This window comes from Streptomyces sp. AHU1 (assembly GCF_045343905.1).
Classification (GTDB): Bacteria; Actinomycetota; Actinomycetes; order Streptomycetales; family Streptomycetaceae; genus Streptomyces; species Streptomyces triticiradicis.
Genome location: NZ_CP174283.1, coordinates 3797672 through 3855342 on the forward strand (window position 1 = coordinate 3797672; position 57671 = coordinate 3855342).

Here is a 57671-nt window from a genome sequence, read left to right on the forward strand (position 1 = left end):
TGCAGGTGGTCGTGGTGCCGAGGGCCTTGATGGTGAGGACACCCGCGGTGAAGGTGACCTTGCCGGACTTCTTCGGCGTGTAGGTCCCGCTCAAGTCATTGATCTTGATGGGGGTGTTGGCGGGGATGGCGGCCGCGTTGGCCGGACCGCTGACCGCCACCGTGCCGCTGTCCGCGCCGCCCACCTTGATGACCGCGCTCGGCGTCATCGCACCCTTGCCGAGTTCGACCGGACTGGAGGAGACGCCCTTCTGCCAGGACATGGTGAGCTTGTAGGAGCTGCCGCTCTTGACGCCCTTGATGTCGATGGGCGACACGGCGCTCTTGTCGCCGATCGGCGTCTTGCACTGGTAGTTGACGTCCACCACCTGGGCCTGGGCTGCGGGGGCGGCCGTCAGCACCGCCGAGCCGGCCAGGGCCGCGGCGAACGCGAGCGCGGCGGTTCGTTTCTGGTACGTCCGGTACGACACGGGCCTGCCCCTCATTTCTGACGGAACATCAGATCGGCCGTCAAGGTACGCCCGGGGACTTGTGGAGGGAAGACAAAGTGCGCGCCGGATCCGCGGGGATCCCGGGCACACCGGGCGCCGCACCAGGAGGAGTTCGAACCGCGGGTAACCAAGTCCACCGAGCGGGCGGGCAGTTGAGAGGCCTCCCGGAAACCCGTCCGGCCCACGGCCCACGGCCCACGCGGACGCCGACCGGCCGGGCGGACCGTGCGCCGGACCGACGGCCGGTCAGTGTCGAGCCGGGACAACGGCCGGCCGGCGCCGGACCGGAAGCCGGTCCTGCCGCGGCGGGCGCCGGCCCTGTCGCGAACCGGGCCGGGGGCCGGCCCCGGTGCGAACCGGGCCGGTGAGGCTACGCGGGAGCGCCCAGTTCCGCCCATACCGTCTTGCCCGCGACTCCGGGCGTCCGTACGACCCCCCAGTCCAGGCAGAGCCGCTGCACGATGAACATGCCGTGGCCGCCGGGACGGCCCGCGCGGTGCGGGGTGCGCGGGGCGGGCTGGCCGGACCCCCGGTCGGAGACCTCGATGCGCAGCACCTTGTTGTCGCAGGAGATCCGGAGTTCGTCCGGACCCTCGGCGTGCAGACAGGCGTTGGTGACCAGCTCGGAGACGACCAGCAGGACGTCCTCGGCGGCCGCGCGCCGGTCGGCGCTCGCCGCGGGCAGCCAGCCCCACGCGTACAGCGCCTGCCGGGCGAAGTCGCGGGCGAGCGGCACGACGCCGCTCTCGCCCTCGAGGTTCAGCGTACGGACCTGGCGGCCGACGGGCGCGGGGGCCGGGGAGGCGTCGTCGACGGGCGTCACGCCGTCCACGGGCGTCACGCTCCGCGCGGACACCGCGGAAGCGCCGTCGTCGCCCGCTTCCGGACCGCGGTCGCCCGGCGAGCAAGGCCGGGTGGTGCTCATCAGCGCTTCACCTCACCGATTCACCGGTTCACGATTCAAGACTCAGTACGCAGTACTCAGTACGGATGGATCAACGGCTTCCGCCGCTTGTGGTTCAACGGCTTCCGCCGTGTCGGCCGCCGGCCCGTGGACCGCCGACGTGTCCAGGATGTCTCCTGCCCGACGGAACCGTCCGAACACCCATTTATTCGGCACGGAACCCGTGACGCGAGTGACGCATCGGTCACTCGGAGGCATCCGGGGCGCGGGCGACGACATCACAGGAAGTCCGCGGCTCAGCCCGTCAGGGCCGCTTCGAGCGTGTCATGGACGGCGAACACGGCCTCCGCCCCGGTGATCTCAAAAACCCGTGCCACCACCGGCTGCATCGCGGCCAGATGCACCGCGCCGCCCGCCGCCTCGGCCTTCAGCCGGGCACCGAGCAGCACGTTCAGCCCGGTGGAGTCGCAGAACTCCAGACGGGAGCAGTCGATGACCAGTCGCGTGTGCCCCTTCTCGAGGCATCCCTCGAGTGGCTCACGCAACAGATCGGCCGTGTGGTGATCGAGTTCACCCGCGGGGGTCACGACAACGCTCGTGCCTTCTTCCCGCACCTCGACAAGAAGCCGGCCAGACTGTGCGCTGCCGACCGTCCCGCGGTCCATGCCGTCTCTCTCCCGAGTGTCGCGACTACTGACGTACGCACTCGAACACTACGCCTTCTCCACGCCACCCGACACCCGAACAACCCTATGAAAATGGACATTTCATAACAGATGACACTTGCGGCGAGTTCGGGAAACCGGGTAGGGCTAGTAGGGACACCTATCCGACCCGGCCGGCCTTGGAGGCGCCGCACACCGCAGTGCACGTATTGGCATCGGCGGCCATATGCCGAGAACGATGGAGGGCACATGTCACCCCGGCTCGACGCATCGCAGACCCTGACGGCGACGTCGACTCCCTCTCCGGAAGCCCCGGAGCACGTCGACGGCCCCGGAACCGACGGAGTCGACGGACTCACCGGACTCGCCGGACTCCCGGAGATCCCCCCGTACGACGAGGTGGGGCCGGTGGACGCACGGGCTCTGTCCAAGACGCTCTTCGCGCGGCTGGATTCCCTCGAGGAGGGCACGCACGACCACGCGTACGTCCGCAACACGCTCGTCGAACTCAACCTCGCGCTGGTGAAGTTCGCCGCCTCCCGCTTCCGCTCCCGCAGCGAGCCGATGGAGGACATCGTCCAGGTCGGCACCATCGGCCTCATCAAGGCGATCGACCGGTTCGAGCTGAGCCGCGGCGTCGAGTTCCCCACCTTCGCCATGCCGACGATCATCGGTGAGATCAAGCGCTTCTTCCGTGACACCTCCTGGTCCGTGCGGGTACCGCGCAGGCTCCAGGAACTCCGCCTCGACCTGGCCAAGGCCGGTGACGAGCTGGCCCAGCGCCTCGACCGCGCCCCGACCGCGGACGAGCTCGCGGAGCGGCTCGGCATCAGCCGCGAGGAGGTCGTCGAGGGCATGGCCGCGTCCAACGCCTACACGGCCAGTTCGCTGGACGCCCAGCCCGAGGAGGACGACTCCGAGGGCGCGCTCGCGGACCGCATCGGCTACGAGGACAACGGACTCGAGGGCATCGAGTACGTGGAGTCCCTCAAGCCGCTGATCGCCGAACTCCCGCAGCGCGACCGGCAGATCCTCTCGCTGCGGTTCGTGGCGAACATGACCCAGTCCGAGATCGGCGACGAACTCGGCATCTCCCAGATGCACGTCTCCCGGCTGCTGTCGCGCACCCTCGTGCGACTCCGGAAGGGCCTGACCGTCGAGGAGTGACAGGACTTCGCGGCCCGCGGGGCCGCGCATCCGGGCGGCCCGGCGCGAAAGGCGCCGGGCCGCCCCGTCTTTCCAGGGGGAACGTCTGCACGACACAGACAACTCTCTTGCCGCGCAGGGATGTTGAGAGCGCTCCCATGGAATCGTTGTTCAACAACTCTTTTCCCGGCAGGCCGATCCCGTCACTATGGGCATCCCAAACTGGCCGGTACGTCAGTTCGGGACGAACGACGCACCACGCACGGGAAGGCGGAGGAACATGGCGCAGGAGGACCCGGCCGACGAGAGCACCACGGCCGAGGGCGGCGGACCGGCCGCGGGGGCGTCCGACGCGCGGCTGACCGAGCTGCTGCGCGCCGGGACCTCGACCGCGTACACGGCCCTCCAGGAACTCCGCGCGCGCCACCGCGCCCCCGTCCTCGCCTACGCCCGGCTGTGCACCACCGGCGAGTCCGGGGCCGGGCAGCTCGCGGCGGGGACCTTCACCCTCGCGGCCCGCGAGACGGCACGCGGCATCGACCCGAACGTCCCCTGGCGGCACCAGCTCCTGCTGCTGACCGGGCGGGTGGCCGCCTCGTGGGCCCGGGACCAGCGGGCCGCGGGCCTCGACCCCGGTCTGCTCCTCGTCCTCAGCACGGCGGGTTCCTCCGGCTCCGTCCCGTCCCTGCTCCCCGCCTTCCAGTCCCTCCCGTCCCGCGCCCAGGGCCTCATCTGGTACGCGGTCGTGGAGCGCGAACCCGCGCGGCGGACGGCGGTCATGCTCGGTATCACCCCCGAGGACGTCGCGTACGGCACCGACCAGGCGCTCCAGTCGCTGGCCCAGGCCTGTCTGAGGTACCGGCTGGCCGCCTCGGACGATCCGCGCTGCGGGGACTTCCGCCGGCTGATCGAGGAGTCGGTGCGGCCCGACAACCCCCGCTCCAGCACCGACCTCAACACCCACATGGCGCACTGCGTGCACTGCTCGGCCGCGTACGAGGAGCTGACCGCCCTGCGCGACCATCCGCGCACCGCCCTGGCCGAGGGGCTGCTGCCCTGGGCGGGTACGGCGTACGTCACGGACGACGTGTCGGGGACGGCGGCCGTCCCGCCCGGGCCCCCCGCCGCGCCGCGGGCGTCAGCGCTGCTCCGGCCACCGTCCCGCCGGGTCGTCCTGACCTCGGCGGCGGCGCTCGGCGTGGCCCTGGCACCGGTCCTGTTCCTGCTGCTCTCCTCGGGCGGGGAGCCGTCCACGGGCGCGGCGGGCTCGGTCGGCACGCCGTCGGGGCCGGCCGCGGTGACCGTCACCGCCACGGTCCCGGTCACCCCGTCGGCCTCCGCCCCCTCGCGCTCGCCCTCGGCCTCTCCCTCGCCGTCGGCGACCTCCGCGTCGCCCTCTCCGTCCCGCAGCTCGGCGCCGCCGAGGTCACCGAGCCCGAAACCGACCCCGACCGTCGTCTTCCGCCCGCCGGGCGGCGCCTCCACCCAGGTGGTGAACGTCGCCTCGGGGCTGTGCCTGGACGTCCGCGACGGCGACTTCGAGAAGGGCAACGACGTCGTCACGGCGCCCTGCGACTCCTCCCGCACCCAGCGCTGGCGCGTCGCCGACGGTTCCCTCCGGTCGGCCGCCGACGACGACTTCTGCCTGGACAGCCGGGGATCCGTCGACCGGGGCGTGGGCATCTGGGCGTGTTCCTCGCTCGACGGCGGCCACGGGGACAACCTCCGGTTCACCGTCGACGACGACGGCGTGATCCGTCCGGCCGTGGCCATCGAGACGGCGCTGACGCCGGACGGGGACGGCGGGCTGTCCCTGGTGCCGCTGACCGGGGGCACGGGCCAGCGCTGGCGCGCGGGCAGCGCCTGAGGCACCCGCGGCCCGCACCACCCTGTCCCGCCCTGTCCCGTCCCGCCCTGTCCCGCCCTGTCCCGTCCCGCCCTGTCCCGCCCCGTCCCGTCCGTGGGCTCAGATCTCGCGGACGCCCCGCCGCCAGACACCGGTGACCAGCGGGACGCCGGGGCGGTAGGCGAGGTGGACGTGGCTGGGCGCGTCCAGCAGGGCGAGGTCCGCGTAGGCGCCCGGCGCGATCCGGCCGACGTCGTCCCGGCGCAGCGCCCGCGCGCCGCCCGCGGTCGCCGACCACACGGCCTCGTCCGGGGTCATCCGCATGTCCCGTACGGCGAGCGCGACGCAGAAGGGCACGGACGAGGTGAACGACGAGCCGGGGTTGCAGTCGGTGGACAGCGCCACCGTGACACCGGCGTCGATCAGCCGGCGGGCGTCGGGCCACTCGGCGCGGGTGGAGAACTCTGCGCCGGGCAGCAGCGTCGCCACGGTGTCGCCGCTCGCCAGGGCGTCGACGTCGGCGTCCGTCAGGTGGGTGCAGTGGTCGGCGCTCGCCGCGTCCAGCTCGACGGCGAGCTGGACGCCGGGGCCGTACGAGAGCTGGTTGGCGTGCACGCGCGGGTGCAGGCCCTTGGCCTTGCCGGCCGTGAGGATCGCGCGGGCCTGGTCGCCGTCGAAGGCGCCCTTCTCGCAGAAGACGTCCACCCAACGGGCGTACGGGGCGCAGGCGTCGAGCATCTCGCCGGTGACCAGGGCGACATAGCCGGCCGGGTCGTCCGCGTAGTCCGGCGAGACGATGTGCGCGCCGAGGTAGGTGACCTCGTCGGTGTGCGAGGAGGCGATGCGCAGCGCGCGGGCCTCGTCCTCGACGGTCAGGCCGTAGCCCGACTTGGTCTCGAAGGTCGTGGTGCCCTGGCGGAGGGCCTCGCGCAGGTAGCGGGTGAGGTTGCGCTCCAGTTCCTCGTCGGAGGCGGCACGGGTGGCGGCGACGGTGGTGCGGATGCCGCCCGCGCTGTACGCCCGGCCGGACATGCGGGCGTTGAACTCCTGGGTGCGGTCGCCCGCGAAGACCAGGTGCGAGTGGGAGTCGACGAAGCCCGGGATCACCGCGCGTCCACCGGCGTCGACCCGGTTGTCGGTGGCGGGTGCTTTGCTTGATTCACCGGTCCACGCGACCCGGTCGCCGTCGATGACGACGGCCGCGTCCTGGATCAGACCGAGCGGGGATCCGTCGCCTTGGGAGGGATCGTTGGTGACCAGACTGGCGATGTTGGTGATGACGGTCGTGCTACTCATGGCGTCCTCAGGGGTGGCGGGACTGCTGGTGGGGGCGTCGGGCGGACGGGTTCCCCCGCCCGCCCGGTGGTCAGGAGCGCAGTGCCTGCACGGCGTCCGCGAGCGCTGTCGGCACATCGGGGACGAGCGTGTGCGCGCCGTCGCGCACGACGTGCCGGCCCGCCACGACCGTGTGCCGGACGTCGGCGGCCGTGGCCGCGAATACGGCTGTCTCCGCGCCGAGGCGCGGTACCGGTCCCGCTGTTCTGACCGAGTCGAGGGCGATCGTCGTGAAGTCGGCGAGCGCGCCCGTCTCGATGCTGCCCGCGTCGTCCCAGCCGAGGGCCGCGTGGCCGTCGGCGGAGGCGGCGCGCAGCAGGGCGGCCGCCGTCCAGTGACCGCGGGTGCGGGTGCGCAGCCGTTCGTTCAGCTCCATCGCGCGGGCCTCTTCGAGCAGGTCGATGACGGCGTGGCTGTCGGAGCCGAGCGAGAGGGGCGAGCCCGCGGCCTGGAGGGCGACGGCGGGGCCGATGCCGTCGGCGAGGTCGCGTTCGGTGGTGGGGCACATGCAGGTGCCGGTGCCCGAGCCGCCGAGCAGGGCGATGTCCTCGTCGGTGAGGTGCGTGTTGTGGACGCCGGTGGTGCGCGGTCCGAGGACGCCGTGGTCGGCGAGCAGCCGGGTGGGCGTGCGGCCGTGGGCGGCGAGGCAGGCCTCGTTCTCCGCGGTCTGCTCGGACAGGTGCACGTGGAGCGGGGCGCGCCGCTCCTCGGCCCAGCGCGCCACGGTGGCGAGCTGCCCGGCGGGCACGGCCCGTACGGAGTGGATCGCCGCGCCGATCCGTGCGTGGTCCCGGTCCTTGAGAAGTGAACAGCGTTCCGCCCAGGCGTCGGCGGTGCCGTCGGAGAAGCGCCGCTGGTGCGCGTTGGGGGGCTGTCCGAAGCCGGAGGAGAGGTAGGCCGTGTCCAGCAGGGTGATGCGGATCCCGGCGTCGGCGGCGGCCACGACGAGCGCCTCACCCATGGCGTTGGGGTCGGCGTAGGGGGTGCCGTCATGGGCGTGGTGCACGTAGTGGAACTCGCCGACGGCGGTGACCCCGGCGAGGGCCATCTCCGCGTACACCGCGCGGGCCAGCGCGTGGTAGGTCTCCGGGGTCAGCCGGTCCGCGAAGGAGTACATGATCTCGCGCCAGGTCCAGAAGGTGCCGGAGCCGACCTGGACGGTGCCGCGCAGGGCGCGGTGGAAGGCGTGGGAGTGGGCGTTGGCGAGGCCCGGGAGGGTGAGCCCGCGCAGGATCTCGGCGCCCGGCGGCGGGGTGTCGGCGCCGGTGCGGACGTCGGTGATGCGGCCGGCGGCACCGGAGCCGGAGCCGTCGGCCGACACGGTCACGGCGACGCCCGGCTCGACGTGGGTGCCGAGCCAGGCGTGTTCCAGCCAGTACGTCTGTGTCACCTGCAGGCCAGCCCTTCGAGTACGTCGGCGAGTGCGGTCACCCCGGCCACGCAGTCGTCCTCGGTGGCGTGCTCGGCCGGGGAGTGCGAGACACCCGTGGGGTTGCGTACGAACAGCATGGCGGTCGGGACGGTGCCGGAGAGGATTCCGGCGTCGTGTCCGGCACCGGTGCCGAGAACGGGGACGTTCAGGGCGGCGTCGCGCTCCTTGCCCAGGATGCGGGCGAGTTCGTCGCGCAGGGCGTGCTCGAACTCGACGACGGGGGTGAACGACTCGCGGACGACGTCGAGTTGGACGCCCTGTGCCTCGGCGTACTCGCGGGCCGCCTTCTCGACGCCGTCGACGACCGTGTCGAGGGTGGCCTGGTCGGCGGCGCGGGAGTCGAGCCAGCCGCGCACCAGGGAGGGGATGGCGTTCACGCCGTTCGGCTCGACGGCGATCTTGCCGAACGTGGCGACGGCGCCCGCGAGCCGGGCCTCGCGGCGGGCGGCGAGGACGGTCTCGGCGTACGGCAGCATCGGGTCGTGGCGGTCCACGAGCCGGGTGGTGCCGGCGTGGTTGGCCTCGCCCCGGAAGTCGAAGCGCCAGCGGCCGTGCGGCCAGATGGCGCTGGCGATGCCGACCTGGTCGCCGCTCAGGTCGAGGGCGCGGCCCTGTTCGACGTGGAGCTCGACGAACGCGCCGATCCGGCCGAGGCGTTCCGGGTCGGGGCCGATGGCGGCGGGGTCGTACCCGGCGCGCTCCATGGCCTGCGGCAGGGTGATGCCGTCGGCGTCGGTGAGCCGGTGCGCCTGTTCGACGGTGAGCCGTCCGGCGGCCAGCCGGGAGCCGACGCAGGCGAGGCCGAACCGGGCGCCCTCCTCGTCGCCGAAGTTGACGATGGCGAGGGGCTTGGTGAACCGGACGCCCCGGGCGCGGAGTTCGTCGAGGGCGGCGAAGGAGGAGACGACCCCGAGGGGTCCGTCGAAGGCGCCGCCGTCGGGCACGGAGTCCAGGTGCGAGCCGGTGACGACGGCGTCCCCCGCGGCGGGGTCGCCGAGCCAGGCCCATTGGTTGCCGTTGCGGTCGAGCTCGTAGGCGAGCCCCCGGGACTCGGCCTGCTGCCGGAACCAGGCGCGGCAGTCGGTGTCGGCCCCGGTCCAGGCGAACCGGCGGTAGCCGCCGGAGGCGGAGCTGCGGCCGATCGGCAGCAGCTCCGCCCACATGCTGTGGAACGTCACGCGTCGTCACCCTCGCGCATGGGGACGCGGACGCCGCGCTCGTCCGCGACGGACTCGGCGATGTCGTAGCCGGCGTCGACGTGGCGGATGACGCCCATGCCCGGGTCGTTGGTGAGCACCCGGCGGATCTTCTCCCCGGCGAGCTTGGTGCCGTCGGCGACGGAGACCTGGCCCGCGTGGATGGAGCGGCCCATGCCGACGCCGCCGCCGTGGTGCAGGGAGACCCAGGAGGCACCGGAGGCGACGTTCACCATGGCGTTCAGCAGCGGCCAGTCGGCGATCGCGTCGGAGCCGTCGAGCATGGCCTCGGTCTCGCGGTACGGGGAGGCGACGGAGCCGCAGTCGAGGTGGTCGCGGCCGATGGCGAGGGGGGCGGCGAGTTCGCCGGAGGCCACCATGTCGTTGAAGCGCTCGCCGGCCTTGTCGCGCTCGCCGTAGCCGAGCCAGCAGATGCGGGCGGGCAGGCCCTGGAAGTGGACGCGCTCGCCGGCCATCTTGATCCAGCGGTGCAGGGACTCGTTCTCCGGGAAGAGGTCGAGGATCGCCTTGTCCGTCTTGTGGATGTCGGAGGCCTCGCCGGACAGGGCCGCCCAGCGGAAGGGGCCCTTGCCCTCGCAGAAGAGGGGGCGGATGTAGGCCGGGACGAAGCCGGGGAAGGCGAAGGCGCGGTCGTAGCCCGCGAGCTGGGCCTCGCCGCGGATGGAGTTGCCGTAGTCGAAGACCTCGGCGCCCGCGTCCATGAAGCCGACCATCGCCTCGACGTGGCGGGCCATGGACTCGCGGGCGCGGGTGGTGAAGCCGGCCGGGTCCTTGGCGGCCGCGTCGGCCATGTCGTCGAAGTCGATGCCGACGGGGAGGTAGGAGAGCGGGTCGTGGGCCGAGGTCTGGTCGGTCACGATGTCGACGGGCGCGCCCTCGGCGAGCATGCGGGGGAGCAGCTCCGCCGCGTTGCCGAGCAGGCCGATGGAGAGCGGCTTGCGCTGGTCGCGGGCCTCGACGGCGAGCTGGAGGGCGTGCTCCAGGGAGTCGGCCCGCACGTCGAGGTAGCGGTGCTCGATGCGGCGCTCGATGGCGCGGGGGTCGCAGTCGATGCAGATGGCGACGCCGTCGTTCATCGTCACGGCCAGCGGCTGGGCGCCGCCCATGCCGCCGAGGCCGGCGGTGAGGGTGATCGTCCCCGCGAGGGTGCCGCCGAACTTCTTCGCGGCGACGGCGGCGAAGGTCTCGTAGGTGCCCTGGAGGATGCCCTGGGTGCCGATGTAGATCCAGGAACCGGCGGTCATCTGGCCGTACATGGTCAGGCCGAGCTGCTCCAGGCGGCGGAACTCCTCCCAGTTGGCCCAGTCGCCGACCAGGTTGGAGTTGGCGATGAGGACGCGCGGGGCCCACTCGTGGGTCTGCATGACGCCGACGGGGCGGCCGGACTGGACGAGCATCGTCTCGTCCTGCTTGAGGGTGCGCAGCGTGCGGACCATGGCGTCGAAGGAGCGCCAGTCACGGGCGGCCTTGCCGGTGCCGCCGTAGACGACGAGCTTGTCGGGGTGCTCGGCGACCTCGGGGTCGAGGTTGTTCTGCAGCATCCGCAGGGCGGCTTCCTGCTGCCATCCCAGGGCGCTCAGTTCCGTACCGCGCGGCGCTCGGACGGGGCGGGGTCCTGACATGGTCTGCCTCCTAGCGGACTGTTGCTGTGGATATTCACATCCTGGCTTTTTGAATAGAGCTAGTCAATAGGCGCGCGGCCCCCCGCGCGCTCCCGCCGGATGTTTGGCTGGGACGCATGGGCGCAGACACGGGCGGGGCAGGGGACCGGACGGCGGACCGGGAGGGCGGCCGGCCGGAGCGGACGGACGGGTCCGCGCCGGGACCCGGGCCGGACACCGGGACCGGCACCGGGCGGGTCCCGCGGCGGGACCACGCCGTGCGGGCCGCCGTGGAGCAGGGGCTCCTCGGCCCGGACCGGCCCGTCGTCGCGCTCCTCGACGTGACCGGCATCCGGGCCTCGGCCGCCGCGCTGCACGCCGCCTTCGAGGAGGTGACCGCTCCCGGCACACCGGTGCTGCACGCCTTCGCGGTGAAGGCGACGCCCCTCGTGCCCGTGCTGCGGCTGCTGCACGAGCAGGGCGTCGGCGCGGAGGTGGCGAGCCCCGGGGAGCTCGCGCTCGCCGCGGCGGCCGGGATCCCGCCCGGGCGGACCGTGCTCGACTCGCCGGCCAAGACACCCGCCGAACTGCGCGAGGCGCTCGCCCTGGGCGTCGCGGTCAACGCCGACAACCCGCAGGAGCTGGACCGCATCGACGCCCTCGTCCGCTCGACGGACACCGCCTCCTCCATCGGAATCCGGGTGAACCCGCAGGTCGGCGCGGGTTCGATCGGGGCGCTGTCCACGGCGACGGCGACCTCCAAGTTCGGGGTCGCGCTGCGGGACGAGGGGGCCCGCGCGTGGATCGTGCGGGCGTACGCCGACCGCCCCTGGCTGACCCGGCTGCACGCGCACACCGGCTCGCAGGGCGTGCCGCTCCCGCTGATGGCGCGGGGCGTGGCGGAGACGTACGCGCTGGCGGAGGAGATCAACCGGCACGTCGGGCGGCACCAGGTCGACACGCTCGACATCGGCGGCGGCCTGCCGGTCGACTTCGGCTCCGACGCCACGGCACCGACGTACGCGCAGTACGCGCGGCTGCTCGCGCGGACGGCACCGGGACTGTTCGACGGGCGGTACGGGCTGGTCACCGAGTTCGGGCGGTCACTGCTGGCCAAGCACGGGACGGTGCTGGCCCGGGTCGAGTACACGAAGTCCGCCGGGGGCCGGGCGGTCGCGGTCACCCACGCCGGGGTGCAGGTGGCGACCCGCACGGTGTACGCGCCGGGGTCGTGGCCGCTGCGGATCGCCGCGTACGACGCGGAGGGGCGCCCCAAGGCGGGGCCGGACGTCGTCCAGGACGTCGCGGGCCCGGCCTGCTTCGCGGGCGACCTGCTCGCCGAGGGCCGCCCGCTGCCGCTGCTCGAACAGGGCGACCACGTGGCCGCCCTGGACACCGGCGCGTACTACTTCGCCCACCACTACGCGTACAACTCCCTCGCCCGCCCCGGTGTCTACGGCTTCACTCCGGCCGGAGACACCGTGCGCTTCGCGGTCGTACGGGAGCCTCAGCCCCTCACGGAGATCGTCGCGGAGTCGGGCGGAGCCCACGCCCGCTCGCTGACGGACCTGTAGCGACTCCATCCCCTCCGGCGTTCGAGGAGCGGGGGCCGGGGCGGAGCCCCGAGTACGGGAGGACAGGGGCGGCGGGACGTGACCCCGAGGCACCCGACGGGCCCACCGGCACCCCGGCGTGCGCTCGAGCCGAGGGCGCCCGTTCGCACCCATGTGCGCCCCCTCGGTGCCGTTCCAGGGCAGCACAAACCGACCCCAGGGGGTTTAGGGGCGCCCGAGAATGTGGTCAGTCGACCCACCTTAGTCACCACGGGCATTTTCCACAGGAAAATGCCGGATCACTCCCTTCCCGTGCGCACAGTGCGTAACTTCTTCGTCACTCGGCCGAACCCTTTGGCGGGAGGGAGACACGGTGCCCGGAATCGACGAGTGCCTGCTGGAGGCCATGACACTGCCCGGGGCCCGGGGCGCCTCGGTGGTCGACTGGACCAGCGGCCTGGCCCTGGGCACGGTCGGCGACGCTCCGGGCGACGACCACGAGACGACCGCGGCGGAGGCCGCCGAGCTGGCCCGGCTCGCCGCGGAGAACCGCTCGTTCGCCCCCAAGGGCGGTTCCGACTGGTCGGAGTGGTCCGACCAGGAGACCCCGATCGAAGACCTGATCATCAGCAACCGCGACAGCTACCACGTGCTGCGGTTCGTCCGGACCGCCTTCGACAGCAGCGTGTTCCTGCACCTGTGGCTGGCCCGCTCGGACGGCAATCTCGCCCTGGCACGCATCCGGCTGGGCGAGATGGCCGGACGGCTGGTGCTCGTATGACCACCGTCAGGACACCTCCCCCGCCCCGGCTCCCGATACGGGACACGGCACCGGGCGCCGCCGGCGGCGCCTCACCGATGCTCGGCCGGCTCGCCGACGAGCGCGCCACCGGAGTCCTCATCCGCGAGCGCGGCACCCTCTACCTCGCCGACGGCGAGGTGGTGCACGCCGAGAGCCCGGCCACCCCCGGACTCGACGTCCTCTTCTCCGTCCACGGCGTCCTGGCCCCCGAGGTGTGGCGGGAGGCGGTCGCCACCGCCGGGGCCCGCCGCAGGGTCGGCCGGTTCCTGATCGACAGCGGACGGATCGCGGAGGGCGCGCTGGAACTGTGCCACCTCGGCTCCCTGTACGACGCCGCCTACTTCGTCCTCGGGCCGAGCAGCACCCCGAGCCGCTTCCGGTACGGTGCCGCGCATTGGTTCGGCCCGCTCCGGCCCGTCCCGGTCGCCGCGGTGGAACGCGAGACGGTGCGCCGGCGTGAACTCCTGCACCGGATCTGGCCCGACCCGGCGACCGACACCGCTCCCCTGCGGCGCGCCCCGCTCGCCGCGGAGCCGACCGTGCCGCTGCGTCAGGGGGCCGTCCTCGACCGGGTGGACGGTGTCCGCACGGCGGCGGACGTGTCCCTCGCGCTGGGGCGGCCCGCCTTCCACACGCTCGTCGACCTGCGCCGGCTCGCCGCCGCCGGACTCGTGACGGCGGCGCCCGTACCGCAGCCGCTCCCCCCGCCCGGCGTGCTCACCCAGACCTCCGCCGATCCCGACGTCGCGTTGCTGCGGCGACTCAGAGACGCGCTGGAGGCCTTGTGAGTCCCAACCCCGCGGGAGGCCTTGTGATCCGCGCGCTACGACAGCGTGCCGAGAGGAGACTGCTGATGGCGGCGGAGGCCGAAGTCCTGGACGAACTCCACCGGCTCCGGGCCCGGGTGCCCCAGCTGACCGGAGCCCTCGCGGCCAGCGCCGACGGTCTCGTCCTCGCCCACGACACACCCGGCGTGGAGCCGGACGGCCTGGCCGCACTCACCGCGGCCGCCCTGGGTGTCGCCATACGCATGACCGAGTCCACCGGCCACGGCGACCTGCGCGAGCTGCTGGTGCGCGGCGTGCACGGCTATGTCGCGACGTACGCGGCGGGCGGCTCCGCCGTCCTGACGCTGCTCGCCCAGGACCGGGTCAACGTCGGCCGGCTGCACCTGGAGGGGCGGCGCTCCGGCACCCGGATCGGCGAGCTCGTCGACGCCGCCACGGCCCGTGGCGAGCCGGCCGCCGAACCGGCCAAACCCTCCGCGAAGGCCCCGCTGCGCACGCGCACCCCACGCGGCACCACCCCGCGTTCCCCGTCCACTCCTGCCACCAACCACCCGAGAACATCAGAGAGCTGAAGGAGCACCACACCATGTCGAACACCGAGACCGCCCTCAAAGAGGCTCTGGCGTCCATCGAGGGCGCGACCGGAGCCGCCCTCGTCGACTACACCAGCGGAATGGCGCTGGGCACCATCGGCGGCAGCAAGAGCTTCGACCTCACCGTCGCGGCGGCCGGCAACACCGACGTCGTCCGCGCCAAGCTGCGCACGATGGAACACCTGGGCCTGAAGGGCGACATCGAGGACATCCTGATCACGCTCTCCGACCAGTACCACCTGATCCGGCTGATGAAGGGCCGCGGCGGGAACGGTCTGTTCCTGTACCTGGTCCTCGACCAGAAGCGCGCCAACCTGGCGATGGCCCGGCACCAGCTCAAGCGGATCGAGTCCGATCTGGAGATCTAGTCCGCCGCACCGGGTCCGGTTCCGTTCCGGTCAGTGACGCCGCGCCCCACCGGGCGCGGCGTCACCCGCCGCCACCCCCGTGGCCCGGACGGCCCGGACGGGCTTCCCCACGGGGGCACCCGCGCGCGGGCCGAGCCAGTCGACGCGCACCCAGATCAGCGCCTGCCCGGCACGCTCCAGGCGCCCGAGCCGGGCGGCCTTCCACCACAGTCCGACGCCCGCTCCGGCGAGCAGCATGCCGCCCGCGGCGGGCACGGCGAACGAGCTGCCCAGCGCGGCGGCGAAGGCGAGCAGCAGCCACCAGCGGTGGCCCCGGCGCCAGTTGCGCAGGGTCACGGCACGGTCCTGGAGCACATCGTGCTTGCCGGCGCGCGCGGCCGAGCGGACCAGGGCGTCGTACCGCTTCCTGCGCCAGTACGCCACCGCGGCCGCCGTGACGAGGAACAGCGCGGCCCCCGCCATGACGCCGATCCTGCGCCCGGTCAGCCCGGGGAGCAGCACCCCGATCCCGGCGGCCAGCACCCCGCACCACCACAGCGGTGCGGCTCCCGCCCGCACCACGACGGCCACCCGGGCCAGTCCCTGTCCTCCACGCGCCACGATCCGCCTCCCGTCCCAGCGCCCGCGCGTCCACGGGCACGCACGCCCGTACGTCTTTGGGCGCGCAGGCTAGCCACGGAAGGTGAGACGCGTCTGAGAAACCCCGGAATCACCGCCCCGGCGCCCAAAAGGACACCCCTGCTCCGCTAGGCCCTGTCGTCACATTCCCGCCTGCCCCGCGACGCCCGGCACTCCCCCTAGCTCTTCGAGCAGGGGGGACCCCCACGACGCCGCAGGGCCGCCCTTCGGGCGACGACGGGAATGTGACCACAGGGCCTAGTCCACGAACAGTCCGCGTACCGCGGCCCGCGCGTCGAACTGCTCCAGCCGCGCCTGCGCGTCCGGCAGGTCGTCGCACATCGCCTCCAGCAGAACGCGGCCGAGCAGCATCGGCGCGCACGCCGTGTCGAACGCGAGACCGGTGCCGACGGCGGCGGGGAGCAGCAGGTCGGACACCTTCGCCACCGGCGCGAACGCCGAGTCCGCGACCGTGACGACCGTCAGCCCGGCCTCCTTCGCGTAGCCGAGGGCGTCGACGACCTCGCGCGGGTGCCGGGGCAGCGCGAAGCACAGCAGGGCCGTGGCCCCGGCCCGGACGGCCGCGTCGATGCGGTCCTGGAGCATCGTGCCGCCCTCGTGCAGCAGCCGCACGTCGGGGTGCACCTTGGCGGCGAAGTAGGCGAAGCCGTAGGCCTGGGAGGCGGCGGCGCGCAGCCCGAGGACGGGCAGCGGGCGGGACGCGGCCAGCAGGCGCCCCGCCCTCGCGACCGGACGCGGATCGGCGAGCACCGCGGCGAGGTGGCGCAGGTTCTCGATCTCGGCCTCGACGGCCTGCTGGTACTCGTTGTACGAGGCGGTGTCGGCGGCCGGTTCGGCGGGGGCGACCTCGCGCAGGTGCCTGCGCAGCGCCGGGTAGCCGTCGAAGCCGAGCGCGACCGCGAAGCGGGTGACGGAGGGCTGGCTGACCCCGGCGAGTTCGGCGAGTTCGACGCTGGACAGGAACGGCACGTCGGCGGCGCTGCGCACCATGCTGTGGGCGATGCGCCGCTGGGTCGGGGTGAGCCGGTGCCCCTCGAAGAGGCTCTGGAGCCGTCCGGCGGGACTGTCGCTCACACTCGTGTCGCTCTCCACGCCGGTGTCCCCCATGACCGTGCCGTCCCCCATCGCCTTGCCGTCACCGTCCCTGTCCCAGTCCCTGTCACCACCGGCCCTGTCGCTGCCCGTGCTCATGACGTGCTCCCCCTCCAGATGTCCGTGAACCGGCCGAGCGGTGCGGCGGCCGGTCCGCGGCCGACGACGGGACGCCGCGCGCCGCACCCCCGTGGCGTCCGGCGCGCGGCGGGCGAAGCGGGGCCCGCCCGTTCCCCGACGCCCCGGGAGAGTACAGCGTGGCCGGGCCGGGCGGGCGCGGAGAAGGCCCGCGGACCACCGGGTGAGACAGCGGTGCCGTGGCCGTCCGGGGCCACGAGCGCGGCGGCCGCCCTGAGCGTCACCGCGCACGACGTGTCCACGACCTGGGACGACACCACGCGCACACCCTTCTATTCAGGTACCGAGAACTCTGCATGACGATATGCAGACGGGCAAGGGGCACTTCCGGGGGCCCGGTCCGCCCTCAACAGGGGGGCTATCCCCAGTGCCACGCGCACCTCGGCTGCCTAACGTGATGGGCATGACCGGTATGAACGCCCGCCATGACGACGCGGAGCTGAAGAAGGAACTCGACGCCACCCTGCACGCGCGCAGGGAACTCGGCGCCGAGTACGAGTCCGCGCTGGTCGACTCCTTCATGGAGAAGGTCGAGCAGCGCCTCGACGGCACCGTCGACCGCCGGGTGCGGCGCCGGCTCGCCGAACAGCAGATGGCGGTGGCGCGCGACGCCCGCTCGCCCCAGTCGGCCGACTCCTGGGGCGAGCGCTTCGGCTTCGGGATCGTCTCGCTCGTCCTCGCGATCCCGCTCTCCGCGATCGGCGTCGTCAACGCGCACCTGCCCGGACTGCTGGTCGCCTGGGGCGGCATCGTCGGGGTGAACGTGGTCCAGGCGGCGCGCCTGTCCCCCGGCTTCTTCGGCCGCCGCGGATCCCGGCAGGAGTCCGACTGGGAGGAGTAGGCGCCTGGAACGGCATACGAAAGGGCCCGGCGCTCGGGACGAGCGCCGGGCCCTTCGACGATTGCGCGGGGGCCGCCGCACCCCCGGTGAAGGGGGGCGGGACGACGGCGGTCCCCGCGGGGGACGCGGGCCGGGTCAGGACCGGGCTGCGCGTCCTAGGCGTCCATGGAGGTCCGGGAGCCGCTCCGGAGGTCCTTGGCGCCGTTCGCCGTCGGCCTGGGCGGGGAGCCGCTCCCGCCCTGCCGACACCCACTAATGTGCCGGACCCGTGTTAAGCGGGTGCTGCGCGGACGTGACGCGCTCGTACCACTTCCGCGAAGTTCACCCCGGCCGGAGCCCGAAGATCCACACGGATCCGACACTTCGAACAAAACCCCTGCTCAGGCCCCGGACGGCCCAGGGACCTCATGGCCCCCAGCGGTCTTCCGGGGCCCGGCGGTCAGGCCTTGGTGCCGCCCTTGGCCAGGAAGGACAGCAGGTCCTGCCGGCTGACGACTCCGGTGGGCTTGCCCTCCACGAGGACGATCGCCGCGTCGGCGCCGCCGAGCACGGTCATCAGGTCGCCGACCGGCTCGCCGGAACCGACCTGCGGCAGCGGGGAGGACATGTGCTTCTCCAGCGGGTCCCCCAGGGAGGCCCGCTGGGTGAACAGCGCGTCCAGCAGCTCGCGCTCCACGACCGACCCGATGACCTCGGCGGCCATCACGTCCGGGTGACCGGCGCCCGGCTTGACGATCGGCATCTGGGAGACGCCGTACTCGCGCAGCACCTCGATGGCCTCGCCGACGGTCTCCTCCGGGTGCATGTGCACGAGGGACGGGATGGAGCCGCCCGCCTTGTCGTTCAGCACGTCGGCGACCCGGGCGCTGGGGCCCTCGTCCTCCAGGAAGCCGTAGTCGGCCATCCACTCGTCGTTGAAGATCTTGCTGAGGTAGCCGCGGCCGCTGTCGGGGAGCAGCACGACCACGACGTCGTCGGGGCCGAGGCGCTCGGCGACGCGCAGCGCGGCGACGACGGCCATGCCGCAGGAGCCGCCGACGAGCAGCCCCTCCTCCTTGGCCAGCCGGCGCGTCATCTGGAAGGAGTCCTTGTCGGACACCGCGACGATCTCGTCGGCGACCGTGCGGTCGTAGGCGGTCGGCCAGAAGTCCTCACCGACGCCCTCGACGAGGTAGGGCCGGCCGGAGCCGCCGGAGTACACGGACCCCTCGGGGTCGGCGCCGACGACCTGCACCTTGCCGTCGCTGGCGTCCTTCAGGTACCGGCCGGTGCCGGAGATCGTGCCGCCGGTGCCCACGCCCGCGACGAAGTGCGTGATCCTCCCCTCGGTCTGCTCCCACAGCTCCGGACCGGTGGAGTGGTAGTGGGACAAGGGGTTGTTCGGGTTGGAGTACTGGTCGGGCTTCCAGGCGCCGGGGGTCTCCCGCACCAGCCGGTCGGAGACGTTGTAGTACGAGTCCGGGTGCTCCGGGTCGACCGCGGTGGGGCACACCACGACCTCGGCCCCGTACGCGCGCATCACGTTGATCTTGTCGGCGGAAACCTTGTCGGGGCACACGAAGATGCACTTGTACCCCTTCTGCTGCGCCACGATGGCGAGGCCCACACCGGTGTTGCCACTGGTCGGCTCGACGATCGTGCCGCCGGGCTTGAGCGCTCCGCTCTCCTCCGCCGCCTCGATCATGCGCAGGGCGATGCGGTCCTTCACGGATCCGCCGGGGTTGAAGTATTCGACCTTCGCCAGGACGGTCGCCTGGATGCCCGCGGTCACGCTGTTGAGCCTCACCAGCGGGGTGTTGCCGACGAGACTGATCATCGAGTCGTGGAATTGCACCGTTGTCTCCGGAGCTGCGTTTTTTACAGGAATGGTCCCGTCAGCCTACGGCCCTGGACAGCCGTTCACCCGCGGTTGCGATTGGCTCACCCGTTCTCCGGGGCAAGCAGTGGTTGTACGGCTACAGGAGGTGGCGGCGACGGATGTCGAGCATGTCGAGGGCGAGGGTGGCCCGGCGGATCGCCGCGGGCGCGGCGTACGGCGGGGGCGGGGTCGGCCTGGTGGGGGCGGCGGCCGTCGGTCTGGTGCTGGCCGAGGTCCAGCTGGCGAAGCGGCATGTGGGCAACGGACACGCTCCGTACGCTCCGCGCGCGGAGGGTCTGTACGGATACGACTACACCGGCACCCCCGCGGGTGAGCCGCCGCTGCGGCTGACGATGCTCGGCGACTCGACGGCCGCGGGGCAGGGAGTGCACCGGGCCCGCCAGACGCCGGGCGCGCTGCTGTCCTCCGGGCTCGCGGCGGTGGCCGAGCGGCCGGTGGAGCTGTGCAACGTGGCGCTGCCCGGCGCCCAGTCGGACGACCTGGACCGCCAGGTCGCGCTCGCCCTCGCGGACACCTCCCGGCCGCCGGACATCTGCGTGATCATGATCGGCGCGAACGACGTGACGCACCGGATGCCGCCGACGCGCTCCGTGCGCCACCTGTCCGCGGCGGTACGCCGGCTGCGCACGGCCGGTGCGGAGGTGGTCGTCGGCACCTGTCCCGATCTGGGCACGGTCGAGCAGGTGCAGCAGCCGCTGCGCTGGCTGGCGCGGCGCGCGTCCCGCCAGCTGGCCGCCGCCCAGACGATCGGGACGGTCGAGCAGGGCGGCCGCACGGTGTCGCTGGGCGACCTGCTGGGCCCGGAGTTCGCGGCGAACCCGCGCGAGCTGTTCGGCCCGGACAACTACCACCCCTCGGCCGAGGGGTACGCGACCGCGGCCATGGCGATCCTTCCCACGGTCTGCGCGGCGCTCGGCCTCTGGCCGGCCGAGGAGGAGCGCCCGGACGTCTCGCGCAACGAGGGGTTCCTGCCGGTCGCCCGTGCGGCGGCGGAGGCGGCCTCCGAGCCCGGCACCGAGGTCACCGCCGCGATGCCCACCGGTCCCCGCGGCCCCTGGGCCCTCCTCAAGCGCCGCCGCCGCCAACGCCTCCCGGCGACGGACCCGGCCCCGACCCCGTCCACCTGACCCCGGCGGGGTCCCTCCGGGAGCGAGGGGCGGGCCGAGGACCGCACCCGGCCGCGGGCGCGCGGTGGCCGGTCGCGCAGTTCCCCGCGCCCCTGGCCTCGTCACCCGACCCGGCGCCGAACACGCAGCCCCGGCCGGCGGGAAATTCAGCCCCTCCGGCGTTTGAGGAGCGGGGGCCGGGGCGGAGCCCCGTGGGGGTGGCCCGGCAGGGGGTTCCTGACAGCCCCGGCGGGGGAAAACACCCCAAAAGGCGCCCCCGCCCGAAAAAAGCAAGCGCTTAGAAAAGTGCGGCCGGTGTCACACCCCCACACCGGTGACCTCGACGGTACGTACGGGTAACTTCCCAAGCAGCCCCGCACACTTCCCGTACGCCAATGGAGCCGTGATGCCCGAAGCCGTGATCGTCTCAGCCGCCCGCTCCCCGATCGGCCGCGCCTTCAAGGGCTCCCTGAAGGACGTGCGCCCCGATGACCTGACCGCCACGATCATCCAGGCCGCCCTCGCCAAGGTCCCCGAGCTGGACCCGAAGCTCATCGACGACCTGATGCTCGGCTGCGGCCTCCCCGGCGGCGAGCAGGGCCACAACCTCGGCCGCATCGTGGCCGTGCAGATGGGCATGGACCACCTCCCGGGCTGCACCATCACCCGTTACTGCTCCTCCTCGCTGCAGACCTCCCGCATGGCCCTGCACGCCATCAAGGCGGGCGAGGGCGACGTCTTCATCTCGGCGGGCGTCGAGATGGTGTCGCGGTCCGTCAAGGGCACCTCGGACGGCCTGCCCGAGACCCACAACCCGCTCTTCGCCGACGCCGAGGCCCGTACGGTCGAGGTCGCGCAGTCGGAGGGTTCGACCTGGCACGACCCGCGCGAGGACGGCCTGATCCCGGACGCGTACATCGCGATGGGCCAGACCGCCGAGAACCTGGCCCGCCTCAAGGGCGTCACCCGCCAGGACATGGACGAGTTCGGCGTGCGCTCGCAGAACCTCGCCGAGGAAGCCATCAAGAACGGCTTCTGGGCGCGCGAGATCACCCCGGTCACGACCCCGGACGGAACGGTCGTCAGCACGGACGACGGCCCGCGCGCGGGCGTGACGCTGGAGGGCGTCCAGGGCCTCAAGCCGGTCTTCCGCCCCGACGGCCTGGTCACCGCCGGCAACTGCTGCCCGCTGAACGACGGCGCCGCCGCCCTCGTGATCATGTCCGACACGAAGGCCCGCGAGCTCGGCCTGACCCCGCTCGCCCGCATCGTCTCGACCGGTGTCACCGGTCTCTCCCCCGAGATCATGGGCCTCGGCCCGGTGGAGGCCAGCAAGCAGGCGCTCAGCCGCGCCGGCCTCACCGTCGACGACATCGACCTGTTCGAGATCAACGAGGCCTTCGCGGCCCAGGTGATCCCGAGCGCCCGCGACCTGGGCATCCCGATGGACAAGCTGAACGTGAACGGCGGCGCCATCGCCGTCGGCCACCCCTTCGGCATGACCGGCGCCCGCATCACCGGCACGCTCATCAACAGCCTCCAGTTCCACGACAAGCAGTTCGGCCTGGAGACCATGTGCGTCGGCGGCGGCCAGGGCATGGCGATGGTCATCGAACGCCTCAGCTGACCGCGACGACCCGTTCCCGTGACGGGTTTTGAACCCAGCGTGAACGAATCGGCCCAGAAGCCCGGAACCGTCGGGCCTCTGGGCCGATTTGTGATCCAATCCCTTCCAAGATGTGACCTATGTCCCCTCGGATGGGCATTCCCGCAGGTCAGATGCGTGCACGGCTAAACCTTGGGCACAAAGTCCTGTCCTATTCGTGACGTTACGCACTGACAGTTTGATGGTTCGCCCCTCAAGCTGATGTAGGAAGTCGGGGGCCGACTTTGAACCGGGAGTACGTCAGTGAGCGCCATGCCGATTGCTCTGCTGCTCACCACCGCCGCGAGCGCGGCCGTGGGCGTCGCCGTTCTGCGCACCCTGCGGGGTGTGCGCCGGCAGGTCGCAGCCCTGCACAGCGAACTCGTCGCGAGCCGTGCCGCCCTGGCACGGCCTCTCGTGCCCGCGGCGCGCGAATCCGTCGACGCGGACGAGATACGCACGGCCGTGGCCGAGGCGCTGGCCGAGGAGCGGGAGCGGGAACTCGCCGAGGCGCGGGCCTTCTGGGCCGCCCAGGAGGCGCGTGACGCCTCCGACGCGCCGTCGCTGCTCGGACTGCCGGACAGCGAACCGTTCCTGCCGCGCCACTCGGACTTCGTGGGCCTGGACCACCTGGAGCCGGTGGCCGAGACCGGCACGGACCTGGAGGAGTTCCCCCAGACCGGCACGGCCGGCGACTCGCCGGAACTCGCCGCGGCCCGGCGCCGCCACCCCTCACACCCGGACTTCGTCCCTGTCCAGTCACCCGTGGTCGACGACCACGAACGCACGGTGGCCCGCCTGGAGGAGCTCGCCGAGTCCCGTACGGAACTGGCGGACGTCCGCCCCGGCCCGCTCGGCACCCTCGACGTCTACGTCTTCGCCGACGGCACGACCCTGTGCATGACCCCCGGCCACCGCGAGACCGCGCAGCGGCTCGCCGCCGCGCTGACGGCCGGTGAGGCCCCGGTCCTGCTCGGCGGCTCCGGCGTCTCGGGCGCGTACGCCCTGACCTTCGCCTTCGGCGAGGAGAACGTCTACATCCTGGCGGACCGCGTCATAGCGTCCCTGTGACGCCCGCCCGGGGGTACGGCACCCGCGCGCCGGTACCGGCCGGGAGGATCAGACCCCGGCGCGTTTCTGCGCTTCGGCCACGAGGGCCACGGCTTCGGCCAGTTCCTCCTCGTTCTTCAGTACGAGGGCCAAGTCGTGCGCGGCGACCGTGATTTGGTCGGCGGCGGCGAACATCCCGGCGTCGGGCATCTCCCGGGGCTCCCCCGACGGGTCCTCGACCCGCTGGGCGCGCAGCGCGAACTCCCTGGCCAGCCCCAGTGCCTCGGCCGCGGCACTGCGTTGCAGGCGGCTCTGCGGAGCGGCCCGCAACCGGTCGGCGAAGTGGTCCACGGCTCGGGTCAACGGCGTCGTATCCAGCACGCCGCGAGACTACGCGCAGCGGCGGGACTGTTGCCAACGCCCCAACCCTCAGGCACGGTGGCGTGAAGGACCGGCTTACATCCCCTTTGCGTTCGGAGGCGCCGATGTCCCAAGTCTTCTCCGAGGAGACCCATCGCAACCTGCTCGCCCGCATCCCCCATTGCACCGGTCGTGAGATCTCCGACTGGCTCCGCACCGTCGACGAAGGCCCCGCCCTCTTCCGCTTCGAGGAGAAGGTCAGCTGGCTCCGCGCCGAGCACGACCTCGCGTACGGCCACGCCAAAGCGATCATCCACGAGTACGACCTGAGAAGGGCCGCGCGCAAGCTGCTGTGAACGCGCGCCCCGGGACGGCGGGCACGTGACGACAGGCACGTGAGGACCCGCGCCCCATGACGAAGGGCCCGCGAACCGGTGGTTCGCGGGCCCCTCAGGTCGTCCGACGGCCTCTCCGGCCGCCGGCGCCGCTAGTCGTCGCCGCTGAAGATGGCGACCAGTCGCAGCATCTCGAGGTAGATCCACACGAGGGTCATGGTCAGGCCGAACGCGGCCAGCCAGGCCTCTTCCTTGGGCGCCCCGTAGGTGATGCCGTCCTCGATCTGCTTGAAGTCGAGGGTCAGGAAGAACGCGCCGATCAGGATCGCCAGGATGCCGACGATCGCGCCCAGCGGGCCGTTGCTGCGCAGTCCGCCGTCCGGGGCGACACCGAAGACCACCAGCAGCAGGTTCACCGCCATGACGGCGACGAACGCGATGGCGATGGTCAGACCGATGCGCGCGTACCGGGCGGTGACCCGGATCCAGCCCGCCTTGTAGACGAGGAGGGTGGCGCCGGTGACGGCCATGGTGCCGAGCACGGCCTGGAAGGGCGCGCCGGACCACGCCGCGTTGTACATCTCGCTGATGACCCCGAGGAAGACGCCCTCGAAGGCGGCGTAACCGAGGATCAGCGCGGGGTTGGGGGTGCGCTTGAAGGACTGCACCATCGCGAGCACGAAGGCGACCAGCGCGGAGCCGATGGCGAGGCCGTAGCTCGTGCTGGAGACCGGGAGTACCGCCCAGGCCAGGACGGCGCCGACGACGACGGTGCCGAGCGTCATGGCCGAACGCATGACGACGTCGTCCATCGTCATGCGGCCGGTGGTGGCCGGGGCCTGCGGCGGAGCTCCGTGCTGGAGGCCCTGCTGCGCGTAGGGGTTCTGCGCGTAAGGATTCTGCGCGTAGGGGTTGCCGCCCTGCTGGGCGTACGGGTTCCCCTGCGTGCCGACAGCGGGTCCCCCGGCCTGCGGCGCCGCGTTGAAGCCCGCGTAACCGTTGTCGCGGCTGAACCCCCGTCGCGAGAAGACCGGGTTACTGCTCCTCATTTCACTCCTCCATGGCCACCTTGCGCGGCCTTGGGCTCAAGGGTAATGGGTAGGCAAAGGAATGACCCTAGTGCTTGGGGAGGATCTTTCCCTCGTCGAGCCACCGTACGCGCGTGTTCCCCCGCACGCGCGTACTGGTACTAAGCCGTGACACCGGCCCTCGTGGAGCCGGCTCCACGGAGCCCGCATGCCCTCTCAAGCCGCCTCGATCCGCCGTTGTTCCCGCAGTCGGCGCCGTTCGGCCGATCCGGTGCTTTCGAGGTGGACCAGGGTGTCGGCGCCGCAGGGGAACCGCTGTCAACGGGCGAGCGCGACGCTCACTCAGCGTGACGACCGGAGGGTGTGCGGGAAAGCGGAGGAGGGCGGCCCCGAACGGGCCGGCGAGATGCCGCGGAGAGGGCGGCGGCAAACGGAGACGTGACCGGCGGGCCACGCTCGGAGTGTTCCGACTGTGACCCGCGTCCTGCGTCACAGGAACGGGAAGTGCCCGGAACCGGACTTGAACCGGTACGCCCGCGAGGGGCAGCGAGGTTTAAGCTCGCCGTGTCTGCATTCCACCATCCGGGCAGACCATGGGCTCCGCATCGAGGTTCCGAGCCTATCGGGGCGCATCACCCGAACAGCGGGCGCCCGTACCGATGTTGTCTTATTTTATTGGCGTCTGAGGGTGCATCAGCACACCGCACAGGCCGTCAGCACTTGCCAACAGCCTCCCGGACGCGCCGGGCCCGCGTACGCGGATTGACGGAATTTCACCGTCCGAGCTTGGTCACGACGAGCCCCGGACCAGGTCCCGGGCGGACTCCCGGGAGGGCGGCCGCGCGACGCGCGCCCCCCGCCCCTCGAGTGCGCACTTCCCAAGGGGTGTCCGCGGGCCTTCGCGGCGTCCGGCCGGCAGGTGCCCGCACACCGTCGTGACGTCCGGCCCGGGCGTCCTCACGGGGACCTCACGGGGACCTCACGGAGGGTCTCCCGGCGGTCCTCACGGCATCCGACCCGGACGGTTCTCAGGGCGCTCCGTCATACCCAGGTATGACACGGCCGCCCCCGGTCCGACCCGAGTCTGCCTCCGGAACCGGAACAGCGGGTGACTACATCCCGCGGATCGGCGCGGACGATGGAACACGTCCCTTCCGACGTCCCCGTCCCGACAGGAGCACCCTCCCGTGACCACCACCCCGCTCGCCGGCACAAGCACCGCGGTCGCAGCCCGCGCCACGGAACTGTCGAAGGTCTACGGACAGGGCGAGACCCAGGTGGTCGCGCTCGACCGGGTCACCGTCGACTTCCGGCAGGCCGAATTCACCGCGATCATGGGCCCCTCGGGGTCGGGCAAGTCCACGCTGATGCACTGTGTGGCGGGACTGGACACCTTCTCCTCCGGCTCGGTGCGCATCGGCGACACCGAACTCGGCTCCCTGAAGGACAAGCAGCTCACCAAACTGCGCCGGGACAAGATCGGCTTCATCTTCCAGGCCTTCAACCTGCTGCCGACGCTGAACGCCCTGGAGAACATCACGCTCCCGATGGACATCGCGGGCCGCAAGCCCGACAAGGAGTGGCTGGACCGTGTCATCAAGATGATCGGCCTCGCGGACCGGCTGAGCCACCGTCCCTCCCAGCTCTCCGGCGGCCAGCAGCAGCGCGTCGCCGTCGCCCGCGCCCTCGCCTCCCGTCCCGACATCATCTTCGGCGACGAGCCGACCGGGAACCTCGACTCGCGCTCGGGCGCGGAGGTGCTCGGCTTCCTGCGCAACTCCGTACGGGAGCTGGGCCAGACCGTGGTGATGGTGACCCACGACCCGGTGGCCGCCGCCTACGCGGACCGGGTCGTCTTCCTCGCCGACGGACGGATCGTCGACGAGGTGCACGAGCCGACCGCCGACTCCGTCCTCGAACGCATGAAGCAGTTCGACGGCAAGGGCCGCACCAGCTGATCCTCCGCCGGACGGCCACACCGGCGTCCCGGCCACCGCGCCACCCTGCCGGACCCCACCCCGGCCACCGGACCACCGCACCGGCCGCCCCGGCGCTCCGGCTCCCTCTGCCGTGCCCCGGTACCCGCCCCGGCGCACCCCGGCGCACCCCGGCGCACTCCGCACCTGCCTCCCCCACCTCTCCGCACGGACCCGTGCCCGCCCCGGCCTCCCGCGCCCTTCCGCGGGCCGGCCCGCGGTCCTCCACCCCCTCCCGCGCCCGCCCGCGACTCCTGGACTGAGAAGACCCATGTTCCGTACCGCCTTGCGCAACGTGTTCGCGCACAAGGCCAGGCTCCTGATGACCGTGCTCGCCGTCCTGCTCGGCGTCGCGTTCGTCTCGGGGACCCTGGTCTTCACCAACACCATCTCGGACGCCTACCAGAAGAGCTCCGCCAAGGGCTTCGACCAGGTCGACGTCGCCATCCGCCCCGAGAGCGCGGCGGACAGGGGCGACACCGTCGGCAAGAGGCACAAGCTGACCCGGCCCCTGCTCGACAAGGCGGCCGGGGTGCCCGGAGCCGCCTCCGCGATCGGTGTCGTCAACGGCTTCACCGCCATCGCCGACAAGGACGGCAAGCTCATCGGCGGCGGCTTCCAGTCGCAGGGCGGCAACTACTGGGGCGACAAGGACCCCCGCTACCCCCTGACGACCGGGCGCGCGCCGCACGGCGCCGGCGAGATCGCCATCGACACCGAGACCGCGAGGCGGGCCGGCTACAAGGTCGGCGACACCGTCCGCATGTCGGTCGACGGCCCCGTCCTCGAACCGGTCGTCGTCGGCGTCTTCCGCACCGACGACGGCAACGTGGCCGCGGGCGGCAGCCTCGCCCTGTTCGACACGGCGACCGCGCAGCGGCTGTTCCACTCGGTCGGCTCCTACGACGAGATCGACGTGAAGGCCGCGCCGGGCACCAGCCAGAGCGCGCTGCGCGAGGCGCTCGACGCCGTCGTGCCGAAGGACACCGCCTCCACCGTCACCGGACAGAAGCTCGCCGACGACCAGGCCGAACAGATCTCCGCGGCGATGAGCGGCATGAAGACGGGCCTGCTGGTCTTCGCCGGGATCGCGCTGTTCGTCGGCACGTTCATCATCGCCAACACCTTCACCATGCTGGTCGCCCAGCGCACCAAGGAGCTGGCGCTGCTGCGCGCCGTCGGCGCCTCCCGCCGCCAGGTCACCCGGTCGGTGCTGATCGAGGCGTTCGTGGTCGGCGCGGTGGCGGCCGTCGGCGGACTCGCCGCGGGCATCGGCATCGGCGCCGCGATGCGCTCCCTGATGGGCACGCTCGGCGCCACGGTGCCGGACGGCCCGCTGGTCGTCTCCCCCGGCACCGTCGGCACGGCGCTGCTCGTCGGCGTCCTCGTCACGATGCTGGCCGCGTGGCTGCCGGGCCGCCGCGCCGCCAAGATCCCGCCGGTCGCCGCGATGAGCAGCGTCCACGCGAAGGCGACCACGAAGTCCCTGGTCCTGCGGAACACGATCGGCGCCCTGTTCGCGGCCGCGGGTGTCGCCGTGGTCCTCTACGCCACGACGATGGACGGTTCGGACGGCCAGGCCCCGATGGGTCTCGGCGCGGTGCTGCTCATCCTCGGCGTCTTCGTCCTGACCCCGCTGCTGTCCCGTCCGCTGATCGCCGCGGCGGCCCCCGTCCTGCGGGTCTTCGGGATCTCCGGCAAGCTGGCCCGGCAGAACTCGGTGCGCAACCCCCGCCGTACGGCCGCCACCGCCTCGGCGCTGATGATCGGCCTCACGCTGATCACCGGCATGACGGTGATGGCGGGCAGCCTGCAGAAGTCGATCGACAAGATGGCCACGTCGGCGATCAGGGCGGACTACCTGGTGTCGATGGCGAACGGCAACTCCCTCTCCCCGGACGTCGAGAAGAAGCTCGCCGCCGTCGACGGGGTCACCGGCATCAGCCCGCTGCGCAACGCCCCCTCCCGCATCGACCGGCAGACCGAGTTCCTGACCGGCGTCAACGGCTCGGCGATCGGCGAGCTCACCGACCTCCCCGTCACCGACGGCTCCTTCGAGGTGGGCGGCACCCGGGTCGTGGTCGACTCGGACACGGCGAAGTCCCACGGCTGGAAGGCCGGTTCCGGCTTCCGGGTCTCCTACGAGGACGGCGCGAAGCAGAACCTGACCGTCGCCGGGGTGTACGAGGCCAACGAAGTGATGCGGGGCATCATGCTCGACACCGCCACCCTCGCCCCGCACCAGCGCGACGCCTCCGACATGCAGGTCATGGTGAAGACGGCCGGCGGCGCCTCGGACGCGACCAAGGACCGGCTGGAGAAGGCCCTCGGCGACAACCCCGCCGTCAAGGTCCAGGACAAGCAGGACTTCTCCGACAGCATCGCGCAGATGTTCACGCTGATGCTGAACATGCTCTACGGCCTGCTCGGGATGGCGGTGATCGTCGCCGTCCTCGGTGTCATCAACACCCTGGCGATGTCGGTCTTCGAGCGCTCGCAGGAGATCGGGATGCTCCGCGCGATCGGCCTGGACCGCAAGGGCATCAAGCGGATGGTCCGCCTGGAGTCGCTGGTCATCTCGCTCTTCGGCGGCGTCCTCGGCATCGGTCTCGGCGTGTTCTTCGGCTGGGCGGCCGGTGAGCTGCTGGGCAGCAGGATGTCGACGTACGAACTGGTGCTGCCCTGGGGCCGGATGGCGGTCTTCCTGCTGCTCGCGGCGACGGTCGGCGTCCTGGCGGCGCTCTGGCCGGCCCGCCGGGCGGCCCGCCTGAACATGCTGACGGCGATCAAGTCCGAGTAGCGGGGCGCGGCGGACGGGCCGCCGCGACGGACCCAGAGCACGCGGGGAGGGGGTCCCGCTCCATCCGGAGCGGGACCCCCTCCCCGCTGCGGCGTACCGCCGCCCCGTCTCAGTTCCAGGTCCTCGCCCGCAGCGGCATCCCGGACCCGCCGGACCCGCCGGAGGTCTTCACCGCCAGGACCTGGTTGACACCGATCTGGTTGCGTTCGAAGGCGACCGCGCTGGCCGCCATGTAGAGGCGCCAGACGCGGGCCCGGCCGGCGCCGGTGAGCCGGACGGCACGGGGCCACCCGGCCTCCAGATTGGCGACCCAGCGGCGCAGGGTGAGCGCGTAGTGCTCGCGCAGGGCCTCGACGTCGCGGACCTCGAACCCGGCCCGCTCCAGTTGCGTCACGGTCGTCCCCAGGGGCGCGAGTTCACCGTCGGGGAACACATAGGCGTCGATGAACTCGTCGACGGAGTACGAGGACTCGTCGCGCTGCGGGCGCCGCGCGATCTGGTGGTTGAGCAGCCGGCCGCCGGGTTCCAGGAGGCCGCCGAGCACCTCGGCGTACTCCAGGTAGCGCTCGGCGCCGACGTGTTCGGCCATGCCGATGGAGGAGATCGCGTCGTAGGGCCCGTCGGTGACGTCACGGTAGTCCTGCACCCTGATCTCCACCCGGTCGGTCAGGCCCTCGTCCGCGACCCGTTTGCGGGCGTATGCGGCCTGTTCCTGCGACAGCGTCACCCCGACCACCCTCACACCGTGGTCGCGGGCGGCGTGGAGGGCCATCGAGCCCCAGCCGCAGCCGACGTCCAGGAGCCGCCGGCCGGGCTCCAGGGCCAGCTTCCGGCAGACGAGTTCGAGCTTGTCGCGCTGGGCCTCCTCCAGGGTGCCGCCCTCCTCCCAGTAGGCGCACGAGTAGACCATGGACGGGCCGAGGACGATCTCGTAGAAGTCGTTGCCGACGTCGTAGTGGTGGCTGATGGCCCGCCGGTCGCTGCGCCTGGTGTGCAGGTGGCGGCGCCGGCGCACCTCCTCGGCGGGCGGGGCGGGCGGCAGCGGCGATCCCGCCATCCGCACCAGCCCGCGGACCGCGGCGCGCGCCTCGGGGTCGCGCAGCGCGGCGACGGGTCCGCGCGCGTCCTCGGCGCGCTCCCAGACGGTCCCGGACAGCAGGTCCAGGGCGGTGTACAGGTCGCCCTCGATGCCCAGGTCGCCGGCGACCCAGGCGCGGGCGAGACCCAACTCGCCCGGTTTCCACAGCAGTCGGCGCAGGGCCCGCCGGTTGCGGAAGACGAGCACCGGGGCCGCGGGCGGGCCCGCTTCCGAGCCGTCCCAGGCGCGGACGCGCAACGGGAGCGGGGCTCCCAGCAACTGTTCGACAAGGCTTCTGAGCCGCGGCGCGGCGTCCTGCATGGCGTACACCTCCGAGACAGCACTCCCGAACGCTTCGACACCTCGTAGACATCTACCCGCTCGACGCGCGGTCCCCCGTCCGCGACACGGATTCACGGAACATGCGCACGGGCCCGTGCCCCACGTGCCGCGCCCGCCGGGCCGCGGGGCGGGGCGGGAACGCCGAAGGGGCCGCCCGCACCACGGATGGCGGGCGGCCCCTTCGGGGCGTTCGGTGACCGGAGGTCAGGAGGCCTCGGTCAGGAGGCCTTGGCCTTCTCCTCGGTCTTGACGGCGGGCGCCGGGGCGGCCGGAGCCGGCTTGGCGGCCTCGTAGAACTCCTCGCGCGGAGTCTCCATGGCGCCCAGGGAGACGACCTCGCGCTTGAGGAACATGCCGAGGGTCCAGTCCGCGAAGACGCGGATCTTGCGGTTCCAGGTCGGCATCGCCATGCCGTGGTAGCCGCGGTGCATGTACCAGGCGAGACGGCCCTTGAGCTTGATCTTCATCTTGCCCATGACGATCATCGCGACGCCCTTGTGCAGGCCGAGACCGGCCACGGCGCCCTTGTTGGCGTGCGAGTACTCCTTCTGCGGGAAGCCCCGCATACCGGAGATCACGTTGTCGCCGAGGATCTTGGCCTGACGCAGCGCGTGCTGCGCGTTCGGCGGGCACCAGGCGTTCTCGACACCGGCCTTGCGGGCGGCGACGTCCGGGACCTGGGCGTTGTCGCCCGCGGCCCAGATGTAGTCCGTGCCCTGCACCTGGAGGGTGGTCTGGGTGTCCACGTGGCCGCGCGGGCCGAGCGGCAGACCGAAGCGGGAGAGAACGGGGTTCGGCTTGACGCCGGCCGTCCAGACGATCGTGTTGGAGTCGACCTCGAGGCCGTTCTTCAGCACGACGTGGCCGTCGACGCAGGAGTCCATGGAGGTGGAGAGGTAGATCTCCACACCGCGGCTCTCCAGGTGCTCCTTGCCGTACTGGCCGAGCTTGGGGCCGACCTCGGGAAGGATCTTGTCCGCGGCGTCGACGAGGATGAAGCGCATGTCCTCGCGGGACACGCTGCTGTAGTACTTGGCCGCGTCGCGGGCCATGTCCTCGACTTCACCGATGGTCTCGGCGCCGGCGAAGCCGCCGCCGACGAAGACGAAGGTCAGTGCCTTGCGGCGGACCTCCTCGTCCGTGGTGGAGTCGGCCTTGTCGAGCTGCTCGAGGACGTGGTTGCGCAGGCCGATGGCCTCCTCGATGCCCTTCATGCCGATGCCCTGCTCGGCGAGGCCGGGGATCGGGAAGGTGCGGGAGACCGCGCCCATCGCGATGACGAGGTAGTCGAAAGGCAGCTCGTACGCCTCGCCCACGAGGGGGGCGACCGTGGCGACCTTGCGGTCCTGGTCGATGGTGGTGACCCGGCCGGTGAGGACCTCCGCCTTGGGAAGTACACGCCGCAGCGGGACGACGACGTGCCGCGGGGAGATGCTGCCGGCGGCTGCTTCGGGGAGGAAGGGCTGGTAGGTCATGTACGACCGGGGGTCGACGACCGTGACGGTCGCCTCTCCGTAGCGCATCTGCTTGAGGATGCGCCGAGCTGCGTACAGGCCTACGTACCCACCGCCTACTACGAGGATCCTGGGACGCTCCGTGGTGCTCATGCCATCGAGTATCCACCCGCTTCCGAGGGGTCGCTCGTGCGCCCCTTCACAAGCTCGGGCAGGGCCTCTGCTACACTCCGCCGCCCCCGCGGCAGGGACCATGGCGGCAGGGGTGGACCGCCGGGCGGTTCGTACCGTTGTCAACACCGTGTGAGCTGCGGACCGACCCGTTCGGCCCAGCGGACCACACCCGCGTTTCACCGCCCCGAAACGCGGTCGCAACGCTTCACCGAGCATGCTGCCGGACCGCCCGGACCCCGGGGAAGGGTCCAAAGGGCCCCTTCGTCGCCCGGCAGGGCTCTTTTCCTTGTGAAGAACTTCACGAAGTTTCTCCGCGGGGCCTCTCCGGAGGGGTTCCAGGACCCCGTCCGGCGCGCTCATACGCTATCCGTTCCGCTCAGCCGAGGCTACCGATCGGTAGTAAAGGAGACCCGTGCCACGTCGCCGGACAAGGCGCCCGGAGCCCGTGCGGCGGCCGGGAAGCCGGACGGCCCCGGGCCCCTCGGGAAAGGGGAACCGGGGCCGTCCCACGCCCGTTCTCGGCGCCTCGGCGCGCGTCAGCCGCCCTGGCCGGCCTCGGCGGCCTCCGCCACCTGGAAGGCGATGCCGTCGAGGATGTCGTGCTCACTGACCACGACCTCCCGCGCCCCGGTCCGCTCCATGATCGAGAGCAGGACGAGGGCGCCGGCCCCGATCACGTCCACCCGGCCCGGGTGCATCGAGCCGATCGCGGCGCGCTCGGCATGGGTGGAGCGCAGCAGCCACTCGGTGATCTCGCGGACGCGCTCGAGGGAGACCCGGGAGTGGTGGATCCGCTCGGAGTCGTACTCCTGGAGGTCCAGCGCGATCGCCGCGATCGTGGTGACCGAGCCGGCCAGCCCCACCAGGGTGCGCGCCTCGCGCAGCGGGACCGTCTCCTCGGCGAGGTCGAGGGCGGCCTCGATGTCGGCGCGCATGGCCGCGACCTGCTCCGCGGTGGGCGGGTCGGTGACGACACCGTCGCGCACGAGGTGACGTTCCGTCATCCGTACGCAGCCGATGTCCACGGAGCGTGCCGCGCGCGCGTGTTCGGTTCCGACGACGAACTCGGTCGAACCGCCGCCGATGTCCACGACCAGGTAGGGCGTGGCGAGGTCGTCCCGCCCGGCCAGCTCCCTGGTCGCTCCGGTGAAGGAGAACTCGGCCTCCTGGTCCCCGGTGACGACCTCCGGCTCGACGCCGAGGATGTCCAGGACCCCGCGCACGAACTCGCCCCGGTTCTCGGCGTCCCGGGAGGCGGAGGTGGCGACGAAGCGCAGCCGCTCGGCGCCGTGCTCCTCGATGATCCGCGCGTACACGCGGCAGGCGTCGAAGGTCCGCTCCAGCGCCTCGGGGGCGAGCCGGCCGGTGCGGTCGACGTCCTGGCCCAGCCGGACGATGGTCATCCGCCGGTCCAGGTCGGTGAGTTCACCCGTCCGCGGGTGCGCGTCGGCCACCAGGAGCCGGATGGAGTTCGTACCGCAGTCGACGGCGGCGACGCGGGTCACCGGCCGTCCTCGGCGGACTCGGCGGACTCGCCGGACTCCGCGGACCCGGCGGAACCCTCCGCCGTCGCCTCCTCGCCGGACGGCGCTCCGGCCCGGGTGACACAGGCGCCCTTGCGCCACCACTCGGGCAGCATCGCGATGGCCTCGTCACCGAGCGGGTTGACGCCCGGCCCGGCGGCCAGCGAGTGGGCCACCAGGACGTGCAGGCACTTCACCCGGTCCGGCATGCCGCCCGCGCTCGGGAAGCCCTCCAGGACCTCGATGGCGTCACGGCGCGCGATGTAGTCCTCGTGGGCGGCGCGGTAGGCGGCCGCCAGCTCGGGGTCGGTGGCCAGCCGCTCGGTCATCTCCTTCATGACCCCGTTGGCCTCCAGCGTCCCGATCGCGGACGCGGCCCGGGGGCACGTCAGGTAGTACGTGGTCGGGAACGGCGTGCCGTCGGGGAGGCGGGGCGCCGTCTCCACCACGTCGGGCTGGCCGCAGGGGCAGCGGTGCACGATCGCGCGCAGCCCGCGCGGCGGCCGGCCGAGCTGCTGCTTGAAGGCCTCGACGTCGGCGTCGGTGGGCTCGGTGCGCGGGGTGGTGGGGGGTGGCGTTTCCATGCCGTGAGTCACGTGTCTTTCCGGTTCGGTTCATGGGTCGTCAGTGGTCGGCGGCGTCGGCTCTGTCCACGCCGTCCCAGACACCGGTGTACCAGGGGCGGTCGGCGGTGCCCCGGTCGGCACGGGCCTGCCTCGCGGCGTCCGGGTCGATCACGACGTAGCCGGTCTCGCCCGGCATCACGTAGTGCAGCCGCTGCCGGATCTGCTGCTTCGCGTACGCGTCGTCCTGCCAGCGCGCCTTGAGGTCGCGCAGCTGCTCGACCCGCTGCCGGGCCTGCTCCCGCTGCCGTTCCAGTTCGCCGATCTGGGCGCGCTGGGAGACGTACTGCCGCATCGGGTACGCGAGGGCGACGATCAGGGAGCACAGGACCATGGCGAGCAGCGCGGCCCGGCCGGTCAGCCGGGAGCGGCGCGCCTGCCGCTTGGTCTGGGAGCGGTAGACCCTGGCCGCCGTCTGCTCGCCGAGCAGCTTCAGCCTGGTCGAGGTGGAGAACCGGTCCCGGTCCTTCACGGCCATGAGTCCCGCCTCCCCAGTACCGGCCCGCCGTACGGGCCCGTCACGTGCGTACGTCCCCGCACACGGTACGGGACCGGGTACGGGGACGTACGAAAGGACGCTTGCTGAGCCGTACGGGTCAGCCCTTGAAGCGGGGGAACGCCGAGCGGCCGGCGTACACCGCGGCGTCGTCGAGGATCTCCTCGATGCGCAGCAGCTGGTTGTACTTGGCGACGCGCTCGGAGCGGGCCGGGGCGCCGGTCTTGATCTGGCCGCAGTTGGTGGCGACGGCCAGGTCGGCGATGGTGACGTCCTCGGTCTCGCCGGAGCGGTGCGACATCATGCACTTGAAGCCGCTGCGCTGGGCCAGCTCGACGGCGTCCAGGGTCTCGGTGAGCGAGCCGATCTGGTTGACCTTCACGAGCAGGGCGTTGGCGGTGCCCTCCTCGATGCCGCGGGCGAGTCGCTCGGGGTTGGTGACGAACAGGTCGTCGCCGACGAGCTGGACCTTGTCGCCGAGCTTGTCGGTGATGACCTTCCAGCCGGCCCAGTCGTCCTCGAACAGCGGGTCCTCGATGGAGACGAGCGGGTACGCCGCCACGAGCTCCTCGTAGTACTCGGTCATCTCGGCGGCCGAGCGGGACTTGCCCTCGAACTCGTACACGCCGTCCTTGTAGAACTCGGACGCGGCGACGTCGAGCGCGAGCGCGATCTGCTCGCCGGGGACGTAACCGGCCTGCTTGATGGCCTCGAGGATGAGGTCGAGCGCGGCGCGGTTGGAGTCCAGGTTCGGGGCGAAGCCGCCCTCGTCGCCGAGGCCGGTGGACAGGCCCTTGGACTTCAGGACGGACTTGAGGGTGTGGTAGACCTCGGTGCCCCAGCGCAGGGCCTCGGAGAAGGACTCCGCGCCGATCGGGGCGATCATGAACTCCTGGATGTCCACGTTGGAGTCGGCGTGCGAGCCGCCGTTCAGGATGTTCATCATCGGAACGGGCAGCAGGTGCGCGTTCGGGCCGCCCAGGTAGCGGAAGAGCGGCAGGTCGGACGCCTCGGAGGCGGCGTGCGCGACGGCGAGCGAGACGCCGAGGATGGCGTTGGCGCCGAGCGAGCCCTTGTTGTCGGTGGCGTCCAGGTCGAACATCGCCTGGTCGATCAGGCGCTGCTCGGTGGCGTCGTAGCCGACGAGCTCCGGGCCGATCTGCTCGATCACGGCGAGGACGGCCTTCTCGACGCCCTTGCCCTGGTAGCGGTTGGGGTCACCGTCGCGGAGCTCGATGGCCTCGAAGGCTCCGGTGGAGGCGCCGGACGGGACGGCGGCACGACCCGTGCTGCCGTCGTCGAGGCCGACCTCGACCTCGACCGTGGGGTTGCCTCGGGAGTCCAGGATTTCCCGGGCTACGACGACGTCGATGGACGGCACGAGCATCTCCTTTATGGGATGTGACGCGGTACGCGGGGCTCGGCAGCCCCGTGGGATGAGCCTAACCGGCCCACGGGGATCGGCCAGCGACCGACCGCCCCTCGGGCGAAACCGAGCGTACGTATTGTTCCTGAACGGAACAAAAAAAGGAAATAAAAAGAACCCCGCTCCGGCGCGTGCGGGGGAACACGCGCCGGAGCGGGGAGCCCGTGGGGACGGGGCCTCGCGGGCCTCCGGTACGGAGGTCGCGCGAGAGAGCGGCCCTCGGCCGGGAAGACGCCGACCGGAGCTGGGGCCGGGGCCGTCCTCCGCCGAGGACGGCCACGTCAGCCCGCCTGCCGCACCGTTCAGCGCAGGTGCAGCTGCTGGCCCGGGTAGATGAAGTCGGCGTCGGCGACGATGTCCTTGTTCAGCTTGAACAGCTTCTGCCAGCCGCCCTTGACGTGCTTCTTCTCGGCGATCGAGCTGAGGGTGTCACCCTTGACGACCTTGTACTCGCCGTCGCCCTTCTTGACCTTCTTGCCGGTCGGGGTGGTGACGGTCTTCTGGACGGCGGGGCGCTCCGCGGAACGGGCGGCGTGCTGCTCCGCCGTACGGGTGGAGGGCTGTTCCGTCGCACGGGTGGCGGGAGCGCTCTGCGAGCCGCTCGACGACGAGGAGGAGGGGGTGGACGGGGCCGCCGGGGCCGAGCCGCCGCCGTACGGGGTGCTCGACAGGCCGACACCGCAGGTCGGCCAGGCGCCCTTGCCCTGCGCGGCGAGGACCTTCTCGCCGATGGCGATCTGCTGCGACTTCGAGGCCTGGTCGGCGGTCGCGGCGTAGGCGGTGCCGCCGTACGCGGCCCAGGTGGAGGACGAGAACTGCAGGCCGCCGTAGTAACCGTTGCCGGTGTTGATCGACCAGTTGCCGCCGGACTCGCACTGGGCGACGGCGTCCCACTCGGAGGCGGTGGCGGCGGAGGCGCTGCCGGCCGCCATCAGCGGGGCGGCGATGGCGGCGCCGGTGACGCCGGCGATCGCGGCGACACGGGTGGCCTTGTTGGGACGACGGTGCTTGCCCTTGCCGGAAAACAGCATGGAGTGATCCCCTCACCGACGCCTGCGAGGTGAGCTGTCGGGTTCGGGCCGGTTGAGTTGCCCGGCCGCACGCCTTCGGTCCCGTCTCCAGGACGTCCGGCACGCGGCTTCACCCCAAGCCGTTCCCGGGCGTCTCTCAACTCCCGGTCCCGGCGCTTACCTTGGGTCCCCCGCTCCTGCCCACGGCGCATGACGCGACGACTGTTCCCGTACGGCCGTCGGCAGGATTCGGCGTTGCGACCGTCGGGGCCCGCTGTGGCGAGCGGTCACGACCGTAAGCAGTGAACCGAGGGAAATTCAAAGACGATCAGGGCTTCTGAGACTCATGTCTCACTTGCGCCAAATAGGACATTCCACAGCGAACTATGACGCGAACTCCCGCTAGTTCTGGGCCGTTTCGGCGTCGGCGGCAATGCTCCGACCAGGGACGACGAGGCCGGGACCGCTGTCGGCCGCCACCTTGTCCACGGTGAGCAGCTCGCCACCCTCGTCCCCGGAGTCGGAAGAGGCGGAATCGCTCCAGAGGCTGTCCACGACCTCCGCGATGTACGAGTTGCCGACGGCACCGCTCGGGAGGCCCGGAGTGCTCGCGGCGTGCCGCCCGGCGGAGGCCTCGGCACGGCTGTCGGCCGCGCTCTCCGCGGCGTCCGCGCCGCGGTGCCGCCCGGTGCCGGCGCCCGGCGTGGCGGAGGCGTCCGAAGAGGCTTCCTTCCGTCCGGAGTTGGCCGATTCGTCGCTCTTGCCGTTCTTGCCGTTCTTGCCGTTCTTGCCGCTCTTGCCGGCCTTCGCGTCCGAGTCGTCGGAGCTCTGCGAGGCGCTGGGCTTCGCGGTGCCGTCGGCCGCGTCCGAGGAGTCATCCGAACCGGCGGAAGCGGAGGAACCCGCCGAAGGGGACGAACTGGGCGAAGTGGCCAGGCCGGACGAAACGTACGAGCCGGACTCGCCCCCGGTGTTCGACGAGTCGCCGGCCACGCCCGTGTCGACGCTGACCTCGCCCGAGCCCTTGCCGAGCCCGGAGAGCGGCCCACAGGTGGGCCAGGCCGCGAGACCCGAGTCGGCGAGCACCTTCTCGGCGACGGCTATCTGCTGCGAGCGGCTGGCCTGGTCGGCCGTCGGGGCGTACTCGAGGCCGCCGTGCGCCTCCCAGTTGGCCTGGTCGAGCTGGAGGCCGCCGTAGTAGCCGTTGCCCTGGTTGGAGCTCCACGCGCCACCGCTCTCGCACTGCGCCACCTTGTCCCAGGTGTTCCCGTCGGCCGCGCTCGCGCTCGCCGCGGCGAGCAACGGGATGGCGATCGCCGATCCGGTCACCCCTGCGGCGACGATGAGTGCCGGGGCCTGACGAGGGCGACGGTGACGGCCGTTCCCGGAGAGCATGCGAGAGCCTTTCGAGCGACAGCGGGGGAGCAACGCGGCTCCCGCCAAGCGAGAAGCGCAGGCGCCGCGTTGATGGGTGAAGGTAGTCGCAGTCGAACGCTGGTTACAAGTCGATGCAGTACAGATCACGCGAAGATCACAGACTTGATGGAGCGTCATGTTCCGGTAGCGGTAGGAGCGCTCTTTCCGGTATGCGGAAGGGCTCGTTCGGCGGGGACACCGAAGGGTCGCCGATGAACCGATCAAGGCCTATTTGACCGGGGTGAACTCCACCGGAAGCGTGCGCAATCCACGCATAATGAGCCCTCCGCGCCAGCGCAAATCGGCCGATTCCCCGGCGAGTTGGATGTCGGGAAGTCGCTCGAGGAGCGTGCCGAGCGCGGTCTGCCCCTCCAGCCGGGCGAGCGGCGCGCCCAGGCAGTAGTGGATGCCGTGGCCGTAGCCCAAGTGCTGAAGGTCACGTCGGGAGAGATCGAGCGTGTCCGGATCCTGGAAGCGTTCGGGGTCGCGGTCCGCGGCGGCGAGGACCACGAGCACGGGGTCGCCGGCCGCGATGTCCTGCCCGCCGATCCGCACGTCCTCGGTCGCGAACCGCCAGGTGGCCAGTTCCACGGGCCCGTCGTAGCGCAGGAGTTCCTCGACGCCCGTCTCCAGCAGCCCGCTCTCCCCGGCCGCGAGGGAGGCCTGCAGGCGCGCCCGCTGCCCGGGGTGGGTCAGGAGGGCGTGCATCCCGTTCCCGATGAGGTTGACCGTGGTCTCGAACCCGGCGAAGAGCAGGATGAAGGCCATGGCGGCGGCCTCGTTCTCGGTGAGGTGCTCGCCGTGGTCGGAGGCGCGGATGAGACCGGAGATGAGGTCCTCGCCGGGCTCGGGCTCCGCGGTCAGCGCCTCGCGCTTGCGGTGGATGAGTTCGGCGAGGTACCCGCGCATCTTCTTCACGGACCGGGCGACCCCGCCCCTGGGCCCGCCGCCGTGCCGGATCATCATTCCCGCCCAGTCCCGGAAGTCGTCCTGGTCCTCGCGCGGGACGCCGAGCAGGTCGCAGATGGCGTAGATGGGGAGCGGGAAGGCGAACTCGTGGATGAGGTCCGCGGAACCCCTGGCCGCGAACCCGGCGATGAGCTGGTCCGTCAGCTCCTGCACCCGGGGGGCGAACTCGGCCACGCGCCGGGGCGTGAACGCCTTGCTGACGAGCCGCCGCAGCCGGGTGTGGTCCGGCGGGTCGATGTTCAGCAGGTGCGTCATCAGCTCGGCCTTGCGCTCCCCGGGGATCCCGGTCCGGCCCTTGGCGTGCGCGGGCTCGTCGTGGTGCGCGGGGTTCTTGGACAGCCGCTGGTCGGCGAGCGTCTGTTTGGCGTCGGCGTACCGCGTGACGAGCCAGGCCTCCACCCCGCTGGGCAGCCGGGTGCGGTGCACGGGCGCGTGCTCCCTGAGCCAGGCGTAGGCCGGGTAGGGGTCGGTGGCGAACTCCCAGGTGAAGAGTTCGGGGGCGGCGCTTGCGGAAGCTTCGTGCTCGGTCACTCCCCGACGGTATCCGCAGGGAGCGGCGGCCTCTTGGCCGCGGGGCGCCGGTGGGCACCCCGCGGACCACGGCGTCCACGGAAGGCACCGCCGACCGCGGGAGGCGGCGCCCCTCCGCCCCGGACCGCCCGGCACACCGCCGCCCCGGCCCCGGGCCCGCCACCGCCCTGGCCCTCGCCCCCGTCCCGGCCACCGGGCACGCCGTCGTCCTGGTCCTAGCCGTCGTGCTCGCCGTCGTCCTCGTGGCCGTGGTGATCGTCGTCCTCGTGGCCGTCGCCGTCCTTGCCGGGTTCCCCGAGGCCCTCCGCCCCGCGGATCGCGTCACGGTACGTCCGTGCCGCCGCCCGCAGCGCCGCCTCGGGGTCGACGCCCTCGGCCTCGGCCCGGACGGCCAGCGCCAGCAGTTCGTACCCCACGCCCGCCCCGGCGGGCAGCGGGACGTCGAGTCCCGCCGTACGCGCCCGGGACGACAGCTTGGCCGACAGCGCGAGGCCCGGCTGGCCGAGCGGTATGCCCTGGGTGACGGAGGAACGCCGCTTCTCCTCGGCCTTGGTGCGCAGCCAGTGCTCCCGGACCTCCTCGGGCGTCGTGGCCGTCTCGTCGCCGAACACATGAGGGTGCCGGCGGATCAGCTTGGCGACGATCCCGCCGGCCACGTCGTCGATCGAGAACGGGGCCTCCGTGTCGTCCTCGGCGATCCGGGAGTGGAACACGACCTGGAGCAGGACGTCACCGAGTTCCTCCCGCAGCTCGTCCCGGTCGCCCTCCTCGATGGCCTCGACGAGTTCGTACGCCTCCTCCAGGCCGTACTTCGCCAGTCCCTCGTGCGTCTGCCGGGACGACCAGGGGCACTCGGCGCGGATGCGGTCCATCACCTGGACGAGGTCGAGCAGGCGGGCGCCCGGCAGGTCGTACGAGGCGGGCAGCAGCTCCAGGTCCGGCATCCGGGTGCGACCGGAACCCGCCAGGCGGGCCAGACCGTCGGTGAGCCGGGGTTCGCCCTCACCGGTGGCGACGACGACCACCGAGCGGCCGCCCGCGCACGCGTCGACCAGCTCCCGCGCGGTCGGGGCCTCCTCGTCGACCTCGATGCCCGCCTCGCGCAGATACGGCACCTGCGGGTGCGCGCCGTCCGAGCACAGCACCCGGTCGGCACCGCGCAGCGCCTGCCAGGCCGGCCAGGACAGCAGGCCGGGCGCGACACGGTGGCTGGTGGTGAGCAGGACGATACGGCCGGGGTCGGCGGCGCCCGCGCCGTCGGCGGTCATGCCGGCCGCGGTCCCCTCGCCGCCCTGGGCGGTCCCGGTCGGTTCACTGGTTGCGTTCACCCCTCGAACGTAACCCACACCGCAGGCACCCCCGGAGTTGTCCACAGGGCCCGGGGACACGGCCGGTCCGCCGGCCCGCGGGACCGGTCACGCGGGCCGCACGGGATCACGCGGGCTGCGCGAGGTCACGCGGGCCGCACGGGATCACGCGGGCTGCGGGCTCGCCGGAGCGGACACCTCGCGCACCCACGGCGTCCTCGCGTCGACGCGGCTGCTCTTCTGGACGTCCCAGGTGCCGTAACGCGGGTTCAGGTCGACGTGCAGCTCCTTGGACGCGGCGGACATCGCCTTCCAGAAGGCGGCCTTGCCGTCGGTGGTGTTCATGTCGACACCGAGGGCGGAGGCGAGCTTGCGGGCCTCGATCTCGGTGCGCAGGCTGTCGTCGAGACGCCTGGGCGCCACGCCGTAGTTCGACAGCCAGGCCGTCTCCAGCGCCTTCGGGCCGCCCGCCTGCTGTTCGAGGGCCGAGCGCATCTGCTGGGTGTCCTTGCGGGTGACGGTCACCCCGGCGTTCTTCGCCGCCCGGTCCAGGACCCGGTCCAGGACCAGTCCGTGCAGCGTGTCCCGGGTGAGGGTGCCGGTGCTCGCGACCACCTGCGCGTACTGGGCGTCGTCCTTGCTGGCGGCCCGCTGCGCCGAGCGCACCTCGTCGACCCGGCCCTGGAGCTCCGCGACGGTGATCCGGCTGTCGCCGACGACGGCCGCCGCGCCCGGATGGGCGTCACCGCCGCAGCCGGTGAGCAGGGGGGCCGCGGCGGCGATCGCGGCGGAGAGGACGAGCGCGGTGCGACGACGGCGGTGCAAGGAAGCCTCCCGAGGAGATTGTGCGGCGGTGCACAAAGTCTTGCGGTGATCGATGGTAGGCAGTGGCCCGCCTCTCGGCCAGCCATTCGACCAACGATTCACGACGACTTCGGGCACCGCCGGACACGCCCCCGCCTCGCGGAACGGCCACGGTCCCGCCCGTACGGGTGACCGCGGCCGGGTGGCCGCCCGGCCGCGGCCGTCCCGCTCCGTCCCGCGACCGTCCGCGCGTCAGCCGGTGATGGCGACCGGCGCGTCCCAGGCGTCGCGGTCCACGGTGATCGTGTAGGCGCCGCGGGTCTCCTTGCTGTTGACCATGTACTGGTGGGCGCGGCTGTGGCCGGGGTACTGGGTGGCGCCGAAGGGCCAGTCGGTGGTCGTGGTGTTCGTCTTGTCCCACAGCGCGTACCAGAGGTTGCCCGGCAGGTCCGTCTTGTCGGTCGCGGTGGCGACGGCCTTGGCGCTGGAGCTGGTGAAGCCGTAGTACCCGGTGCGGTACGTCTTGGCGTGCAGGGCCTTGTCGAAGGCGCGCACGTACGTGAGCACGGCGTCGTTGCAGGCCTTGTCCGTGAGGTCGTACGACTCCATGTCGAGGTAGACCGGGCTGCCGGCCTTCATCCCGAGGGCGGCGGCCTTGGCGACCGCGTCCGCGCCGTCGGCCGCGCCCATGGACGCGGCGGTCGAGGGGGTGAGCTTCTCGGGGCTGCTGCCGGTCTGGCAGGACGGCTGGGCGCCGACGTACAGCGGGATGAGCTTCCAGCCCAGCGCGCTGACCGACTTCACCCAGGACGCGGTCAGGTTGGGCTGGGCGCACCCGCGGTTCTTGCCGCCGATGTAGACGGCGGCGGCGCCGTAGAAGCCGGTGTTCCAGGCTTTCATGGCGGCCAACGAGGGCGCCGTGCAGGTGTCGAAGGCACGGCCGGTGAAGGTCTTCTGGGCCGGCCACGTGGTCGTCGCCATCGACGCCTGGGCCGCGATCCCGGCGCCGGCGACGACGGCGGCACCGGCCACCCCCCACGTGATGTACCGGCGCTTCCTCGACTGACGGTGCTCGGACATGCGGATCCACCCCTGGTCGTGCCGGTGGTACCGGCCGGTTGTGCGACGAGACGCACGCCGCGCGGAGCGAGGCGCGCACGGCGTGGAACAGAGCGCAACCTAACCGGCCGCGCATGCCCGTTCGGGAAAGGAAGCCCCAGGAGAGTCACAAGTTCCTCTCAGGACACGGCAAAAACTAGCCACGCACCTGCCCCAGCCATTGCAGGGCGCTCCGGACCTCGGCCGCGAGCGGGTGTCCGGGGCCGTGCAGCCGCTCCACGTCGTACAGCAGCCGGGCCAGTGCGTCGTGGGCGGCGGCGCGGTCGCCGAGCGCCAGCAGCAGGTGGCCGATGCGGCGGCGGACGTCGAAGGCGGTTTCCGGGTCGTCGGCCCCGTACTGGTTCTCGTAGTACGGCAGCAGCGCCCGGTACTCGGCGAGCGCCGCCGTCGGATCGCCCAACTGCTCCAGGCACTGGGCGGATTCGTAGCGGTGGCGCAGGGACTGGGGGTCGGCCGGACCGGCTTCGGCGGCGCGCTCCTCGGCGAGGCGGCGCAGTTCGGGCAGCGCGCGCCGGTACTGGCCGTCGTCCATGAGCGTGGCCGCGTACTGCTTGCGCAGGGTGCGCACGACCGGGGAGTGCTCGCCGTGCTGCCGTGCGGCGACGGGCAGGATCGCGCCGAGGACGTCGACGGCCTGGGTGATGCGCCCCTCGCCCAGAAGGCGCTTCACCTCGTCGACGGCGTCGGCGACATCGGTCTTCTCCGCGGCCCGCGCCACGGGGGCGGACCGGGGCGCGGGCATGCGCGCGCGGTCCGGCCAGGGGGCGTGCGGGCGCAGGAAAGGGCGCGTGGGATCGAGCGGCGCCCCGGTGGGTGTTCCGCGCGCGGGCAGGAGCGGCACGAGGTGCTCGTACACCTCCTGCGCCGAGGCGGGCCGGTGCTGCGGGTCCTTCGCGAGCAGCCGCAGGACCAGGTCCTCCAGCGCCTCCGGTATCTCGGGCCGCAGCCGGCGCACGGGCAGCGGCGGCTCGTACAGGTGCCGGTGCAGCACGCCGAGCGCCGTCGAGCCCTTGAACGGCACGTCGCCGCTGAGCAGTTCGTGCACCAGCACACCGAGCGCGTACAGGTCGGTGTACGGGCCCACCGCGCCGCCCATCGCCTGCTCGGGCGCCATGTAGGCGGGCGAGCCGATGGGGGAGCCGGTGTGCGTGAGGCGGGTCGTGTCGGCGCCCATGACGGAGGCGACGCCGAGGTCGAGGACGGTCACCGTGCCGTCCTGCCTCACCATCACGTTGCGCGGCTTGAGGTCGCGGTGGACGATCGGCACGGAGTGCACGGCGCTCAGCACGGCGCACAGTTGCGCGGCGACCGCGACCGCCCACTGCCACGGGTAGGGGTCGTGCTCGGCGAGGTGGTCGGAGAGGTCGGCGCCGTCGACGTACTGCATGACGAGGAACAGCTCCTCGCCCTCGCTGCCCGCGTCGTGCACGGTGACCAGGCCGGGGTGGTCGACCTGGGCGGTCACCCGGCACTCGCGCGCGAAGCGCCGGCGCAGTTCGTCGGCCTCCTGGCCGGCCACCTTGTCGGGGCGCAGCAGCTTCACCGCGACCCGCCGGTCGAGCCGCTGGTCGTAGGCCGTCCAGACCTGGCCCATGCCTCCCTGCCCGATGAGCGTGGCCAGTTCGTACCGCCCGGCGACGACGTGCCCCGCTTCCCCGGTCACCGTCCGCCCCCGTGGTCGCCGTCGCTCCGGTCCCCGTGCTTGCGCAGGTAGTCGCTGAGCTCGTCGAGCTCGGCGCGCACCTGGTCGATACGGGCGGGCGCGACCCGCTGCGGCGGGGGCTGGGGCGCCGGCGCCTCCGGCGGGTACGCCCACGGTGCGAAAGGCTGCGGCTGCGGCTGCGGCTGCGGCTGCGACATGAGGACACCCGGGTAGGGCGGGGCGGGCGGCGCGGACCGCGGAAAGCCGTAGGGCTCACGGGCGGTCTGCGTGTGGAGCGGCGCGTACGCCATGGACCGCCGCCACGCGTTGCGGAGACGGATGTCGGCGATCAGGTAGTACGCGGCGCTGCCGACGCCGAGGAGCAGCGCCACGGTCAGCGCGACATCGCCCCTGCTGTCGCTCTCCGGCACCGTGCCGACGACCACGAGCGCGCCGAAGGACACCGGCAGCGACGCCCAGGCCGCCACCCAGTCGAACCACCGCCCGCGCTGGACCGCCACCCGGAACAACGGGACACAGGCGAACAGACCCCACGACAGGATCGCGGGGGAGGCGTACAGCACCCGCAACGCGATGACGGTCACCGCGCCGCGGATGGGTGGCGTCCCGCCGTGGCCGTACATGGCTGCTCCCGGACCTGGGTTCGATAGGAGTTCGAGGGTATAGGCCGACACGGACGACCGGTCCCGGTCGTCCGGAGCCGTTGTTCGTGCCGATCACCTCGGACGACGCCGCGGGCGGCCTCGGCGGGCGGGCCCCCGCGGCCCGGGGCGACGGGTGGGGCGCGCGGGGTATCGGCCCAGGGTCTCCGCGGGGTATCGGCCCAGGGTCTCCGCGGGGTATCGGCCCGGGGCCTCCGCGGGGTCTCAGCCCGGGGCCTCCGCGGGGTCTCAGCCCGGGGCCTCCGCGGGGTCTCAGCCCGGGGCCTCCGCGGGGTCTCAGCCCGGGGGCACCGTCCCGTCCGTCAGCCCGTCGTACATGCCGCGTACGAGCTGGTCCCCCAGCCTGCCCGCGTGCCTGAGCGCCCGCTCGAACTCGTCGAGCGCGCGGAACCGGGCGCCGTAGCGGCGCTGTTCGTCCAGCGGGAGCCGGGGCAGTTGCAGCCGGCGCACGTCGAGGCGGGTGGCGGTGGACGCGTAGCTGCTGGCCTGGCGGTTGTTGGCGGTGCCCCGCAGGAACCCGGCGAGGAACCACGGGTCGAGCGCCGCGGGATCGGGCCGCAGGAGCACGAGGTTGCGCCCCAGGACGGCGCCCGCCGTCGCGGCGTCGACCACCCGGACCACCGAGCCGCCGCCGAGCACCGGCACGACCACGTCGCCCGCCCGCGTCGGCACGGCTTCCTCGTCGCTCTCGGGCAGGGTCCCGGTGGGGCCGGTGCCGGCGAGCACGTCGTGGTCGGTGAGGACGGGCACGCGCGTGGGGCCGCCGTTCCCGCCCGTGCGCATCACCAGGGCGCTCCCGCGGGCGAGTTCGCCGACGGTGGTGAGCGGCCAGCGGGCGGGCCCCGCCGTCGTGGCGGGAGGAGGGGTGAGGCCGGTGACCAGGCGCAGCGTCTCGTCGAGGCACTCGCGCACGGCCGCGAGCTGCTCGGCGCCGTCGGCCGCCGCCGGGGGCGGGAGGTGGCGGGCCGGGGCGAGGTCGACGTCGTCGTCGAGGAGTTCGATGACGGGCACGGAACGCGCCAGGCCGGGCCGCTCCCGGAGGGTTCCGTCCCGGTCGTGGGCGCGCCAGGCGTCGAGCACGACGTCCCTGACGGCCCCCCAGTCGGGACCGCCGCGCCCTTCGCCGGCGAACTGCCCGGTGTCGGCGAGCAGCACCTCGGGCCGGCCGGGCGCCTTCTCGGGCCGGCGCAGCACCCACAGGTGCAGGGGGATGTTGTACGGGGCCGCCGCGCCGACCGGAAGCGCGACGACGGCCCGCAGGGCGCCGCGGCGCAGCAGGTCGGCGCGGATGCGGCGGCCGGAACGGCGGGAGGCCGTCGCGGGCGGCATGAGCAGGACGGCGGTGCCGCCGTCCCGCAGCCGGGCCAGCGCGTGCTGCACCCAGGCCAGCTCGGACTCGGCACGGGCCGGGAAGCCGTACTCCCAGCGGGGGTCGTAGGCCAGTTCGTCATGGCCCCAGTTGCGTTCGTTGAACGGGGGGTGGCACAGGACGGTGTCGGCGCGCAGCCGCGGGAAGGCGTCGGCGCGCAGGGAGTCGCCGACGGCCGCGCGCACGGTGGCTGGGCCGTGCAGGGCGAGCCGGAGCGCGGTGAGCGCCGCGAGTTCGGGGGCGCCGTCCTGGGCGTGGAGCTCTTGACCGGGGCGGGCGTCGAGGGCGAGCAGCAGGGCGCCGGTGCCGCAGGCCGGGTCGAGGACGGTGCGGGCGGGGCCGGCGAGGTCGGCCATGAGGCGGGCGAGTTCGGTGGGGGTGGGCGTGTACTGGCGCGGGTTGGCGTCGAGGTGCCGTCCGAGCAGGAACTCGAAGGCCTGGCGGGCGCCCAGCTCGGCGGCGAGCTCGGCCACGCCGCGCAGGAGAGGGACGGAGGGGAGCAGCTGGGGGCCGGTGGGGAGGTGCACCGCGATGGCGGGTGCGGGGACCGCGGGAGCCGCCGGAGCCGTGAGGCCGGCAGGGGTGTGCGGGGCCGGCGGTCCCCCTGGACCGCCTTCCGGGGTGTTCACAGTCGCCGGTCCGTTCACAGCAACCGGTCGGTTCACAGCCGCCGAGTACGCCGTGTCCGCCCCGGCGTGAACACCCCGCTCGCCCCGCACCGGGCCGAGCCGCGGGGTGACCGTCTGCTCCAGCGCGGTCGGCAGCAGCGCGGCGAGGCGCTCGTCGGAGCCGGCGCTCGCCTCGAGCCAGGCCGTCGGCCGGTCATGGAGGAGCAGCAGCACGTAGCCGGCGTGGGTGAGTGCGGTGGCCGGGCCCCCGGGGTGGCCGACGAGCTGCTGCCAGACGCGTTCCCGCAGGGGCACTTCGGCAAGTTTCCCCTGGTCGCGCAGCCAGGCCTCGACCTCGGCGCGGGCGAACGACGGGCTGGTCTCCGTGCCGCCGACGGGCTTGGGGAAGTCGGCGTGCCGACGGCGCCAGTTGCTCACGGCCGCGCGGCCGACGCCGGCCAGCCGCGCGATTCCGGCGGCGGTCACCTCGGTCGCGTTGTCCTGCACTCGCCTCGCCCCTCTCGCCCGACTCGCCCCTGTGTGACGCCGAGCATACCGACGCGGGCAAGATCCGCCCGTTCACGCCACGCGCACAAGATATCGCGTGAACCGTGTTGACTCGATTCACAGCCTCTGGTCTTATTGACCCAGCGAACGAGCGGCCGTCATCGAGGCGTCCGCCGGGGAGGGAACAGCCGTGGGCATGAAGGGCAGGGCCGCGCTGAGTGCCACCGTGGGCCTCGTCGTCATCGGCGTCGTCTCGGCGAACGCCGAGGAAAAGGCCGCGTTCGCGGGGAACGGCGACTTCCGGGTCGGCCCGGACGTCGCACCCGGCACCTACCGCACCACCGGCAACACCGGCGGCTCCTGCCACTGGGAACGCTCCAAGGACTCCGGTCACGGCCCGGCCTCGCTCATCGCGGAAGGCGACGTCACCGGCACGGCCGTCGTCACGATCGGCGGCGAGGACGCCTACTTCAGGACGTCCGGCTGCGGGGACTGGAAGAAGACCGGCTGACCCGCCGCCGTACGCCCGGCCCGCCGGCGCCGCACCGGCGGCGCGAGCACCTCAGGACATCGCACCACACCGACCGTGCGCGCCCCGCGCGTCCAAGGTCCCGCAACCGAAAGCACCGCCCGGACGGCCACTCGCCCGTTCCGGCCTCTTCTCCGAAGGACAGATCCCGATGCGTCACCTCTCCCGCGCGGCCAAGACGCTGCTCGCCGCCGCCGTGCTCCCGCTCGCCCTCGCCGCCTGCTCCTCCTCGGACGGCGGCACCTCGGACGCGTCCGCCACGGCGAAGAAGCCGTCCAAGGACCCCAACGCCGGCCTGCTGACGGGCGCGCAGCTCAAGAAGGCACTGGCGCCCGCCTCCTTCTTCGCCGCCGGTTTCGCGGTGGACCCGAGCGGCGCGCGGGACACCGGCACCACCTACACCGCGCCGAGCTCCGCGCCCGCGGCGAAGCCCGACTGCAAGCTGCTCGGCGGTACGAGCTGGATAGCGATCACCGGCGCCTCGGGCGTCTCCTTCGCCCAGAACGACTACGTCAACAAGAACACGTCCGAGGACATCGCCCAGGAGATCGACACCTTCCGCGGCACGACCGCGGCGAAGGTGATGGCGGACCTGAAGAAGGCCGTCTCCTCCTGCGCGACCTACACCGACGCGGACACGCACACCAAGGTGAAGGTCACCGGGGCCGACACCACCGGTCTCGGCGACGCGGCCTACACGATCACCCTGACCAACAGCGCCTGGGAGAACGGATCGACCCTGATCGCCGCGCAGTCCGGGACGGACGTCGTCACGGTGATGTCCACGGACGGACACGACAACGGCGCGGCCACGGCGAAGAAGCTGACCGCCCGGATCGTGACCTCCCTGAAAGCCGAACACGAGCACGCGTGACCTGCTGGATGGGAGTATGGCGCCCCCGGGCGATTTCTCGGGAGCCCGGGAATCGTCCCGGGGGTTCGATGCGGTATTCGGGGGCGTGATGCACAAGCGCTTGGAAGCCGGCTGGTTCCAGCGGCTGGCGTGGTCGGTTCTGGCGGTCGGTTCGGTCGGCCTGCTGGTATGGGTGCCTTTCCTGTACGTGGCGATCCGCCGGGGGCGGGGATCCGACTGGGGCGCCTTCGCCGCGTTCGCGCTGTACGAGGTGGGGTCGCTGGCGTTGGCGGACCTCCCGGCGGACAAGGGGAACACGGCCCTGGGCCTGATCGCCATCTCCTGCCTGGCCCTGGCCGTGTGGCTGCTGCTGGGCCCGCTGTTCGACAAGCCCACCCCGCGGAACGCCATGGTCGGCGCGGGCGGCCCCTGGGCGGCCCAGACGCCCGGCAATCCGTACCTGCGCTGACACCGCCCGGCGAGGCCTCGGAATCCGGGGCCCGCCGGTCACGCGCCGACGTGCACCGGGGCCGCCGTGGGCGACGGCCCCGCCTCGCACCACAGCACCTTCCCGCCCGTGCCGAACAGATCGTCGCCGAGCGGATGACCGCCCCACGCGTCCGCGCAATGGCACACGAGGAAGAGCCCGCGCCCGCCGTCCGCCTCGGCCGGCACGGGCCGTGGCGCCCGGCGCCGCCCGTCGAACGGGGGCGGGACGTACGGGTCGGCGTCCCGGACACTGATCCGCAGCCGGCCCCCGTCGAGCACCCGGAGCCGGAGCGTGGCGGCTCCGCCGGAGTGCCGGTAGGCGTTCGTGACGAGCTCCGAGGCCGGCAGCTCGGCCGTTTCGGCGACCCCGGCCATCCCGTGTCCGGCCCGGTCCATCAGTTCGACACCGTTCGGCTGGACACCGACCACGGCTCCGAACTCATCGACGCACCGGCCCAGTTGGAACGTCAGCACCTCATCCTGGACCGTATGCTGCACGTCGCGCTCCCCCAGGCCGAGTCCCGCGACTTCATCACCCGACTCGCCGGAGACGCCTGAAGGAGCCTTCGATGCACGAACTGCACCGGCAGAAGTCCACAGCCCGCCCCGCCGTTGTCAGAGGCGGTCGATACGGTCGGCGCAGCTGATCAGTCGAGGAGCGCGCGCATGAGATCTCCGGCCGAACTGGACGACGTCCGGTGGTCCGACCTGACCCACGCCTACGGCCCCGCCGAGGACGTACCGGAGCTGATCAGGGCGCTCTACGAGGACGACGAGGAAACGGCCGACGAGGCGGTCTACGAGCTCTACGGCAACATCCACCACCAGGGCACGGTCTACCAGGCCTCGGCCCCCGCCGTCCCCTTCCTCGCCCACGCCGTGCTGCACGCGCCGGGCAAGCGCGAGGACCTGCTGATGCTGCTCGCCGTCCTCGCCGATCACGACCCCTCCGCCGTCGAGTCGCCGCACTGGACCGGCAGTCACACCGCCGCGATCTGCGCCGAACTCCGCGAGGTGCTCCCGGAGCTGCTGCCGTGCCTCGGGGACCCCGGGCGCGGGGTGCGCCGGGCGGCGCTGCGGACGGTCGCGGCCGTGGCCGACGTGCTCCCGGACGCGTTGCGGGCCCTGGTCGTCGAACGGGTCGACGCCCTCCACGCCGACGATCCCGTCCCGGCGGTACGGGCGGACGCGCTGATCGTCCTGAACCGGCTCGGCCGGACGCTGGAGCCCCTGGACAGCCCGCTGTCCGAGGTGAGGCTCGCCGCGGCCCAGCTCGCCGCGGAACGGTCCGGTCCGCCGTACGCGCCCGAGCTCGTGGAGGTCTTCGCCGAGGACGGCGCCGAGCCCGACCCCGGGGACGACGACTACCCGTGGTCGGACACCACCACCCAGGACCAGCGGCTCACCGACCTGCTCACCCGGGAGCCGGACGTCGCCCTCACCGTGGCCGCCCGCTGGATCGCGGCCGGGGACGTCGGCTCACGCGGTTCCTGGCTGGCCGGGGGAATCGCCGAGAAGTGGCGCGACCGCGAGCGCGAGGTCCTGGACCTGTCGCTGGCCGCCCTGCCCCACCAGGACAAACCCAACACCCTGCTCCGCACGATCGGCCACTGGATCGGCCATGCGCCCGAACCGGGCGCCGACCTCCGGGACACGCTCCACCGGTACGCGGGCGCCGCCGACGAGTCCGCCGAACCGGCGCTCCTCGCCCTGGTGAACTCCCGCGACCCCCGCGCCCTGGACCTGGTGCTCGAACGTCCCACCGCGCGGCTGCTCGAAGCGGCGGCCCGGCACTTCCCGGAGGCCTCCGACCGGCTGATACCCGTGATCCGCCGCGAGCTGGCCGCGGGCGCCACCGGGAACGACGGCATCGCCTTGGTCCAGGCCCTGGAACCGTTCGGCGCCGCCGCGGCCGTCGCCCGGCCCGAACTGATCGACTGTCTGAGGACCCGTCGCGCGGCCATCGTCGCCGCCCGCCGACTCGGCGCCAACGGCGTACGCACACCGGAGATCACCGACCTGCTGCTCGACGCCACGCGGAGCAGCGACCCCTCGCTGAGGGGGACGGCGGCCGTGGCCCACCACCGCCTGACCGGCGACCCCTCCGTGGCACTTCGCACCTACGAGGAACTGCTCTCGTCCAAGGGCCAGACCCACTGGTACCTGAGCGGCCTGGAGCCGCTGGGCGGCGCCGCCGCTCCGCTGCTCCCCCTCGTCGAGCCCCTGCTGGAAGCCGGCTACGACTGGACGCGCAAGGCGGCCGCCGAGGCCCACCACTGGATCACCGGATCCCCGGACCGCGCGGTCCCCGTCCTCGCCGAGCTGGCCGGCCCCAGCCCGGTCGGCGTCAGCGCACTCAAGGCCCTCGCCACGACGGGCCGTTGCCCGGAAGAACTCCACCCCGCCCTCCGCTCCTACGTCTCCTCCCCCAAGCGCCTGCTCCCCGACTCCCCCTTCTCGGGCCAGGACCACCCGGACGACGAACTCCGCACGCTGTCACGGATGTTGCTCATGCTCGGCTGACCGGATCCACCGAGCCCGGCCCCACCGGCCGACCACTCCGCGGCCTCGGCCCGCGCCACCGCAGCCCGAACCCCGCACAACCTTTCGACACCTCGCCCTGTCTAGAAGGTCGTTGTTCTCGCGCTGTTCACAGCGCGTATTCCTTGGTCTTGGGAGGGGTTCCATGAGGGTGAGCCAGGTGCCACGGGGAGCGTGGGCCACGGCCGGAGTGCTGGCATTAGCCGCCGCGACGGTCGGTGTGCCGTCCGAGCGTGCGGTCGCCGCCGGGGCGGGGCTGGAGGTCGCCTCGGGTTCCGGCGACTACACCCTGGAGTTCGATCCCTATACGAACTTCGAGCCGGACGCGGGCGGTTCCATAACGCTGACCAACACGGGCAAAACGAAGATCACGTCCTACACACTCACCGTCGACTACAGCTCGCTCGACGGAGGCGTGGCCGTCACCGTCCCCTTCACCGGATGCAAGAAGAGGACCGAAGGCGTCCTGGTCTGTCACGGCAACGACGCTCCCGCACCCGGCGCGACGACCCGGCTCGCCAACTTCCAGCTGGACGCCCTGAAGGGCGTGCAGGGTGGGACCACCGGCGAGATCCGGGTCAGCGGAGAGGCCGACGGAGCCCCGATCACCGAACGGGTCTGGAAGGTCGACATCAAGGACAAGGGGTTCGTCCAGGACCGTGTGACGGGAGAGGTGAAGGGCAAGGTGAAGCCCGGCGCCGAGGTGCATCCCGGGGCGGGCTTCACCTATCTCGGCCCGAACACGCGCAAGGGCACCGACTTCTTCATGTCCGCCGGGCGCATGTCGTTCGAGCAGGAGTTCAGCAACTGCGAGTACGGCATGATGCCGGTCTACATATACGAGAGCGGGAAGCGCACCGACCTGGCGTTCCCGTCGGCGATCTGCCACTTCGACAACACGATCGAGGCGGGCGACTCCTTCGACGTGTCCCCGGGCCCGCTCAGGATCGACGCCGACGCACGCGGCGCCCACTGGGACGGCCGGCTGGAGGACGAGGACCAATTCATCGACCGGGAGAAGATGACCGGCGTCCACCGCGGCAAGGGTCCGGAACTGAAGCTCGTACCGCGCCCGGACGACGCACCCCCGGGAAAGCCGCAGACCACCGATCTCGGAGTGGACTACGAGGTCGACAACACGACGGACATCGAAGCCCTCGGCGCCTCGGCGGAGGGACGGCCGGGTGACGTGGTCACGGTGGACGTCGGGTACCGCAACAACGGTCCCGGCGGAATGCCCACCTGGAACGGCAGCGAACCCATCGAAGAACTCTCGGTGGAGACGACGGTCACGATTCCCCCGGGCACGACCGCGGTGAAGGTACCAAGAGGGTGCCGGCCGTTCGACGACGGCAAGAAGCCCGAGGGCCGCAGCTACGACTGCTCGAACGATGTCACCGACTGGTGGGTCGGCCCCGGTGAGCGCCTCGTGTGGTCCTTCGGCCTGCGCATCGACAAGGTGTCCGCCCTCAAGCCCGGCAAGGTCTCGCTGAAGGTGTACTCCGAGCATGACAGCAACACGAGGAACGACACCGCCTCCATCACCGTGAAGGCACCGGGCGCGCCGGGCGGCACCGGCGGCACCGGTGGTTCCGACGGCGGAAACGGCTCTTCCGGAGGAACGACGGGCGGCTCTTCCGGCTCCGATTCCAGTGGCGGGTCCGGATCCGCCGGGGGTGCCCACGACACGTCGTCCACCTCCGGGCAGACCGGATCCATGGCGAGCACGGGAGCGGGCACCGCACCGTGGATCGCCGGAACGGCGGGCGTCCTCGCCGCGGGCGTCGGCACGGTCCTGTTCGCCACGGCCCGCAGGCGCCGGCAGTCCTGAGCACTTTCCGCAGGAGGACGTGACCGGTCTGGAAGGTCCGTGCTCTCGCGCTGTTCACGGCGCGTATTTCTTGGTCTTGGGAGGGGTTCCATGAAGGTGAGCCGGGGGGCGTGGGCCGCGGCCGGGGTGTTGGCAGTGGCCGCAGCGACGGTGGGTGTGCCGTCCGAGCGTGCCGTCGCCGCCGGGACGGGGCTGGAGGTCGCCTCGGGTGCTGGCGGCGGCATCGTGGGCAGCTACACCCTGGAGGCCATGCCCTATACGGACATGGACCCGAACGCGGTGAATCACGTGACGCTGGCCAACACGGGTACGACGAGGATCACGTCGTACACGCTCACCGTCGACTACAGCTCGCTCGTCGGGGCCGTGGACGTCACCGTCCCCTTCTCCGGATGCGAGAAGAAGACCGAGGGCGTCCTGGTCTGCCAGGGCAAGGACGCCCCCGCACCCGGCGCGACGACCCGGCTCGGTCACTTCCGGGTGCGGAGCCTGAAGGGTGCGCGGGGCGGGACCACCGGCGAGATCCGGGTCAGCGGACAGGCCGACGGAGCCGCGATCACCGAACGGGTCTGGAAGGTCGACATCAAGGACGTGGGGTTCGTCCAGGACCGCGCGACGGGAAAGGTGGAGGGGGAGGTGAAGCCCGGCGCCGAGGTGCGTCCCGGGGCGGGCTTCACCTACTTCGGCGCGAACACGCTCAAGGGCACCGACCTCTCCATGCATGCCACGCACGGCTCGTTCGAGCAGGAGTTCAGCAACTGCACGTACGGCAAGCTGCCCATCCCCATGGACAGCGATCCAGGGAGCCTCACCGACCTGGCGTTCCCGGCGGCCGTCTGTCACTTCGACAACACGATCGAGGTGGGCGACTCCTTCGACGTGTCCCCGGGCCCGCTCAGGATCGGCGACGACGCACTCGGCACGGCGCTGATCAGCCATCTGGGCGACACGGACCAGTTGAGGAAGATGACCGACGTCCATCCCGGCAAGGGGCCCGAGCTGAAGCTCGTACCGCGCCCGGACAGCGCACCTCCGGGAAAGCCACAGTCCAGGGATCTCGGACCGGCCTACAGGGTCGACACCACGGCGGACGCCGAAGCCGTCGGCGCCTCGGCGGAGGGACGGCCGGGTGACGTGGTCACGGTGCAGGTCGGGTACCGCAACAACGGTCCCGGCGGAATGCCCACCTGGACGGGTACCGAGCCCCTCGAAGATCCCTCGGTCGTGACGACGATCACGATTCCTCAGGGCACGACCGTGGTGAAGGTTCCGAAACGGTGCTGGACGGAGGACGACCGCGAGAGCAGGCCCGGTGGCCACGTCTACACCTGCAGGGGCGAGAACAACGACTGGTGGGTCGGTTCCAGTGAGCGCCTCGTGTGGTCCTTCAAGCTGCGCATCGACAAGGCGTCCGTCAAGCCCGGCAAGGTGTCGCTGGAGGTGCTGCGCGAAAGTGACAGCAATACGAGGAACGACACCGCCGCCATCACCGTGAAGGCGCCGGGCTCGACGGGATCGGGAGCCGTTCCGTGGATCGCCGGAACGGCGGGCGTCCTCGCCGCGGGCGTCGGCACGCTCCTGTTCGCCACGGCACGCAGGCGCCGGCAGTCCTGAGCGCTTCCCGCGGGCAGGCCGACGCGGGAAGCCTTCCGGCGCGGCCTCGCCCGGGTGACGCCGCCGAGCCTCCCGCACACGCCGGTCGAACACGGCCCCGATCATGGGAACACCGCGTAACAGCTCCGCTACACGGACACACCGCGACGGCTCGACCGCCAGCATCTCCGGCATGCACAGAACCACCTCCGCCGCCTCTTCGGCCGTCGCGCCCGTCGTCGCCCTCCTGGCTCTCCTGACCGCGTGCGGCAACGCGCCCTCGAACACCCCGGCCGACGCGCACGAACCCGCGAGGGCGAGCACGCGCGCGGACGGACACCTCACGGCGGGGGCCGCGTTCCGGTCCCTGTCCGCGCGGGTGCGGACAGCGACCCTGACGGGAACCGTCACAGCGGAGAACGACCCCAACCACCTGCTCGGCCGCCCGGGCGAGTACACGTCCAAAGTCACCTTCTCGGACAGCTGGGTACAGGCCTCCCAGGTGACAGGAGCGGACCCCGGCGCCGTCGAACGCGGCGGTGCCGTCGAGGTGTTCGCCGACGCGTCGGACGCCAGGGCGCGCGCCGAGTACATCCGCGGCATCGCCGAGTCCTCCCCGGCCCTCGCCGAGTACGACTACGTCCACGGCCCGGTCCTCGTACGCGTCTCCCGCTACCTCACCCCGAAGCAGGCGGCCCAGTACGAATCGGCCGCGGCGGGACTCGGCTGAGGGCGCCGGGGCCGACGTCCCGCGTCCACCGCGGTTTCCGGATCGAGGAAACAGCAAGAACTCCACGCCGCACCCTGCTCATCCGCAACCTTCCACCCCGTCCGAGAGTCGAACTGACGTCCGGTGCCGATCACTTCGCCGGGTCCGCCTCTACCCACCTGGGGGTTGCAGTGAGTTCTCTCTCCGTCGGCCGTGTACTGCGTCGCGGGTTATGTGCCGGAGCCGTGGGGGCGTTGGTCCTCACCGGGTTCGGGAGCGGGGCCGCCTTCGCCGGCGGTACGGCTCAGGGCGACGAACTGGCGATCCGGGCACCGCAGGACACGGTGATCACGGCCGCTCCGGAGAGCGGTGCGGCACAGTACCGGTCGCTGGCCCTCGGTCTGACCCACAGCAAC

At 72.4% G+C, this 57671-nt stretch carries 51 protein-coding genes, 1 tRNA gene and 1 riboswitch (2 of these 53 running past the window's edge); of the genes, 23 read left to right on the top strand and 29 right to left on the bottom strand.

The genetic code is table 11. From position 1 onward, the window contains the following. The 3 genes from ACICHK_RS16975 to ACICHK_RS16985 all read right to left on the bottom strand — a co-directional run. Window positions 1–484: the 5' portion of an LPXTG cell wall anchor domain-containing protein gene (locus tag ACICHK_RS16975; RefSeq protein ID WP_406837565.1), read on the bottom strand. Its footprint begins 248 nt before the window's first position; only the first 484 of its 732 coding nucleotides appear in the window; the start codon lies at window positions 482–484; the stop codon falls past the left edge of the window. 376 nt (window positions 485–860) lie between these two features. Continuing rightward, window positions 861–1415: an ATP-binding protein gene (locus ACICHK_RS16980; RefSeq protein WP_406837566.1), complete on the bottom strand. Its 555-nt coding sequence runs from the start codon at window positions 1413–1415 to the stop codon at window positions 861–863. 275 nt (window positions 1416–1690) lie between these two features. Continuing rightward, window positions 1691–2059 (bottom strand): STAS domain-containing protein, encoded by a 369-nt coding sequence (locus tag ACICHK_RS16985; RefSeq protein WP_151471269.1) that lies wholly within the window; start codon window positions 2057–2059, stop codon window positions 1691–1693. Window positions 2060–2308: 249 nt separating this feature from the next. On the opposite strand from ACICHK_RS16985, the gene ACICHK_RS16990 reads away from it, so the two are divergent. Continuing rightward, window positions 2309–3226, top strand: coding sequence for an RNA polymerase sigma factor SigF (locus ACICHK_RS16990; RefSeq protein ID WP_406837567.1), 918 nt, complete (start codon window positions 2309–2311; stop codon window positions 3224–3226). 259 nt (window positions 3227–3485) lie between these two features. Further along, window positions 3486–5072 carry an RICIN domain-containing protein gene (locus ACICHK_RS16995; RefSeq protein WP_406837568.1) on the top strand — a complete coding sequence of 529 codons (1587 nt, stop codon included), beginning with the start codon at window positions 3486–3488 and terminating at the stop codon, window positions 5070–5072. A gap of 99 nt (window positions 5073–5171) precedes the next feature. On the opposite strand, the gene hutI is transcribed toward ACICHK_RS16995, so the two are convergent. The 4 genes from hutI to hutU all read right to left on the bottom strand — a co-directional run bounded on the left by hutI (window position 5172) and on the right by hutU (window position 10657). Further along, entirely contained in the window at window positions 5172–6347 is a 1176-nt protein-coding gene (gene hutI / locus ACICHK_RS17000) for an imidazolonepropionase (RefSeq protein ID WP_406837569.1), read from the bottom strand. Window positions 6348–6417: 70 nt separating this feature from the next. Continuing rightward, window positions 6418–7776, bottom strand: coding sequence for a formimidoylglutamate deiminase (locus ACICHK_RS17005; protein WP_406837570.1), 1359 nt, complete (start codon window positions 7774–7776; stop codon window positions 6418–6420). Beyond that, a complete protein-coding gene (locus ACICHK_RS17010) occupies window positions 7773–8996 on the bottom strand; it encodes an allantoate amidohydrolase (RefSeq protein WP_151471273.1) in 1224 nt (407 codons plus the stop codon). Before ACICHK_RS17010 ends, ACICHK_RS17005 begins: the two co-directional genes overlap by 4 nt. Beyond that, on the bottom strand, window positions 8993–10657 hold the full coding sequence (hutU, locus tag ACICHK_RS17015; RefSeq protein WP_406837571.1) for a urocanate hydratase: 1665 nt from the start codon (window positions 10655–10657) through the stop codon (window positions 8993–8995). The genes ACICHK_RS17010 and hutU overlap by 4 nt, the downstream gene beginning before the upstream one ends. A gap of 116 nt (window positions 10658–10773) precedes the next feature. Between hutU and ACICHK_RS17020 the strand changes: the two genes are divergently transcribed. The 5 genes from ACICHK_RS17020 to ACICHK_RS17040 all read left to right on the top strand — a co-directional run bounded on the left by ACICHK_RS17020 (window position 10774) and on the right by ACICHK_RS17040 (window position 14740). Beyond that, window positions 10774–12210, top strand: coding sequence for a diaminopimelate decarboxylase (locus tag ACICHK_RS17020; RefSeq protein ID WP_406837572.1), 1437 nt, complete (start codon window positions 10774–10776; stop codon window positions 12208–12210). A gap of 352 nt (window positions 12211–12562) precedes the next feature. Then, window positions 12563–12970, top strand: a complete 408-nt coding sequence (locus tag ACICHK_RS17025; protein WP_037628227.1) for a hypothetical protein — start codon at window positions 12563–12565, stop codon at window positions 12968–12970. Then, window positions 12967–13779, top strand: coding sequence for a transcriptional regulator (locus ACICHK_RS17030; protein ID WP_151471276.1), 813 nt, complete (start codon window positions 12967–12969; stop codon window positions 13777–13779). The genes ACICHK_RS17025 and ACICHK_RS17030 overlap by 4 nt, the downstream gene beginning before the upstream one ends. 65 nt (window positions 13780–13844) lie before the next feature. Then, window positions 13845–14351, top strand: a complete 507-nt coding sequence (locus ACICHK_RS17035; protein WP_151471277.1) for a roadblock/LC7 domain-containing protein — start codon at window positions 13845–13847, stop codon at window positions 14349–14351. A 14-nt stretch (window positions 14352–14365) separates the two neighbouring features. Beyond that, window positions 14366–14740, top strand: a complete 375-nt coding sequence (locus ACICHK_RS17040) for a hypothetical protein (RefSeq protein WP_103550703.1) — start codon at window positions 14366–14368, stop codon at window positions 14738–14740. A 30-nt stretch (window positions 14741–14770) separates the two neighbouring features. Here ACICHK_RS17040 and ACICHK_RS17045 read toward each other — a convergent pair whose 3' ends face one another. Together ACICHK_RS17045 and ACICHK_RS17050 are read right to left on the bottom strand one after the other, a co-directional pair. Beyond that, window positions 14771–15340 (bottom strand): hypothetical protein, encoded by a 570-nt coding sequence (locus ACICHK_RS17045; RefSeq protein ID WP_406837573.1) that lies wholly within the window; start codon window positions 15338–15340, stop codon window positions 14771–14773. A 276-nt stretch (window positions 15341–15616) separates the two neighbouring features. Continuing rightward, entirely contained in the window at window positions 15617–16486 is an 870-nt protein-coding gene (locus ACICHK_RS17050) for a MurR/RpiR family transcriptional regulator (RefSeq protein ID WP_151471364.1), read from the bottom strand. A gap of 526 nt (window positions 16487–17012) precedes the next feature. Between ACICHK_RS17050 and ACICHK_RS17055 the strand changes: the two genes are divergently transcribed. After that, entirely contained in the window at window positions 17013–17450 is a 438-nt protein-coding gene (locus ACICHK_RS17055) for a hypothetical protein (protein WP_192582534.1), read from the top strand. A gap of 439 nt (window positions 17451–17889) precedes the next feature. On the opposite strand, the gene ACICHK_RS17060 is transcribed toward ACICHK_RS17055, so the two are convergent. Continuing rightward, window positions 17890–19284, bottom strand: coding sequence for a cystathionine beta-synthase (locus ACICHK_RS17060; RefSeq protein ID WP_406837574.1), 1395 nt, complete (start codon window positions 19282–19284; stop codon window positions 17890–17892). Window positions 19285–19427: 143 nt separating this feature from the next. Between ACICHK_RS17060 and ACICHK_RS17065 the strand changes: the two genes are divergently transcribed. The 3 genes from ACICHK_RS17065 (at window position 19428) to ACICHK_RS17075 (ending at window position 23151) form a co-directional block, all read left to right on the top strand. Then, complete coding sequence (locus ACICHK_RS17065) at window positions 19428–20456, top strand: SGNH/GDSL hydrolase family protein (protein WP_406837575.1); 1029 nt, start codon at window positions 19428–19430, stop codon at window positions 20454–20456. 385 nt (window positions 20457–20841) lie between these two features. Then, a complete protein-coding gene (locus tag ACICHK_RS17070; protein WP_151471282.1) occupies window positions 20842–22062 on the top strand; it encodes an acetyl-CoA C-acetyltransferase in 1221 nt (406 codons plus the stop codon). Window positions 22063–22353: 291 nt separating this feature from the next. Continuing rightward, a complete protein-coding gene (locus ACICHK_RS17075) occupies window positions 22354–23151 on the top strand; it encodes a hypothetical protein (protein ID WP_406841246.1) in 798 nt (265 codons plus the stop codon). Window positions 23152–23199: 48 nt separating this feature from the next. On the opposite strand, the gene ACICHK_RS17080 is transcribed toward ACICHK_RS17075, so the two are convergent. Continuing rightward, a complete protein-coding gene (locus tag ACICHK_RS17080) occupies window positions 23200–23511 on the bottom strand; it encodes a hypothetical protein (RefSeq protein ID WP_192582536.1) in 312 nt (103 codons plus the stop codon). A gap of 104 nt (window positions 23512–23615) precedes the next feature. Here ACICHK_RS17080 and ACICHK_RS17085 point away from each other — a divergent pair, with 104 nt between their 5' ends. After that, window positions 23616–23846 carry a DUF4287 domain-containing protein gene (locus ACICHK_RS17085; RefSeq protein WP_103550712.1) on the top strand — a complete coding sequence of 77 codons (231 nt, stop codon included), beginning with the start codon at window positions 23616–23618 and terminating at the stop codon, window positions 23844–23846. Window positions 23847–23977: 131 nt separating this feature from the next. On the opposite strand, the gene ACICHK_RS17090 is transcribed toward ACICHK_RS17085, so the two are convergent. Further along, a complete protein-coding gene (locus tag ACICHK_RS17090) occupies window positions 23978–24874 on the bottom strand; it encodes a Bax inhibitor-1/YccA family protein (RefSeq protein ID WP_151471284.1) in 897 nt (298 codons plus the stop codon). Window positions 24875–25358: 484 nt separating this feature from the next. Next, window positions 25359–25441: transfer RNA gene (locus tag ACICHK_RS17095), tRNA-Leu, on the bottom strand. Between the two features lie 599 nt (window positions 25442–26040). On the opposite strand from ACICHK_RS17095, the gene ACICHK_RS17100 reads away from it, so the two are divergent. After that, window positions 26041–26811 (top strand): ABC transporter ATP-binding protein, encoded by a 771-nt coding sequence (locus ACICHK_RS17100; protein ID WP_151471285.1) that lies wholly within the window; start codon window positions 26041–26043, stop codon window positions 26809–26811. Between the two features lie 289 nt (window positions 26812–27100). After that, window positions 27101–29629 carry an ABC transporter permease gene (locus ACICHK_RS17105; protein ID WP_406837576.1) on the top strand — a complete coding sequence of 843 codons (2529 nt, stop codon included), beginning with the start codon at window positions 27101–27103 and terminating at the stop codon, window positions 29627–29629. A 109-nt stretch (window positions 29630–29738) separates the two neighbouring features. On the opposite strand, the gene ACICHK_RS17110 is transcribed toward ACICHK_RS17105, so the two are convergent. From ACICHK_RS17110 to ACICHK_RS17180, 15 genes are all read right to left on the bottom strand, one after another. Then, on the bottom strand, window positions 29739–31028 hold the full coding sequence (locus tag ACICHK_RS17110; protein ID WP_406837577.1) for a class I SAM-dependent methyltransferase: 1290 nt from the start codon (window positions 31026–31028) through the stop codon (window positions 29739–29741). A 239-nt stretch (window positions 31029–31267) separates the two neighbouring features. Next, window positions 31268–32656, bottom strand: coding sequence for an NAD(P)/FAD-dependent oxidoreductase (locus ACICHK_RS17115; RefSeq protein WP_406837578.1), 1389 nt, complete (start codon window positions 32654–32656; stop codon window positions 31268–31270). 557 nt (window positions 32657–33213) lie between these two features. Beyond that, window positions 33214–34182 carry an exopolyphosphatase gene (locus ACICHK_RS17120; protein WP_406837579.1) on the bottom strand — a complete coding sequence of 323 codons (969 nt, stop codon included), beginning with the start codon at window positions 34180–34182 and terminating at the stop codon, window positions 33214–33216. Then, complete coding sequence (locus ACICHK_RS17125; RefSeq protein WP_406837580.1) at window positions 34179–34784, bottom strand: DUF501 domain-containing protein; 606 nt, start codon at window positions 34782–34784, stop codon at window positions 34179–34181. Before ACICHK_RS17125 ends, ACICHK_RS17120 begins: the two co-directional genes overlap by 4 nt. Window positions 34785–34824: 40 nt before the next feature. After that, window positions 34825–35301: a septum formation initiator family protein gene (locus tag ACICHK_RS17130; protein ID WP_151471291.1), complete on the bottom strand. Its 477-nt coding sequence runs from the start codon at window positions 35299–35301 to the stop codon at window positions 34825–34827. 118 nt (window positions 35302–35419) lie between these two features. Continuing rightward, window positions 35420–36706: a phosphopyruvate hydratase gene (gene eno, locus ACICHK_RS17135; RefSeq protein ID WP_103550721.1), complete on the bottom strand. Its 1287-nt coding sequence runs from the start codon at window positions 36704–36706 to the stop codon at window positions 35420–35422. A 341-nt stretch (window positions 36707–37047) separates the two neighbouring features. Further along, window positions 37048–37776 carry a transglycosylase family protein gene (locus ACICHK_RS17140; RefSeq protein ID WP_151471292.1) on the bottom strand — a complete coding sequence of 243 codons (729 nt, stop codon included), beginning with the start codon at window positions 37774–37776 and terminating at the stop codon, window positions 37048–37050. A 4-nt stretch (window positions 37777–37780) separates the two neighbouring features. Continuing rightward, window positions 37781–37974: riboswitch (cyclic di-AMP (ydaO/yuaA leader) on the bottom strand. Between the two features lie 183 nt (window positions 37975–38157). Then, window positions 38158–39084, bottom strand: coding sequence for a transglycosylase family protein (locus ACICHK_RS17145; RefSeq protein ID WP_406837581.1), 927 nt, complete (start codon window positions 39082–39084; stop codon window positions 38158–38160). A gap of 315 nt (window positions 39085–39399) precedes the next feature. After that, entirely contained in the window at window positions 39400–40671 is a 1272-nt protein-coding gene (locus tag ACICHK_RS17150; protein ID WP_406837582.1) for a cytochrome P450, read from the bottom strand. Between the two features lie 215 nt (window positions 40672–40886). Continuing rightward, a complete protein-coding gene (locus ACICHK_RS17155) occupies window positions 40887–41939 on the bottom strand; it encodes a nucleoside triphosphate pyrophosphohydrolase (RefSeq protein WP_406841247.1) in 1053 nt (350 codons plus the stop codon). Window positions 41940–42143: 204 nt separating this feature from the next. Continuing rightward, a complete protein-coding gene (locus tag ACICHK_RS17160) occupies window positions 42144–42803 on the bottom strand; it encodes a SurA N-terminal domain-containing protein (RefSeq protein WP_406837583.1) in 660 nt (219 codons plus the stop codon). A 231-nt stretch (window positions 42804–43034) separates the two neighbouring features. Further along, window positions 43035–43862 carry a glycoside hydrolase domain-containing protein gene (locus ACICHK_RS17165; RefSeq protein WP_406837584.1) on the bottom strand — a complete coding sequence of 276 codons (828 nt, stop codon included), beginning with the start codon at window positions 43860–43862 and terminating at the stop codon, window positions 43035–43037. A 175-nt stretch (window positions 43863–44037) separates the two neighbouring features. Then, window positions 44038–45522 (bottom strand): protein kinase domain-containing protein, encoded by a 1485-nt coding sequence (locus ACICHK_RS17170; protein ID WP_406841248.1) that lies wholly within the window; start codon window positions 45520–45522, stop codon window positions 44038–44040. 38 nt (window positions 45523–45560) lie between these two features. After that, complete coding sequence (locus ACICHK_RS17175) at window positions 45561–46187, bottom strand: hypothetical protein (protein ID WP_406837585.1); 627 nt, start codon at window positions 46185–46187, stop codon at window positions 45561–45563. Between the two features lie 315 nt (window positions 46188–46502). Further along, a complete protein-coding gene (locus ACICHK_RS17180; protein WP_406837586.1) occupies window positions 46503–48710 on the bottom strand; it encodes an N-6 DNA methylase in 2208 nt (735 codons plus the stop codon). Window positions 48711–48906: 196 nt separating this feature from the next. Between ACICHK_RS17180 and ACICHK_RS17185 the strand changes: the two genes are divergently transcribed. The 3 genes from ACICHK_RS17185 to ACICHK_RS17195 all read left to right on the top strand — a co-directional run bounded on the left by ACICHK_RS17185 (window position 48907) and on the right by ACICHK_RS17195 (window position 50561). After that, on the top strand, window positions 48907–49221 hold the full coding sequence (locus ACICHK_RS17185; RefSeq protein WP_406837587.1) for a hypothetical protein: 315 nt from the start codon (window positions 48907–48909) through the stop codon (window positions 49219–49221). Window positions 49222–49390: 169 nt separating this feature from the next. Continuing rightward, entirely contained in the window at window positions 49391–50113 is a 723-nt protein-coding gene (locus tag ACICHK_RS17190) for a hypothetical protein (protein ID WP_406837588.1), read from the top strand. Between the two features lie 88 nt (window positions 50114–50201). Then, entirely contained in the window at window positions 50202–50561 is a 360-nt protein-coding gene (locus ACICHK_RS17195; protein WP_406837589.1) for a hypothetical protein, read from the top strand. Between the two features lie 38 nt (window positions 50562–50599). Here ACICHK_RS17195 and ACICHK_RS17200 read toward each other — a convergent pair whose 3' ends face one another. Further along, the gene (locus tag ACICHK_RS17200) at window positions 50600–51079 is read right to left on the bottom strand and encodes an ATP-binding protein (RefSeq protein WP_406837590.1); all 480 of its coding nucleotides are present in this window, start codon (window positions 51077–51079) and stop codon (window positions 50600–50602) included. Here ACICHK_RS17200 and ACICHK_RS17205 point away from each other — a divergent pair. The 6 genes from ACICHK_RS17205 to ACICHK_RS17230 form a co-directional block, all read left to right on the top strand. After that, the gene (locus tag ACICHK_RS17205) at window positions 51041–51139 is read left to right on the top strand and encodes a hypothetical protein (RefSeq protein ID WP_406837591.1); all 99 of its coding nucleotides are present in this window, start codon (window positions 51041–51043) and stop codon (window positions 51137–51139) included. The genes ACICHK_RS17200 and ACICHK_RS17205 overlap by 39 nt on opposite strands. Before the next feature lie 108 nt (window positions 51140–51247). After that, complete coding sequence (locus ACICHK_RS17210) at window positions 51248–53104, top strand: hypothetical protein (RefSeq protein ID WP_406837592.1); 1857 nt, start codon at window positions 51248–51250, stop codon at window positions 53102–53104. A gap of 163 nt (window positions 53105–53267) precedes the next feature. After that, on the top strand, window positions 53268–54953 hold the full coding sequence (locus ACICHK_RS17215) for a hypothetical protein (RefSeq protein ID WP_406837593.1): 1686 nt from the start codon (window positions 53268–53270) through the stop codon (window positions 54951–54953). A gap of 135 nt (window positions 54954–55088) precedes the next feature. Beyond that, window positions 55089–56567, top strand: a complete 1479-nt coding sequence (locus ACICHK_RS17220) for a hypothetical protein (protein ID WP_406837594.1) — start codon at window positions 55089–55091, stop codon at window positions 56565–56567. A gap of 172 nt (window positions 56568–56739) precedes the next feature. After that, a complete protein-coding gene (locus ACICHK_RS17225) occupies window positions 56740–57276 on the top strand; it encodes a hypothetical protein (protein ID WP_406837595.1) in 537 nt (178 codons plus the stop codon). A gap of 224 nt (window positions 57277–57500) precedes the next feature. Then, window positions 57501–57671: the start of a hypothetical protein gene (locus ACICHK_RS17230; RefSeq protein WP_406837596.1), read on the top strand. The gene runs 1119 nt beyond the window's last position; 171 of the gene's 1290 nt are visible here — the first part of the coding sequence; its start codon is at window positions 57501–57503; its stop codon lies beyond the right edge, outside the window.

Coding starts and splice junctions, on each gene's coding strand:
- ACICHK_RS16980 (WP_406837566.1), bottom strand. CDS start 1,415: ATGAGCACCACCCGGCCTTGCTCGCCGGGCGACCGCGGTCCGGAAGCG.
- ACICHK_RS16985 (WP_151471269.1), bottom strand. CDS start 2,059: ATGGACCGCGGGACGGTCGGCAGCGCACAGTCTGGCCGGCTTCTTGTC.
- ACICHK_RS16990 (WP_406837567.1), top strand. CDS start 2,309: ATGTCACCCCGGCTCGACGCATCGCAGACCCTGACGGCGACGTCGACT.
- ACICHK_RS16995 (WP_406837568.1), top strand. CDS start 3,486: ATGGCGCAGGAGGACCCGGCCGACGAGAGCACCACGGCCGAGGGCGGC.
- hutI (WP_406837569.1), bottom strand. CDS start 6,347: ATGAGTAGCACGACCGTCATCACCAACATCGCCAGTCTGGTCACCAAC.
- hutU (WP_406837571.1), bottom strand. CDS start 10,657: ATGTCAGGACCCCGCCCCGTCCGAGCGCCGCGCGGTACGGAACTGAGC.
- ACICHK_RS17020 (WP_406837572.1), top strand. CDS start 10,774: ATGGGCGCAGACACGGGCGGGGCAGGGGACCGGACGGCGGACCGGGAG.
- ACICHK_RS17030 (WP_151471276.1), top strand. CDS start 12,967: ATGACCACCGTCAGGACACCTCCCCCGCCCCGGCTCCCGATACGGGAC.
- ACICHK_RS17035 (WP_151471277.1), top strand. CDS start 13,845: ATGGCGGCGGAGGCCGAAGTCCTGGACGAACTCCACCGGCTCCGGGCC.
- ACICHK_RS17040 (WP_103550703.1), top strand. CDS start 14,366: ATGTCGAACACCGAGACCGCCCTCAAAGAGGCTCTGGCGTCCATCGAG.
- ACICHK_RS17050 (WP_151471364.1), bottom strand. CDS start 16,486: ATGGGGGACACCGGCGTGGAGAGCGACACGAGTGTGAGCGACAGTCCC.
- ACICHK_RS17055 (WP_192582534.1), top strand. CDS start 17,013: ATGACCGGTATGAACGCCCGCCATGACGACGCGGAGCTGAAGAAGGAA.
- ACICHK_RS17065 (WP_406837575.1), top strand. CDS start 19,428: ATGTCGAGCATGTCGAGGGCGAGGGTGGCCCGGCGGATCGCCGCGGGC.
- ACICHK_RS17070 (WP_151471282.1), top strand. CDS start 20,842: ATGCCCGAAGCCGTGATCGTCTCAGCCGCCCGCTCCCCGATCGGCCGC.
- ACICHK_RS17075 (WP_406841246.1), top strand. CDS start 22,354: ATGCCGATTGCTCTGCTGCTCACCACCGCCGCGAGCGCGGCCGTGGGC.
- ACICHK_RS17085 (WP_103550712.1), top strand. CDS start 23,616: ATGTCCCAAGTCTTCTCCGAGGAGACCCATCGCAACCTGCTCGCCCGC.
- ACICHK_RS17090 (WP_151471284.1), bottom strand. CDS start 24,874: ATGAGGAGCAGTAACCCGGTCTTCTCGCGACGGGGGTTCAGCCGCGAC.
- ACICHK_RS17105 (WP_406837576.1), top strand. CDS start 27,101: ATGTTCCGTACCGCCTTGCGCAACGTGTTCGCGCACAAGGCCAGGCTC.
- ACICHK_RS17110 (WP_406837577.1), bottom strand. CDS start 31,028: ATGCAGGACGCCGCGCCGCGGCTCAGAAGCCTTGTCGAACAGTTGCTG.
- ACICHK_RS17115 (WP_406837578.1), bottom strand. CDS start 32,656: ATGAGCACCACGGAGCGTCCCAGGATCCTCGTAGTAGGCGGTGGGTAC.
- ACICHK_RS17125 (WP_406837580.1), bottom strand. CDS start 34,784: ATGGAAACGCCACCCCCCACCACCCCGCGCACCGAGCCCACCGACGCC.
- ACICHK_RS17130 (WP_151471291.1), bottom strand. CDS start 35,301: ATGGCCGTGAAGGACCGGGACCGGTTCTCCACCTCGACCAGGCTGAAG.
- eno (WP_103550721.1), bottom strand. CDS start 36,706: ATGCTCGTGCCGTCCATCGACGTCGTCGTAGCCCGGGAAATCCTGGAC.
- ACICHK_RS17140 (WP_151471292.1), bottom strand. CDS start 37,776: ATGCTGTTTTCCGGCAAGGGCAAGCACCGTCGTCCCAACAAGGCCACC.
- ACICHK_RS17155 (WP_406841247.1), bottom strand. CDS start 41,939: ATGACCGCCGACGGCGCGGGCGCCGCCGACCCCGGCCGTATCGTCCTG.
- ACICHK_RS17165 (WP_406837584.1), bottom strand. CDS start 43,862: ATGTCCGAGCACCGTCAGTCGAGGAAGCGCCGGTACATCACGTGGGGG.
- ACICHK_RS17175 (WP_406837585.1), bottom strand. CDS start 46,187: ATGTACGGCCACGGCGGGACGCCACCCATCCGCGGCGCGGTGACCGTC.
- ACICHK_RS17185 (WP_406837587.1), top strand. CDS start 48,907: ATGAAGGGCAGGGCCGCGCTGAGTGCCACCGTGGGCCTCGTCGTCATC.
- ACICHK_RS17190 (WP_406837588.1), top strand. CDS start 49,391: ATGCGTCACCTCTCCCGCGCGGCCAAGACGCTGCTCGCCGCCGCCGTG.
- ACICHK_RS17195 (WP_406837589.1), top strand. CDS start 50,202: ATGCACAAGCGCTTGGAAGCCGGCTGGTTCCAGCGGCTGGCGTGGTCG.
- ACICHK_RS17210 (WP_406837592.1), top strand. CDS start 51,248: ATGAGATCTCCGGCCGAACTGGACGACGTCCGGTGGTCCGACCTGACC.
- ACICHK_RS17215 (WP_406837593.1), top strand. CDS start 53,268: ATGAGGGTGAGCCAGGTGCCACGGGGAGCGTGGGCCACGGCCGGAGTG.
- ACICHK_RS17225 (WP_406837595.1), top strand. CDS start 56,740: ATGCACAGAACCACCTCCGCCGCCTCTTCGGCCGTCGCGCCCGTCGTC.